At 66.9% G+C, this 56,820-nt stretch carries 51 protein-coding genes (2 of these 51 running past the window's edge); 26 read left to right on the plus strand and 25 right to left on the minus strand.

Annotation, left to right across the window (positions count from 1 at the left end; genetic code table 11):
- From FDW83_RS06825 to FDW83_RS06865, 8 genes are all read left to right on the plus strand, one after another.
- A protein-coding gene (locus FDW83_RS06825) for a cytochrome c biogenesis CcdA family protein (protein WP_138136879.1) crosses the window boundary here: on the plus strand, nt 1-660 show its 3' portion. It extends 96 nt beyond the left edge of the window; only the last 660 of its 756 coding nucleotides appear in the window; its start codon lies off the left edge, out of view; its stop codon occupies nt 658-660.
- The gene (locus FDW83_RS06830) at nt 660-2,360 is read left to right on the plus strand and encodes a cytochrome c biogenesis protein ResB (RefSeq protein ID WP_138136880.1); all 1,701 of its coding nucleotides are present in this window, start codon (nt 660-662) and stop codon (nt 2,358-2,360) included. Before FDW83_RS06825 ends, FDW83_RS06830 begins: the two co-directional genes overlap by 1 nt.
- Nucleotides 2,360-3,451, plus strand: a complete 1,092-nt coding sequence (ccsB, locus tag FDW83_RS06835; protein ID WP_138136881.1) for a c-type cytochrome biogenesis protein CcsB — start codon at nt 2,360-2,362, stop codon at nt 3,449-3,451. Before FDW83_RS06830 ends, ccsB begins: the two co-directional genes overlap by 1 nt.
- Before the next feature lie 153 nt (nt 3,452-3,604).
- Complete coding sequence (locus FDW83_RS06840) at nt 3,605-5,620, plus strand: Hsp70 family protein (protein WP_138136882.1); 2,016 nt, start codon at nt 3,605-3,607, stop codon at nt 5,618-5,620.
- Nucleotide 5,621: 1 nt separating this feature from the next.
- Nucleotides 5,622-7,694 (plus strand): LuxR C-terminal-related transcriptional regulator, encoded by a 2,073-nt coding sequence (locus FDW83_RS06845; RefSeq protein WP_138136883.1) that lies wholly within the window; start codon nt 5,622-5,624, stop codon nt 7,692-7,694.
- Nucleotides 7,695-7,863: 169 nt separating this feature from the next.
- Nucleotides 7,864-9,066 (plus strand): IniB N-terminal domain-containing protein, encoded by a 1,203-nt coding sequence (locus FDW83_RS06855; RefSeq protein ID WP_171027471.1) that lies wholly within the window; start codon nt 7,864-7,866, stop codon nt 9,064-9,066.
- A gap of 94 nt (nt 9,067-9,160) precedes the next feature.
- Nucleotides 9,161-11,044 carry a dynamin family protein gene (locus FDW83_RS06860; protein WP_138136886.1) on the plus strand — a complete coding sequence of 628 codons (1,884 nt, stop codon included), beginning with the start codon at nt 9,161-9,163 and terminating at the stop codon, nt 11,042-11,044.
- The gene (locus FDW83_RS06865; RefSeq protein ID WP_138136887.1) at nt 11,041-12,534 is read left to right on the plus strand and encodes a dynamin family protein; all 1,494 of its coding nucleotides are present in this window, start codon (nt 11,041-11,043) and stop codon (nt 12,532-12,534) included. Before FDW83_RS06860 ends, FDW83_RS06865 begins: the two co-directional genes overlap by 4 nt.
- Nucleotides 12,535-12,591: 57 nt before the next feature.
- Here the strand turns inward: FDW83_RS06865 and FDW83_RS06870 are convergent, their stop codons facing one another.
- The gene (locus FDW83_RS06870; RefSeq protein ID WP_240720880.1) at nt 12,592-13,251 is read right to left on the minus strand and encodes a hypothetical protein; all 660 of its coding nucleotides are present in this window, start codon (nt 13,249-13,251) and stop codon (nt 12,592-12,594) included.
- A 6-nt stretch (nt 13,252-13,257) separates the two neighbouring features.
- Nucleotides 13,258-13,653, minus strand: a complete 396-nt coding sequence (locus tag FDW83_RS06875) for a PLD nuclease N-terminal domain-containing protein (protein WP_138136888.1) — start codon at nt 13,651-13,653, stop codon at nt 13,258-13,260.
- A 62-nt stretch (nt 13,654-13,715) separates the two neighbouring features.
- Between FDW83_RS06875 and FDW83_RS06880 the strand changes: the two genes are divergently transcribed.
- The gene (locus tag FDW83_RS06880; protein WP_138136889.1) at nt 13,716-14,033 is read left to right on the plus strand and encodes a DUF4229 domain-containing protein; all 318 of its coding nucleotides are present in this window, start codon (nt 13,716-13,718) and stop codon (nt 14,031-14,033) included.
- Between the two features lie 5 nt (nt 14,034-14,038).
- Here the strand turns inward: FDW83_RS06880 and FDW83_RS06885 are convergent, their stop codons facing one another.
- The 5 genes from FDW83_RS06885 to FDW83_RS06905 form a co-directional block, all read right to left on the minus strand.
- A complete protein-coding gene (locus tag FDW83_RS06885) occupies nt 14,039-14,920 on the minus strand; it encodes a 1,4-dihydroxy-2-naphthoate polyprenyltransferase (RefSeq protein ID WP_138136890.1) in 882 nt (293 codons plus the stop codon).
- Nucleotides 14,921-14,995: 75 nt separating this feature from the next.
- Nucleotides 14,996-16,192, minus strand: coding sequence for an AMP-binding protein (locus FDW83_RS06890; protein ID WP_138136891.1), 1,197 nt, complete (start codon nt 16,190-16,192; stop codon nt 14,996-14,998).
- A 14-nt stretch (nt 16,193-16,206) separates the two neighbouring features.
- Nucleotides 16,207-17,160, minus strand: a complete 954-nt coding sequence (locus FDW83_RS06895; protein WP_138136892.1) for a 1,4-dihydroxy-2-naphthoyl-CoA synthase — start codon at nt 17,158-17,160, stop codon at nt 16,207-16,209.
- Nucleotides 17,161-17,182: 22 nt separating this feature from the next.
- The gene (locus FDW83_RS06900; protein ID WP_138136893.1) at nt 17,183-17,623 is read right to left on the minus strand and encodes a VOC family protein; all 441 of its coding nucleotides are present in this window, start codon (nt 17,621-17,623) and stop codon (nt 17,183-17,185) included.
- A 48-nt stretch (nt 17,624-17,671) separates the two neighbouring features.
- Complete coding sequence (locus FDW83_RS06905; RefSeq protein ID WP_138136894.1) at nt 17,672-18,433, minus strand: CPBP family intramembrane glutamic endopeptidase; 762 nt, start codon at nt 18,431-18,433, stop codon at nt 17,672-17,674.
- Between the two features lie 141 nt (nt 18,434-18,574).
- On the opposite strand from FDW83_RS06905, the gene FDW83_RS06910 reads away from it, so the two are divergent.
- The 8 genes from FDW83_RS06910 (at nt 18,575) to FDW83_RS06945 (ending at nt 27,220) form a co-directional block, all read left to right on the plus strand.
- The gene (locus FDW83_RS06910; protein WP_205754656.1) at nt 18,575-19,534 is read left to right on the plus strand and encodes a metal ABC transporter substrate-binding protein; all 960 of its coding nucleotides are present in this window, start codon (nt 18,575-18,577) and stop codon (nt 19,532-19,534) included.
- The gene (locus FDW83_RS06915) at nt 19,531-20,310 is read left to right on the plus strand and encodes a metal ABC transporter ATP-binding protein (protein ID WP_138136895.1); all 780 of its coding nucleotides are present in this window, start codon (nt 19,531-19,533) and stop codon (nt 20,308-20,310) included. The genes FDW83_RS06910 and FDW83_RS06915 overlap by 4 nt, the downstream gene beginning before the upstream one ends.
- Nucleotides 20,310-21,176, plus strand: coding sequence for a metal ABC transporter permease (locus FDW83_RS06920; protein WP_138136896.1), 867 nt, complete (start codon nt 20,310-20,312; stop codon nt 21,174-21,176). The genes FDW83_RS06915 and FDW83_RS06920 overlap by 1 nt, the downstream gene beginning before the upstream one ends.
- Nucleotides 21,177-21,350: 174 nt before the next feature.
- Entirely contained in the window at nt 21,351-22,814 is a 1,464-nt protein-coding gene (locus FDW83_RS06925; RefSeq protein ID WP_138136897.1) for an amino acid permease, read from the plus strand.
- Nucleotides 22,815-22,939: 125 nt separating this feature from the next.
- Nucleotides 22,940-23,995 carry a DNA polymerase IV gene (locus tag FDW83_RS06930; RefSeq protein ID WP_138137107.1) on the plus strand — a complete coding sequence of 352 codons (1,056 nt, stop codon included), beginning with the start codon at nt 22,940-22,942 and terminating at the stop codon, nt 23,993-23,995.
- A 314-nt stretch (nt 23,996-24,309) separates the two neighbouring features.
- On the plus strand, nt 24,310-25,536 hold the full coding sequence (locus FDW83_RS06935) for a thiolase family protein (RefSeq protein WP_138136898.1): 1,227 nt from the start codon (nt 24,310-24,312) through the stop codon (nt 25,534-25,536).
- On the plus strand, nt 25,536-26,351 hold the full coding sequence (locus tag FDW83_RS06940) for an enoyl-CoA hydratase/isomerase family protein (protein WP_138136899.1): 816 nt from the start codon (nt 25,536-25,538) through the stop codon (nt 26,349-26,351). The genes FDW83_RS06935 and FDW83_RS06940 overlap by 1 nt, the downstream gene beginning before the upstream one ends.
- Nucleotides 26,348-27,220 (plus strand): 3-hydroxyacyl-CoA dehydrogenase family protein, encoded by an 873-nt coding sequence (locus FDW83_RS06945; protein WP_138136900.1) that lies wholly within the window; start codon nt 26,348-26,350, stop codon nt 27,218-27,220. The genes FDW83_RS06940 and FDW83_RS06945 overlap by 4 nt, the downstream gene beginning before the upstream one ends.
- Nucleotides 27,221-27,250: 30 nt before the next feature.
- Here the strand turns inward: FDW83_RS06945 and FDW83_RS06950 are convergent, their stop codons facing one another.
- The gene (locus tag FDW83_RS06950) at nt 27,251-27,487 is read right to left on the minus strand and encodes a DUF6480 family protein (protein WP_138136901.1); all 237 of its coding nucleotides are present in this window, start codon (nt 27,485-27,487) and stop codon (nt 27,251-27,253) included.
- Nucleotides 27,488-27,560: 73 nt separating this feature from the next.
- On the opposite strand from FDW83_RS06950, the gene FDW83_RS06955 reads away from it, so the two are divergent.
- On the plus strand, nt 27,561-28,217 hold the full coding sequence (locus FDW83_RS06955; protein WP_138136902.1) for a GNAT family N-acetyltransferase: 657 nt from the start codon (nt 27,561-27,563) through the stop codon (nt 28,215-28,217).
- On the opposite strand, the gene FDW83_RS06960 is transcribed toward FDW83_RS06955, so the two are convergent.
- Complete coding sequence (locus tag FDW83_RS06960) at nt 28,177-29,100, minus strand: SGNH/GDSL hydrolase family protein (RefSeq protein WP_138136903.1); 924 nt, start codon at nt 29,098-29,100, stop codon at nt 28,177-28,179. The genes FDW83_RS06955 and FDW83_RS06960 overlap by 41 nt on opposite strands.
- Nucleotides 29,101-29,257: 157 nt before the next feature.
- On the opposite strand from FDW83_RS06960, the gene FDW83_RS06965 reads away from it, so the two are divergent.
- Together FDW83_RS06965 and FDW83_RS06970 are read left to right on the plus strand one after the other, a co-directional pair.
- The gene (locus FDW83_RS06965; RefSeq protein ID WP_240720881.1) at nt 29,258-29,977 is read left to right on the plus strand and encodes a tyrosine-protein phosphatase; all 720 of its coding nucleotides are present in this window, start codon (nt 29,258-29,260) and stop codon (nt 29,975-29,977) included.
- Nucleotides 29,974-32,010 carry a S1 family peptidase gene (locus FDW83_RS06970; RefSeq protein WP_138136904.1) on the plus strand — a complete coding sequence of 679 codons (2,037 nt, stop codon included), beginning with the start codon at nt 29,974-29,976 and terminating at the stop codon, nt 32,008-32,010. Before FDW83_RS06965 ends, FDW83_RS06970 begins: the two co-directional genes overlap by 4 nt.
- A gap of 33 nt (nt 32,011-32,043) precedes the next feature.
- On the opposite strand, the gene FDW83_RS06975 is transcribed toward FDW83_RS06970, so the two are convergent.
- Nucleotides 32,044-32,496, minus strand: a complete 453-nt coding sequence (locus FDW83_RS06975; RefSeq protein WP_138136905.1) for a PaaI family thioesterase — start codon at nt 32,494-32,496, stop codon at nt 32,044-32,046.
- 137 nt (nt 32,497-32,633) lie between these two features.
- On the opposite strand from FDW83_RS06975, the gene paaZ reads away from it, so the two are divergent.
- On the plus strand, nt 32,634-34,745 hold the full coding sequence (gene paaZ, locus FDW83_RS06980; protein ID WP_138136906.1) for a phenylacetic acid degradation bifunctional protein PaaZ: 2,112 nt from the start codon (nt 32,634-32,636) through the stop codon (nt 34,743-34,745).
- An 84-nt stretch (nt 34,746-34,829) separates the two neighbouring features.
- Nucleotides 34,830-35,225 carry a VOC family protein gene (locus FDW83_RS06985; RefSeq protein ID WP_138137110.1) on the plus strand — a complete coding sequence of 132 codons (396 nt, stop codon included), beginning with the start codon at nt 34,830-34,832 and terminating at the stop codon, nt 35,223-35,225.
- A gap of 81 nt (nt 35,226-35,306) precedes the next feature.
- Here the strand turns inward: FDW83_RS06985 and FDW83_RS06990 are convergent, their stop codons facing one another.
- The 5 genes from FDW83_RS06990 to FDW83_RS07010 form a co-directional block, all read right to left on the minus strand.
- Nucleotides 35,307-35,609, minus strand: coding sequence for a hypothetical protein (locus FDW83_RS06990; protein WP_138136907.1), 303 nt, complete (start codon nt 35,607-35,609; stop codon nt 35,307-35,309).
- Nucleotides 35,610-35,622: 13 nt separating this feature from the next.
- A complete protein-coding gene (locus tag FDW83_RS06995; RefSeq protein ID WP_205754657.1) occupies nt 35,623-36,771 on the minus strand; it encodes a S1C family serine protease in 1,149 nt (382 codons plus the stop codon).
- A gap of 112 nt (nt 36,772-36,883) precedes the next feature.
- A complete protein-coding gene (locus FDW83_RS07000) occupies nt 36,884-37,522 on the minus strand; it encodes a TetR/AcrR family transcriptional regulator (protein WP_138136908.1) in 639 nt (212 codons plus the stop codon).
- A 74-nt stretch (nt 37,523-37,596) separates the two neighbouring features.
- The gene (gene paaK, locus FDW83_RS07005; RefSeq protein ID WP_138136909.1) at nt 37,597-38,961 is read right to left on the minus strand and encodes a phenylacetate--CoA ligase PaaK; all 1,365 of its coding nucleotides are present in this window, start codon (nt 38,959-38,961) and stop codon (nt 37,597-37,599) included.
- A 6-nt stretch (nt 38,962-38,967) separates the two neighbouring features.
- Nucleotides 38,968-39,435, minus strand: coding sequence for a hotdog fold thioesterase (locus tag FDW83_RS07010; RefSeq protein WP_138136910.1), 468 nt, complete (start codon nt 39,433-39,435; stop codon nt 38,968-38,970).
- 249 nt (nt 39,436-39,684) lie between these two features.
- Here FDW83_RS07010 and pta point away from each other — a divergent pair, with 249 nt between their 5' ends.
- The gene (pta, locus tag FDW83_RS07015; RefSeq protein WP_138136911.1) at nt 39,685-41,763 is read left to right on the plus strand and encodes a phosphate acetyltransferase; all 2,079 of its coding nucleotides are present in this window, start codon (nt 39,685-39,687) and stop codon (nt 41,761-41,763) included.
- Between the two features lie 64 nt (nt 41,764-41,827).
- On the opposite strand, the gene FDW83_RS07020 is transcribed toward pta, so the two are convergent.
- Entirely contained in the window at nt 41,828-42,115 is a 288-nt protein-coding gene (locus FDW83_RS07020; RefSeq protein WP_138136912.1) for a hypothetical protein, read from the minus strand.
- 211 nt (nt 42,116-42,326) lie between these two features.
- Between FDW83_RS07020 and FDW83_RS07025 the strand changes: the two genes are divergently transcribed.
- A complete protein-coding gene (locus FDW83_RS07025; RefSeq protein ID WP_138136913.1) occupies nt 42,327-43,481 on the plus strand; it encodes an acetate kinase in 1,155 nt (384 codons plus the stop codon).
- Between the two features lie 105 nt (nt 43,482-43,586).
- Here the strand turns inward: FDW83_RS07025 and FDW83_RS07030 are convergent, their stop codons facing one another.
- Genes FDW83_RS07030 through FDW83_RS07045 form a run of 4 tightly spaced genes read right to left on the minus strand, consistent with a single transcriptional unit; the run spans nt 43,587 to nt 48,080 of the window.
- Nucleotides 43,587-44,783: an NAD(P)/FAD-dependent oxidoreductase gene (locus FDW83_RS07030; protein WP_138136914.1), complete on the minus strand. Its 1,197-nt coding sequence runs from the start codon at nt 44,781-44,783 to the stop codon at nt 43,587-43,589.
- Nucleotides 44,784-44,787: 4 nt separating this feature from the next.
- The gene (locus FDW83_RS07035; protein WP_138136915.1) at nt 44,788-44,994 is read right to left on the minus strand and encodes a DUF2945 domain-containing protein; all 207 of its coding nucleotides are present in this window, start codon (nt 44,992-44,994) and stop codon (nt 44,788-44,790) included.
- An 8-nt stretch (nt 44,995-45,002) separates the two neighbouring features.
- Nucleotides 45,003-47,405: a hypothetical protein gene (locus FDW83_RS07040; protein ID WP_138136916.1), complete on the minus strand. Its 2,403-nt coding sequence runs from the start codon at nt 47,403-47,405 to the stop codon at nt 45,003-45,005.
- A gap of 6 nt (nt 47,406-47,411) precedes the next feature.
- Entirely contained in the window at nt 47,412-48,080 is a 669-nt protein-coding gene (locus FDW83_RS07045; protein WP_171027473.1) for a peptidoglycan-binding protein, read from the minus strand.
- A gap of 279 nt (nt 48,081-48,359) precedes the next feature.
- Here FDW83_RS07045 and FDW83_RS07050 point away from each other — a divergent pair, with 279 nt between their 5' ends.
- Complete coding sequence (locus FDW83_RS07050) at nt 48,360-48,812, plus strand: SRPBCC family protein (RefSeq protein WP_138136917.1); 453 nt, start codon at nt 48,360-48,362, stop codon at nt 48,810-48,812.
- Nucleotides 48,813-48,929: 117 nt separating this feature from the next.
- Here the strand turns inward: FDW83_RS07050 and FDW83_RS07055 are convergent, their stop codons facing one another.
- Entirely contained in the window at nt 48,930-51,152 is a 2,223-nt protein-coding gene (locus FDW83_RS07055; RefSeq protein WP_138136918.1) for a S9 family peptidase, read from the minus strand.
- Between the two features lie 552 nt (nt 51,153-51,704).
- Here FDW83_RS07055 and FDW83_RS07065 point away from each other — a divergent pair.
- Nucleotides 51,705-52,127, plus strand: coding sequence for an Hsp20/alpha crystallin family protein (locus tag FDW83_RS07065; protein ID WP_138136919.1), 423 nt, complete (start codon nt 51,705-51,707; stop codon nt 52,125-52,127).
- 374 nt (nt 52,128-52,501) lie between these two features.
- Here FDW83_RS07065 and FDW83_RS07070 read toward each other — a convergent pair whose 3' ends face one another.
- The 4 genes from FDW83_RS07070 to FDW83_RS07085 form a co-directional block, all read right to left on the minus strand.
- The gene (locus FDW83_RS07070; protein WP_240720882.1) at nt 52,502-53,437 is read right to left on the minus strand and encodes an NAD(P)H-hydrate dehydratase; all 936 of its coding nucleotides are present in this window, start codon (nt 53,435-53,437) and stop codon (nt 52,502-52,504) included.
- Nucleotides 53,406-54,182: a histidine phosphatase family protein gene (locus FDW83_RS07075; protein ID WP_171027487.1), complete on the minus strand. Its 777-nt coding sequence runs from the start codon at nt 54,180-54,182 to the stop codon at nt 53,406-53,408. The genes FDW83_RS07070 and FDW83_RS07075 overlap by 32 nt, the downstream gene beginning before the upstream one ends.
- A gap of 111 nt (nt 54,183-54,293) precedes the next feature.
- Nucleotides 54,294-55,982: an alkaline phosphatase gene (locus tag FDW83_RS07080; RefSeq protein ID WP_138136921.1), complete on the minus strand. Its 1,689-nt coding sequence runs from the start codon at nt 55,980-55,982 to the stop codon at nt 54,294-54,296.
- 105 nt (nt 55,983-56,087) lie between these two features.
- Nucleotides 56,088-56,820 carry the 3' portion of an LCP family protein gene (locus FDW83_RS07085; RefSeq protein ID WP_138136922.1) on the minus strand. The gene runs 389 nt beyond the window's last position, so 733 of the gene's 1,122 nt are visible here — the last part of the coding sequence; the start codon falls outside the window, past its right edge; its stop codon occupies nt 56,088-56,090.

Below are 56,820 nucleotides of genomic sequence, written 5' to 3' on the forward strand. Positions count from 1 at the left end.
TGCGTCCTGCCCCTCGTGCCCGGGTACCTGGGCTACGTCACCGGCTTGAGCGGCGTGGACCTGCAGAAGCAGAAGCGCGGCCGGATGCTGGCCGGCATCGGCCTGTTCGTCCTGGGCTTTTCGGTGATCTTCGTTCTGCTGGGCGGCGCCTTCGGGCAGCTTGGCACACTGGTCACGGGTTCGCAGAACGCCTGGATCACCCAGCTGCTGGGCATCCTGGTGATCCTCATGGGCGTAGTGTTCATGGGCGGTTTCAGCTGGCTCCAGCGGGATGCGAAGATCCACGCCAAGCCGCCCGCCGGCCTGTGGGGCGCGCCGCTGCTGGGCCTGACCTTCGGGCTGGGCTGGGCGCCCTGCATCGGCCCCACCTACTCCGCTGTCCAGCTGCTCAGCCTGTCCGGCGGGTCCTCAGCGGCCAAGGGAGCGTTCCTGGCGTTCGTCTACAGCCTGGGCCTGGGCATCCCGTTCCTGCTGATCGCCCTGGCCCTGCGCCGGGGCATGGGCGTAATGGCCTTCTTCCGGAAGCACCGCCTGGCCATCCAGCGCACCGGTGGCGGCATCCTGGTGGTCCTGGGCCTGCTGATGGCCAGCGGTGTATGGGGAACCTGGGTGACCGGGCTGCAGTACTGGTTCCAAACCGACGTTAAGTTGCCGATCTGATGAGCGAGCGTGTGAAGGTAAAGAAGAAGACGTCCGAGGCCGCGGCCGGCGCCAAGGTGTCGGAGGCGAAGTCGGATGCAGCGCTGCCGGCTTTGGGTCCCAAGGAAATGCTGCGCTGGGCGTGGACCCAGCTGACCAGCATGCGGACCGCGCTGTTCCTGCTCCTGCTTCTTGCGGTGGCCGCGGTCCCCGGTTCGCTCTTCCCGCAGCGCCCGGCGAATCCTGCCGTGGTGACCCAGTACATCAAGGACAACCCGGACTACGGCGAGCTGCTGGACGCCCTGCAGCTCTACGACGTGTACTCATCCGCCTGGTTCTCCGCCATCTACCTCCTGCTGTTCATCTCCCTGATCGGCTGCGTGGTGCCCCGCGCCATCGCCCACTACAAGGCGATGCGCTCCCAGCCGCCGCGCACACCCAAACGGCTGTCCCGGCTTCCCGAATACGGCACGCTGGTGATTCCCGCCGACGCCGGGATCCCGGCGTCGGAGGTCATCCACAGTGCCGCGGGGGTGCTGAGGAAGCGCGGTTACCGCGTTGAGGTCAGGGACGACGACGGGGCGCGGCCGTCTTTGGGCGCTGAGCGCGGGTTCCTCAAGGAAGTGGGCAACCTCGTCTTCCACACGTCCCTGATCGGCGTCCTGATCTCAGTCGCTGTTGGCGGGCTGTTCGGCTACAGCGGCCAGCGCATCCTGGTAGAGGGCGACACCTTCGTCAACACCCTGGTGGGCTACGACCAGTTCAACCCGGGCACGAACTTCCAGTCCAGCCGCCTGCAGCCGTATTCAGTCCAGCTGGACAAGTTCGACATCACGTTCGACCGCGAATCCGAGGGCAAGTTCGGCCAGCCGATCGACTTCGCGGCCACCGTCACCACCAGGGAAACCCCGGATTCTCCCGCCAAGCAGGAGATCCTGAAGGTCAACGACCCCGTCAGCCTGGGCGGCACCAGCATCTACCTCACCGGCAACGGCTACGCCCCCGTGGTGACCATCCGCGACGGCGCCGGCAACATCGCCATGCAGGGACCCGTGGTGGCGAAACTCCAGGGGGACAACTACTACTCCTCCGTGGTCATCAAGGTGCCCGACGCCAGCCCGGACCAGCTGGGCTTCGCAGGGTTCTTCCTGCCCACAGCGTTCGTCACGGATGAAGGCGTGTCCTTCAGCGGGGACCCGGAGCTCTTCAATCCGCAGCTAAGCCTCAACTCCTACTACGGAGACCTCGGGCTGGACGACGGCGCACCGCAGAACGTCTTCGAACTGGACGTGGAAAACCTCACGCCCCTGAATGCCCGGAACCTCGACGCCGGCGGCATCACCCTGGCGCCCGGGTCCTCCTACACGCTGCCGGACGGCAAGGGCACCATCAGCTTCGACGGCGTCAAGCGGTACATCGGCGTGGACATCCACCACAACCCCGGCCAGCTGTACGCCCTGATCTTCGCCCTCCTGGCCGTCGCGGGCCTCATTCTCTCCCTCTACGTCAACCGCCGCCGGGCCTGGGTGCGCACCGGCACCCACGAGGACGGCCGGACCATGGTGGAGTACGGACTCCTGGCCCGCGGCGAGGACCACCGCCTGGCCGCCGAGGCCGCCAGCATCCGGAAGCTGCTGTCCGGGCAGTGGAAGCTTCCCCAGGACGTACCCGCAGAACCCTCCACCACAGCAGGCCCTGCCGGGGCCGAAAAGGACCAGTAATGCCGTTCGGAATCAACGAAACCATGGGCCAGTACAGCGAGCTGTTCATGCTGCTCGCCGCCGGCACCTACACGGTGGCCTTCATCGCCTTCGCCTGGGACCTTGCCAGGAGCAGCAAGGCACTGCGTGCCATCGACCTCAAAGCCGCGCAGGCCGAAGAAGCCGCGACGGTTCCGGTGGCAGCCGGGGCCGGGGCGGAATCCGCAACCTTCCGCCCGGGCGGGGAACGCCTTGCCGGCCCGGCGGACCGGGCCGAGCGGCCGTCGTCGTCCGTAGCAGCAGGCGGCGGGGGAGTCATCACCGCCGACGCCGACATGAAGTACGCTGCCGAGCGCCGCGCTCCCGCGCGGGTTGCCGTGGCCCTGACCATCCTGGGAGCGCTGATCCACGGCGCGGGCGTGGTCACCCGTGCCCTGGGGGCAGGGCGCGTGCCGTGGGGCAACATGTACGAGTTCCTCACCACCGGCGCGTTCGTGGCCGTAGCCGTGTTCCTCCTTGTCCTGGTACGCCGTGACCTGCGGTTCCTGGGTACCTTCGTGGTGGGCCTGGTGATCATCATGCTGGTGGCCGCCTCCGTGGCGTACTGGACCCCCGTGGGCCACCTGGTTCCGGCCCTGCAGAGCTACTGGCTGATCATCCACGTCTCCATTGCCGTGCTCTCGTCCGCGCTGTTCACGCTGACGTTCGCCATGTCCGCCCTGCAACTTGTCCAATCCCGCCGCCAGAAAGCCGTGGCTGCGGGCGGCGCGGACAAGCTGGGATTCATGCGCCTGGTGCCGTCCGCCCTCAGCCTGGAGAATCTGTCCTACCGCATCAACGCGATTGCCTTCATCGGCTGGACGTTCACGCTGATGTTCGGTGCGATCTGGGCGGAGAAGGCCTGGGGACGGTTCTGGGGCTGGGACACCAAGGAAGTGTGGACCTTCGTCATCTGGGTGGTTTACGCAGGCTACCTCCATGCCCGCGCCACCAGGGGCTGGACCGGCAACAGGGCAGCCTGGCTCTCGATCGTCGGCTACCTGTGCGTCATCTTCAACTTCACGATCGTCAACCAGTTCTTCAACGGACTCCATTCCTACTCGGGCCTCTGAACAGGGGTTTCTTTGGAACAACAGCGACACATTGGGTAAATAACAAATCGATGTAGCAACGGGGGTGTTCCGGGCCCTCCCGTGATGCTACGTTGGTGACGTTCGCCCGTGATGAAGCTTGCAGGCGAAACGCTAGTTTTTCCTGAGGTATCCATGAGCTACGTTCTGGCCATTGATGTCGGGACCAGTTTCACCGCGGCCGCTGTTGTCCGTTTCAACCCAGGAGTTACACCAATACCGGAGACCCTTCCGTTGGGCCTTCGCGGCTCAGCCGTACCCTCCGTGGTGTACTACCCGGAGGAGGGCTCCGTCCTGGTGGGGGAGGCCGCGGAACGCCGCGGCCTTGATTCTCCTTCACGGGTGGTGCGTGAATTCAAACGCCGGGTCGGGGACGCCGTACCCATCGCCGTGGGCATCCTGTCCCTTCCCCCCGAGGAAGTCTTCGCCACCATGGCCCGCTGGGTGGTGGACCGGGCCGCCGAGCGCGAGGGCGAACCGCCGTCGAACGTCATCCTGACCCACCCTGCCGCGTGGGGTACCCACCGCACCACGGTGGTCAGGGATGCCCTGGCCGCCAGAGGTCTTGGGGACGTGACGCTCCTGACCGAACCGGAAGCCGCCGCGCTGCACTACGCCTCGCAGGTGCGGGTGGAGGACGGCAGCATAGTTGCCGTCTACGATCTCGGCGGCGGGACCTTCGACACCGCCGTCCTGCGCAAGGCCGGCAGCACGCGTTTTGAGCCGCTGGGCCGTCCTGAGGGCATTGAAGACCTCGGCGGAGCGGACTTCGATGCTGCCGTCTTCCGCTACGTGGCCAACAACACCGGTGGCGCGGTGGCCGGGTTGGACCCGGAAGAGCCCGGAGTGCTCGCCGCGTTGGCCAGGTTGCGGCGTGAGTGCGTGGAAGCCAAAGAAGCTCTCTCGTCGGACAGCGAGGCCAGCATTTCGGTGCTCCTGCCCGGCGTCCAGCAGCAGGTCCGTCTGGTCCGCTCCGAATTCGAGGCGCTGATCGAGGAATCCGTGCGGGACACCGTGGATGCCTTGGAACAGTCACTGGCAGAGCTGGAGCTGGAACCGGCCGATCTTTCCGCGGTGCTGCTGATAGGCGGGTCCTCCCGGATCCCCCTGGTGGCACAGCTGATCTCGGAGCAGCTGGACCGGCCCATCGCTGTGGACGCGGACCCCAAGTCCTCGATCTGCCTCGGTGCTGCCATGTCCGCGGTGCTCGCGCAGGCCGCCGCGGCTGAAGCGGCCGCGGCGGCCGGCAAGGACGCGGAGCAAACCGCAACATCCGTCGTCGTACCTGCCGGGCCCGGCGATGCCGCACACGCTCCGGCGCGGCCCGCCAGCTGGTCACGGAAAGGTCCGACGGCGGCGGCCGCGGCTGCCCACGGACACCACGGCGGTGCGCATGCGCCGAAACCGACGGTGCGGCTGACCGCGATTGCTGCCGCTGCGGCCCTGGTGACCGTCCTTACCGCAACCGCGGCCCAGGGGCCGGAAGGCTTCAGCAACCTGACTGCCATGTTCGTGCCGCAGGCCGGAGCCGCTCCTGAATCCAACAAGGCTGGCGGCGGTTCCGGCGGAGCGGCAACGGCAGGCGACGCCGCGGCACCGCTGGCAGGCATCGAAGCAGGGCTGGAAAAGGCTGCCTCCTCCGAGAAAGCGGGACTGGACGTGGAAGCCTCACCCACCAGCCGGCCGTCGGCCACCGCCGAGACTAGCCCAACCGGTGAGTCCTCGACGGGCAGTGCCTCAGCGGCCGATCCCGGAACGGGCGCTGCGGCGCCAGGCACGTCCCCGGGCACAGCCCCAGGCACCCTGTCCGGTGCCGGGGGTACGACGGCGCCAGGCGCCACTGATCCGACCGGCACCCCAACGACGGCGCCGGGGACGGTCGATCCTACGACGCCCGGCACGACCGGCCCCGTGCCGACTGATCCGGCCACGGGCGCTCCGCCCGTTACTGAGCAGCCGCCTGTTACCGGGGAGCCGCAATCACCCGCAACCTCGGACCCGCCACCGCCGGTGACCTCTGAGCCTCCTGTCACTGAAGAGCCGCCGCCACCGGCAGTAACAGAGGACCCGGTTCCGGTGACAGAACCGGAACCGACAACGTCAGAGGCGCCGATGGCGGAAACGTCCGCCCCGGCCGAGCCGGAGGCCTAGGATGACCAGCCATCGCATTGGCGCGGAAACGCCGTCGTACCTGCGCACGGAACTGTCACAGCATGGCCAGCCGCCGCATGCGGCAGAGCTCATGGCAAAGCAGCTCAAGGGCGAGAACGCAGCCGTCCGTGAGTTGCTCCTGGCGCTGTCGGTGGGCTTTATGCTGCCCGGACCATTGCCTGCCGACCTGGAGCGGAAGATCGACGGCGGCGAGGTGGAAAGCCTCGACGCTCTCGTGCACAAGGCTGAATCTTCCGGCCTGCTGACCCCTGACGGAACCGTGGTGGGACCGGCGCAGCATGCGTTGCTTACCGTTGCCCCAACAGCAAAGGTCCATGCGCTGCAGCGCGAACTCGTGTCCGTCTATGCCGCCAACCGCCAGCCTCTGGGCGACTTCGCCCGGGAACTGGCGCGCGGCGGCCTGTCCGATCCGCGGGTGGCATCGGAGCTGGAGCATGCGGCCAACAAGGCCCTGGAGCATGATCCTGGCTTGGCCTGCCAGCTTTACGACGAAGCCCTGCTGGCCGGCGCGGATGAGCTGTCCACTGCCGCGCGGCGCGCCCAGGCGGCGGCCGCGGACGGCGACCTGGACACTGCCACCCGCATCGTCGACACCCTCCTGGTGGCGGATAATCCGCCGGACGTCCGCCGCGGGGTTGATGTAGCCGCGGCTGTCTGGGCACAACGGGACATGCTGGCCCGCGGGGCAGACGTCTACAGCTGGTTGGGCGCGTCCCGGCTCGGCCCGTCGGCGCCGCTTGCTGCCATAGCCCTGGTGGGCTCCGGCAACCGTGCGGGTGCGGAGGCCTTGTTCTCCGCGGACGCACCTCCGGCATCGCCTACCCTTGTGGCCACCACACTAGCCCTGACGGGCAGGGGCATCATGGAAACACTGACGGCAGACCCGGACCAGGGACTGCCGCGGCTGATCCACGCTTCGGACATGTTCAACGCAGCGGGGGCGGCGTTGCCCATGCCGGAAACGCCGGCCGCGCTCGCCGCGCTGGTGGCGTTGCACAGCGGTGAGCCGCATACAGCGGAAACCGTCTGCCGTTCCGCTGCCGCTGCCGGCCAGGGGGGGAACGCTGCCAAGCCCCGGCTCTTCCTGTTGCAGGCATGGTCCGCCATGATGCAGGACAAGCTCGAAGATGCACGGCTCGCCATCAACGAAGCCACCAAGACGAACCACTGGCCTTTGGTACCGCGGGATGAGTTCCTGTGTTCGGCGCTGGAAGTGGGCCTCGCGAGGCGCAACGGCGATGTGCCGGAGCTGATCAAGGCGTGGGAACGGGCGCGGGAAGCGATGCTGCACGCCACCGTGGACCTCTACAGCCTGCTGCCCTGGGGTGAACTGATGATCGCCGCCGCACGTTTGCGCGAAAGCCGGCGGGTGGCGCATTACGTCGATGAGGCGAACCAGCTGCTGGGCCGCTTGGGTGATCCGCCGCTCTGGGCGGTGCCGTTCCACTGGGCAGCAGTCCAGGCCGCCCTGCTCAGCGAAAGCCCCGCGGACCTGGCACCCCACGCCACGGCCCTGGCGCGGGCCGCGAACCACAGCCACCTGGCCGCAGTGCTGGCCACCGCCGGAAAGACCTGGGTGTCAGTGCTGGCGGACAAGTTCCGGCCTGCGGACGTAGAGATGGCCGCCCGGAGCCTTGGCAGGGTGGGAATGCCATGGGAGGGTGCCCGGCTTGCCGGCCATGCCGCGGCCAAGACCGAGGAGCGCAAGGACATGGTGCGCCTGTTGTCCTGCGCCCGGGACCTGCATCCGCAGTCAAGTTCGGCGGGCAACGGCTCATCGGGTTCGGCTGAACCGCGGCCTGTTCCTTCCTCCGATCAGGGCAACGGCATGCACCCGGACGGATCGGGACTCAGCGAACGCGAAAAGGAAGTGGCCCGGCTGGTCCTCGAAGGCAAGACCTACCGCGAGATCGGCGAAGCGATTTACATCTCGCCACGCACCGCCGAGCACCACATTGCCCGGATGCGCCGCCGGCTGGGGGCGGAAAACCGGTCCGACCTGCTGGCACGGCTGCGTCTTGCCCTGAACAGCGACAACACTCCTCAGGAGTAAGCCCCTAATCCCCCTAACAAGGGGGCCGGCGGTTCCCCGGCGGGGGATCCACCGGTAGGGGGAAACCGCCCGATGCCCGGCTCTCAGCCCGGCCCATACGTTTGATTCAAGCCCGGCAACGCCGTCGGGCCCCAACCGCAAAACTCATAGAAATGCAGGGGACCATCACATGACACTCGCAAACGATCTCGTCCAGTTCCTGATGCACCTCTTCGGAGACCGCCAGGCCGCCAAGGATTTCCTGGACGACCCGGAAAAGGTTCTGGAAGACCACGGCCTTGGCAAGGTGTGCTCCGCAGATGTTGACGCCGCCATGCCGGTTGTGCTGGATTACGCACCTGTCACCATCAACGCCTCCCGCTTCGACCGTGAGTACAACACCGGCGGCAACGATGCCCGCACTGACCACAACGACGGCGGCGGCAACGCCGGTGGCGGCAACGCCGGTGGCGGCAACCATGGCGGCGGCGGACACCACGGCGGCGGCCACGGCGGCGGCCACGGCCACGGCGGCGGACACCACGACGACGACCACGCACACGCAGTCCAGCAGCTGCACCACGTGGTGAACAACTACTCCTACACCTCCACGGTGGATGACCGGGACACCATTGTTGACCAGTCCGTCAACCAGAACATCTGGGCCGACGGCGACGTTGAGCAGTGGTTCGACAACGACTCCGTCGTTGCCTCCGGTGACCGCGCCATCGCCGCAGGCGACGACGCCTACGTCAAGGACTCCAACAACATCGAGGACTCCTACAACACGGACAACTCCACCGACAACTCCACCGACAACTCCGTTACCGCCGGCCGCGACGCCAACATCGGCAACGAAGAGACGAACATCGACGACTCCTTCAACACGGACGTGGACGTGGACGCCGACATCGACGACTCGTTCAACGAGGACTCGCAGAACGACAACTCGGACCACTCCGACAACTCCACGAACATCGATATTCGGGATTCCGGCAACGACAACTCCATCGACGACTCGTTCAACGATGAGACCGATAACTCGATCAACGACTCGTTCAACGATGAGACCGATAACTCGATCAACGACTCGTTCAACACCGAGGTGGACTTCGACAACGTCGGTAACACGGACAACTCGATCAACGACTCCGGCAACACCGACCTTGAGGTGGACATCGAGGATTCGTTCCAGGACAACTCCACTGAAACGAACACCAACATCGAGGACAACATCGTTGTCGCTGACAATGAAGTCGAGTACACGAACGTCGAGGACAACATTGTTGTCGCTGACAATGAACTGACCTACACGGAGGACAACTCCGTCAACACTGATGTTGACGTCGACGTAGACGACGTTGCCATCGCCGGCGACGACGCTAGCGCATAGTCCCGACAGGGAAGCCCGGCAGGAGGTCCTCCTGCCGGGCTCTTTCCCATCCATCCCACGTTCCATTTACGGGGCTCAACGCAAAGGAAACGCTGTGGCAGAAGCAGGACCGGCAAAACCCGCAACACCGGCGACGGCCGGTCAGCTGATCAAACTTGTGGAACACGGACTCCAACTGGTGGGAACGGGAGACCGGGCGGATCTCCGCAAGCGCCTGGACCAGGCACTGGGCAGGCTCAAGGATCCCAGCATCCGCGTCATTGTGGTGGGGGAGTTCAAGCAGGGCAAGAGCAAGCTCATCAACGCCCTGGTCAACGCGCCGGCCTGTCCCGTCGATGACGATATCGCCACGTCCGTGCCCACTGTAGTCCGTTACGGCGACCCCGCATCCGCAGCGATCCTGGTTCCGAAGGCCGACGCCGAAGGCTCCGACGACAGCGGCGTGGAGCGCCAGCCAATCCCCCTGACCGACCTTCCCGCCTTTGTGTCGGAGCAGGGAAACCCCGGGAACAGCAAGAAGCTCGTGGCTGCCGAGGTGTACCTGCCCCGCAAGATCCTGACCGGCGGACTGACCGTTATCGATTCCCCCGGCGTCGGCGGGATGGGCTCGTCCCACACGCTGACCACGCTCACGGCGCTGCCCACCGCAGACGCCATGCTCCTGGTGTCAGATGCCTCCCAGGAGTACACCGAGCCCGAGCTCCGCTTCCTCCGCCAGGCCATGAGGATCACCCCCAGCGTTGTGGGTGTCCTGTCCAAGACGGATCTTTATCCGGACTGGCGGCGGGTGGAGGAAACGGACCAAGCCCACCTCAGCAAGGTGGCACCCGATATTCCCCTGTTCCCGGTGTCCTCGGATCTGCGGCTCGAGGCGTCGCGCCTGCAGGACGCTGAGCTGAACGAGGAATCCGGATTCCCTGCCCTCGTCACCCACCTCCGTCATGAGATCGTGGGCAAGTCCCAGCGCCTGCAGCGCCGCTCGGTCAGCCAGGACCTGCTCTCCGTGACCGAAAACCTCCGCCTTTCCCTGCAGTCCGAGCTCGAAGCGCTGGAAAACCCTTCGGGCACGCCCCAGATGATTGCCCAGCTGGAGTTGGCCAGGTCGGAAGCGGACGACCTGCGGAAACGCTCTGCACGTTGGCAGATCACCCTAAATGACGGCATCAGCGACCTTATCGCGGACATGGAGTACGACCTCCGTGACCGGCTCCGCCGCATCCAGCGGGAAGCCGAGACAGCCATCGACCAGGGCGATCCCGGACCAACCTGGACCGAGTTCTCCAAATGGCTGGAGGAGTGTGCCGCCGCCGCCATCTCGGACACCTTCGTATGGACCAGCGAGCGGGCCCAATGGCTGGCAGCCCAGGTGGCAGAACACTTCGCCGCGGACGAGGTCACCCTGCCCGTGATGCGCGTGTCCGATTCCGGTGACGCGCTGGATCCGGTTGATGCCATGCCGGCCATGGACGACGGCCGTATCAACCCCATGCAAAAAGTCCTGATCGGCATGCGCGGCTCCTACGGCGGCGTGCTCATGTTCGGCCTGCTCACCGGCATCTTCGGCATGGCCCTGATCAATCCGCTCTCCGTCGGCGCTGGACTCCTGCTGGGGCGCAAGGCGTACCGTGAGGACAAGGAAGCACGGCTCAAGCGCCGGCAGGGGGAAGCGAAAGCCCTCGTCAGGCGGCAGATTGACGATGTGACGTTCCAGGTTGGCAAGCAGCTCAAAGACCGCCTCCGCCTGGTGCAGCGTTCCATCCGCGACCACTTTACCGAGATCGCCGAAGAGCACCACCGCTCCCTTACCGATTCCGTGACCGCGGCACAGAAGGCCGCAACCACGTATTCATTGGAAAAAGACGTCCGGATCCGCGAGATCAAGGCGGAACTGAAGAAGGTGGACGCCCTTCACCGGGCAGCGGAGTCCGTGGCCGCCGAAGTAGCTGGAAAGAAGCTGACGACGGTGGCTGCAGGATGACCGCATCGACCGTCACCGGAGCAGCGGACCTCGTCCGGGAGGCACTCGAGGTGTATGGGGATGATCCCGCCGCAGCCTCCATCCTCCACGGATACTCCCGGAGGCTGGAGGAACCGCTGCGGATAGCGGTCGCCGGAATGGTGAAAGCGGGCAAGTCGACGCTGCTGAACGCCATCATCGGCGAGGAGATCGCCCCCACGGATACAGGGGAGTGCACCCGGATTGTCACGTGGTACCGGTTCGGCCACACCCCCCGCATCACCATGTACCCCAAGGATGGTGAATCCCGCATCCTGCCGGTGAAGCGTGTGGACGGCCGCCTCGTGTTCATGCTCGGGAACGTGCAGGCCGAGGACGTGGACAAGCTTGACGTGGAATGGCCTTCACCCATGCTGCGGACCATGACCCTGATCGATACGCCCGGCATTGCATCACTCTCCGAGGACGTGTCCGCGCGTTCCACGAGTTTCCTGACGCCGGCGGACACGCCATCGGAAGCGGATGCCGTCATCTACCTCATGCGCCACATGCACTCCTCTGACCTGCGGTTCCTGGAGTCCTTCCGGGATACGGAGGCAGGCCGTTCCGGCACGGTCAACGCGCTCGCGGTGCTTTCCCGTGCCGATGAAGTGGGCGCAGGCCGGATCGATTCGCTGCTGTCCGCCGGCGAAATCGCCGACAGGTACCGGCGGGACCATAACCTGCGGAAGCTGGCACTGGGAGTGGTTCCGGTGGCGGGACTCCTCGCCCAAAGTGCCCGGACAATGCGGCAGCAGGACTTCGCCGCGCTGCAGCAGCTCGCCGGACTGGACCGGACCGACCGGGAAAAGATGCTGATCTCGGCCGACAGGTTCCTCCGGTCAGCCAAGCCCGAGGGTCTGGTCAGGGAGGCGAGGGCGTCGCTGCTGGCCAGGTACGGACTGTTCGGCATCCGCCTGGCCGTGGTCCTGATCCGGAACGGCTTTGACGAGCCCACGCCGCTGGCGCACGAACTCGCCCGCCGCAGCGGCCTGGACCCGTTGCTGGACCTGTTGTCCCGGCAGTTCCAGGCCCGCGCCGAGGCATTGAAGGCGCGGACCGCGCTGGTGGGGGTGGAGGCCCTGCTGCGGATGTCACCCCGGCCGGACACGGGGAAGCTGGCTGCGGCCTTGGAACGGCTGCAGGTCAACGCCCACGAATTCCGGGAACTGCGGCTCCTGGCCACCCTCCGGACTACGGGAGTGCCCCTCAGTCCGGACCTTGCGGCGGAAGCCGAAGGGCTCATTGGTGGCTGGGGTCCCGCCTCCCACATGCGGCTGGGGCTGGCGGCGGATGCAGCACCGGACGACCTCGCCGACGAGGCCCGCAGGTTCCTGCTCAAGTGGCGGGCAGTGGCAGAAAACCCCTTGACCGACCGCGCTGCCCTTGACGCCTGCCGTGTGGTGATCCGCAGTTGCGAAGGCGTGCTCGCGGAGGCGTCAGCGTTGCAGCGCCTCCGCAAGTCCGCCTAGCGCCGTTGGCTTGTCGAAACCCTCGGTTTCGACAAGCTCAACCAACGGGTTCCTACTTCAGGCGCGGCTCGACTTCAGCCACCGGCCGGACGCCGGCAGGAAGAACAGCACCAGCCCAATGAGTGCCAGGAGGAGTTCGGCGCCCCACAGCAGCAGGACGTAGCTGCCGCCGTCGCCCTCGGGCACAAGGAACGCGGTGGCGATCATCATGACCAGGGCGTGCCCGGCCAGGAGGGAAACGAGGGCCCAGCGGGCCCAGCCCTGGCGGCCCATCACCACTCCCAGCATGGCCGCCTGAAGGAGCATCACCAGCAGCAGGGCGCCCCCGCTGCCCCAGAAGACGATGCCGGTGGCGGTGGTAACGGCCTCGGCGTCGCCGCCTGGAGCCATCTGCTCCACCACGCCGCGCAGCCGCTCCAGGTGGCCGTCGCGGGTAAGGAAGGAACCCACCAGGACCGCCAGCCCGGCCAGGAAACTGAACAGCCACAGTGTCCTGCCGTGCCGGATGGTTCCGGGCGCGGGCGGAATGACGGCAATGGGTGCGGGCGCCGAATAGGAAACTCCCGGCCGCGGCGGAGGTGCGTGTTGGGTGGGCGGCGGCGCGGCAGGCTGGCCTGCCGGCCGTTCAGGCTGTGTTCGGGCTGGCCCATCTGGCGGGTATGAGGTTCCGGGTGCGGTGGTCCGCAGGCGTTCTTCTCCGTCAGATTCGTGAGCCATAAATCCCTACTTCAGTCCGTCGGTATCGTGCTCGTCAGTTTCGTGTTTGCCCTTGCCGCCGTCGGCGTCCTTCGCCTTCGCCTTCGCGTCCAGCTCATCCTTGAGCTTCTTCAGGCGGGCCGCCTCTGCCTCATTGCGGCGGCGGACCTCAAGGTTGCGGAGGAAATCGGGGTCGTCATCCGGGGCGGTGGGGTGGCGGTAGTTCTGCTGCGGGGAAGAACCGCGCGGCCGCCCGATCAGCAGCCAGAGGATGGCGCCCAGCACAGGCAGGACGATCATCACCACGATCCACGCAGGTTTGGAAATTCCGCGCGTTAAGCGCCCATCGGTGCGGATTACGTCCACGAGGCCATACACAAAGATGACGAGGACTGCCACGGCCAAAGCCACACGGAGGAGCATGCCACTAAGTCTATCGTTCTGAGGCCAGCCGGACCCCGGGCCGGAGACGGCTAAACTTGAATGTGGCCTTTTTGAAATATTCCCTGATCCGCCTGGCTCTGTTCGCACCGCTGTTCGTGCTTTTCACGTTCCTGCAGCTGGGCGTTTTGATGTCCGTGATCTGCGCGGCCCTGATCGCTTTCGCCCTCAGCTACCTGTTCTTCCAAAAGCAGCGGGACGAGGCCGCGGCCGCCCTCCACCACCGGTTCTCCGGAAAGGCCAAGCCGCTCCGGTCGGCAGGCGAGGTCCAGGACGCCAATGCCGAGGACGCCCTGCTGGACGCCAACCCGGACATCACCATCAGCAACGACGCCGCCAAGGACCATAAGTCCCGCGGCTGAGCGGCTCAGAAGCCGTGGGTGAGCACCAGCCCGAGTGAGAACAGCAGGCTGTACCCGAGGTTGATCAGGCCGGTCTGCTTCAGGACCGGGATGAGGCTCTTGCGCTTGCGGCCGTTGATCATCAGCCATGACGGCATCAGGCAGGCCGGAATCAGCAGCAGCACAATCAGCATCCAGGGCCGTGCAGGGGCCAGAATGACCACCAGCAGGATGGCGACGGCCAGCATCAGCACATAGCTCTCCCGGGCGTGCTTGTCACCCAGCCGGACGGCCAGGGTCTTCTTGCCCACCTGCATGTCTGTGGGAATGTCACGGACGTTGTTGGCCATCAGCAGGGCCGTGGCGATCAGCCCGGTGCCGATCGCACCGATGATCGCCGGCAGGTTGATTTGCCCGGCCTGGGTGTAGGTGGTGCCCAGGGTGGCCACCAGGCCGAAGAAGACGAACACAAAGACGTCGCCCAGGCCCATGTAGCCGTAGGGATTCTTGCCGCCCGTGTAGCCCCACGCCGCCATGACGCAGCCCAGGCCCACCAGGATCAGCCACCAGCTCTGCGTGATGATCACCAGGACCAGCCCGAACACCATGGCAGCAGCGAAGGTCCCGAACGCGGCCCGCTTCACGTGCTCCGGTTTCGCGGCTCCCGAGCCAACCAGCCGCAGCGGTCCCACGCGGTCGTCGTCCGTTCCGCGGATTCCGTCGGAGTAGTCGTTGGCGAAGTTCACGCCCACCTGGAGCAGGAGTGCCACCAGCGCGGCGAGGATGGCATTGAGCAGTATGAACGAATCCATTTCGTACGCGGCGGCCGAGCCGATCACCACCGGTGCGATCGCGGCGGGGAGCGTTCGGAGTCGTGCGCCTTGGATCCATTGTGCGGCTGTAGCCACGTTTAGTACCTCGTGTTGGTTCGGGGGACCGGCGGGCCCATCTGCATGCGCCCGCCGCGGTAGTGCACGTCCACTCTACTTTCCCTGATGCAGGGCGCTGAGCTGGGAGGTCATCGCCAGCCGGTCCGGCTTGCCGTTGGGAAGCATCAGCAGCGACGGCGCAACCAGGACGGTTTTGGGGGCCAGGACGCCCAGGGTGCGGCGCCATTCCTGGCCAAGGACGACGGCGGGATGCCCGCTTCCTGCAGTACTGCCGGCTTCAGCGTCAGGGCCTTTGCCCGCGCCCGCGTCCGGTGCCAGGACCACGTAGGCCGCCACCGCCTGGCCCCATTCCGCGGACGGGACGCCGGCAACAAAAGCCGCCGTGACGCCGTCGTGCTTCTCCAGCTCTTCCTGCACGCGCGTGGCGGACACCTTGACGCCGCCGGTGATGATGACGTCGTCCGCCCGTCCCAGTACTGTGAGCCTGCCGTCGTCGTCGATGCTGCCGAGGTCGCTGGTGCGGTACCAGCGGACGCCGTCCTCCTCGAAGAACGTGGCGGTCTCCTCGTCGGGCGCCTCGAGGTAGCCGGCGGCGATGGTGTCGCCGCCCAGCAGGATGCGGCCGTCCTCCGCCACCCGGACAGAGACGCCTTCAAGGGGGTAGCCGTTGTAGATGCAACCGCCGGAGGACTCTGCCGATCCGTAAGTGGTGACCACGCGGACGCCCGCCACCCGGGCTGCATCCAAGAGCGCGGCAGGCGCCGGGGCGCCGCCGAGCAGGACAGCGTTAAAGCGACGCAGCACAGCCAGGGTGTCGGGCGACGGGTTGTCCAGGAGCCGCTGCAGCTGGGTGGGAACCAGCGATGTGAACCGGATCTTGTCTGTCAGTTCAAGCGCTGCCGCCGTGAAGGCCTCCGGAGTGAACCCCCCGGACATGTCCATCACCCAGGGGCGGGTGCCGGCGAAAAGCGAGCGCACCAGCACCTGCACACCGGCCACGTAATGGACGGGCAGGGCCAGCAGCCATTGCCCCTCTCCCTTGAGCGCCAGCGCGGTGGCCATGGAGGATGCGGCGAGGGACTCCACCGTCAGGACGGTTGCCTTGGGCGTGCCGGTGGATCCGGAGGTGCGGACCACGGCCACGGCGTCGTCGCAGCCGGGCGTCTCCACGTGGCCGACCACCAGCGAGCCGTCATCGCCCACGGACAGTTCGACGGCGGGACCCTCGCCATGGAGGGCGGCCGCGAGGGCCTTGAGGGCAGGCTCTATGTTGAGGGGGCCGCTGTTCATATGCCGCTCCTGGCTTAGAAGTAGTGCGGGAAGCTGGACCAGTCGGGTTCGCGCTTTTGCAGGAAGGCTTCCTTGCCCTCCACGGCCTCATCCGTCATGTAGGCCAGGCGTGTTGCCTCGCCGGCAAACACCTGCTGGCCGGCCAGGCCGTCGTCGGCAAGGTTGAAGGCGAACTTCAGCATCCGGATGGCCTGCGGGGACTGCCTGGCGATGTCCGCGGCGTACTCCAGTGCCACGTCCTCGAGGCGTTCGTGGTCCACGGCCTCGTTGACGGCGCCCATCCGGACCATGTCCTCCGCGGAATATTCGCGGGCCAGGAAGAAGATTTCGCGAGCAGATTTCTGCCCGATCTGCCGGGCCAGCAACGCTGAGCCGTAGCCGGCGTCGAAGCTGCCCACGGTGGCGTCGGTCTGCTTGAATTTGCCGTGCTGGCGGGAGGCGATGGTGAGGTCCGCCACCACGTGCAGCGAGTGCCCTCCGCCCGCCGCCCAGCCGTTGACGACGGCGATGACCACCTTGGGCATGGTGCGCATGAGCCGCTGGACTTCCAGGATGTGGAGCCGGCCGGCCCGGGCTGGGTCGATGGTCTCCTGGGTCTCGCCGTCGGCGTACTTGTAGCCGTCCCGGCCCCGGATGCGCTGGTCGCCACCGGAGCAGAAGGAGTGGCCGCCGTCCTTGGGGGAGGGGCCGTTGCCGGTGAGCAGCACGGTGGCAACGTCCGGGGTCATCCGGGCGTGGTCCATGGCGCGGTAGAGCTCGTCAACGGTGCCGGGACGGAAGGCGTTGCGGACCTCCGGCCGGTTGAACGCGATCCGCACCGTGGGCAGGTCCCGCACCCAGCCGCCGTCGGAATCCCGCTCCACCTGGCGGTGGTAGGTCATGTCCTGAAAGTCCTCAAAGCCTGACACCACGCGCCAGCGGGTGGGGTCGAAGACGTCGGACACCGGTGCGGGGATCTGGTTGCTCACCGTCCAAGTCTAGTAATCCGGCTCAGCTGATGCAGAACTCGTTCCCCTCGGGGTCCGCCATCGTGTGCCAGGAATGCGGTCCCTGCCGGGCCGTCCACAGGAATGTGGCGCCCCTTTCTTCCAGCTCGCTGCGGACTTCATCCTTGTCCCGTCCGGCCAGATTGACGTCCCAGTGCACCCGGTTCTTGACCACCTTCCCGTCCTCGCTGGCCTGGAACAGGAGGCGGCGGGTGGGAGCCTTGGCATCGACCTCTTCCGGCGGGCGGATGGCGGCGCCGTCCTTCCATACCAGGTTGCCCCGGTGCCTGGTGGTTTGGTCCTCCGTGGCGTAGCCCTGGTCAATAATGGAGCGGATGAGCGCCGCGTCCTGCGGCTCCACCGCCCATTGCAGGGTCTCGGCCCACCAGTCCGCAAGCTCGTGGGGCTTACTGCAGTCGATCACTATCTGGATGTTCAGTCCCATGCACCCACGGTACGGTGGCGGGTGCACGGGCGGTAGGGGACGGAAAACCTAGGCCTGGACCTGCTGGAGCTGGTCGTAGAGTTCCGGGGGGATGGCGTAAATGAAGACGACCGCCAGCAGGTTCTTGGCGGCGTGGACGAAGTAGGAAAACATCAGGTTCTTACCCGTCCAGACGTAGACGAAAACGAGCGTGGCGCCCATGGCCAGGTAGGGCAGAAGCGCCGTCAGGGTGACAGCTTCCTTGCCTGCAATGTGCATGGCCGCAAATAGGATGACCGAGAGTGCACAGCACACCCAGATGTTGATGTGCCTGCTGAGCTTGCCGATCAGCAGATGCCGGAAAATGTACTCCTCCACGAAAGGACCTACCACCACGACCAGGGGAACCATGAGCCAGGCCGGGACCTCCTGCATCAGTGACTGCAGGCTCTCCTGATTTGCTGACGTCTCTATTTCCCCGCCAGTTGTCACCACTACCGCAGTGAAAACCATCATGGCCACCACAGACGCCGGAATCATCAGCAAGGTGAACCATGGCCGGGTGGCAAGGACCCGCAGGTCCCGGCCCACAACGCGGCCGGCAGCCAAAACCGCTACGATCCCCACCGAGCCGAACCAAAGCAGGTTTGCCGCGTAGGATACGGCGGCCGGAGAGGGGGCAACCTGGCGCAGGAAGGGGGCCAGAAGGCCGCTCCCGAATGCAAAGAATCCCGCGATGGCCACGAAAAGCCCTACAGCGGTGAAGTCCAGCGGCGAGAACCGGTACAGCTGTGGCTGCGGTGCGGGCGGTATGCGGTGGGCGGTAGCCATGGTTTCAGCCTATCCCTCCCAACTGGGTCGCATTTAACGTCGCGAAAACCCGGTTTCACGACTTTAAGTGCGAGTCAGTCGGGTGGGGGGAGGCGACTGCTGCATTGCCCGGGGAAACGTGCATCCCGTAAAATGTTCGGTATGCCTAAAAATCTGTTTCGGCGCGCCAAAGTCGACGCGGGGAAGGTGCGCTTTCCCGCCCTGGCGGGGGCCGCCGTCGTGCTTTCCCTCCTCCTGACGGCCTGCGGCGGCGGGGCCGCGGGAAACGGCGGGGACGGCAAGAAGGTGGTGCTGACCACCTTTACGGTGCTGGCCGACGTTGCCCGTAACGTGGCGGGGGACAAGCTCACCGTGGAGTCCATCACCAAGGCGGGCGCGGAGATCCATGGCTACGAGCCGACGCCGGGGGACATCCGCAAAGCCTCCAAGGCAGACCTGATCCTGGACAACGGGCTGAACCTCGAAGCCTGGTTTGCCCAGTTCGTGGAAGGGCTGGACGTGCCGCACGCCGTGGTCAGCGAGGGCGTGGAGCCAATGTCCATCAGCGAGGACGCCTACCAGGGCAAGCCGAACCCGCACGCCTGGATGTCGCCGCTGAACGTCCAGAAATATGCGGACAACATGGTGAAGGCATTCTCGGAGCTGGACCCGGACAACGCCGAAGCCTTCAAGGCCAACGCGGAAGCGTACAAGGCTGAACTGCAGGCCGTGCAGGACCAGATGACCGCCAGGCTGGCGGGAGTGCCGGAGGCGCAGCGGGCCCTGGTCACCTGCGAGGGGGCGTTCTCCTACCTGGCGCGCGACGCCGGCCTCAAGGAACTGTATATCTGGGCTGTCAACGCCGAGCAGCAGGCCACGCCGCAGCAGATCACCCGCGCCATCGAGTACGTCAAGGCCAACAACGTGCCCGCCGTGTTCTGCGAATCCACCGTCTCGGACGCCCCCATGCAGCAGGTGGTGGAGGCAACCGGCGCAAAGTTCGGCGGCACCCTCTACGTGGATTCGCTGTCAGAGGCGGACGGGCCAGTCCCCACCTACCTGGACCTGATCCGGCACGACGCCGACGTCATCACCAGGGCACTCACGGGAGCCGGGGCATGAGCACTCCGGCCATCCTCGTTGACAACGTGACAGTCCACTACGGCGAGGTCCTGGCGCTGGACGCCGCCTCGCTCACCCTGGACCCGGCGAGGATCTGCGGGCTGGTGGGCATGAACGGCTCCGGCAAGTCCACGCTGTTCAAGGTGATCATGGGCATGATCCGGCCCGACGGCGGCAGCGTCCGGATTCACGGACAGTCACCTTCGCGGACGCGGAGGGAAGGCGGCATCGGCTACGTGCCGCAAAGCGAGGAAGTGGACTGGCAGTTTCCGCTCTCGGTCCACGACGTGGTGATGATGGGCCGGTACGGGCACCAGGGCTTCACCCGCCGCGCGACCAAGGCGGACCGGGCAGCCGTGGACGAAGCGCTGGACCGCGTGGAACTCGGGCCCTACGCCGGACGCCAGATTGGCCAACTGTCCGGCGGCCAGAAGAAGCGGGCGTTTGTTGCCCGCGGAATCGCGCAGGGTGCCACCACCATGCTCCTGGACGAACCCTTCGCCGGCGTGGACAAGAGGAGCGAGGCCACCATCACCCGGCTGCTGCGTGAGCTGGCCTCCGATGGCTGCACCATCCTGGTCTCCACCCACGACCTGCACGCCCTGCCGGAGCTGTGCGACGAGGCCGTGCTGCTGATGCACCGCGTCCTCATGCACGGCCCGCCGGACCGGGTGCTGCAGCCCGAAAACCTGGCCAGGGCGTTCGGCCTGGACGTGCTGAACCGCAACTTTCCCGCCCAGGACCACCGCGCCAAGCCGAAGGAGCGCACCGCCTGATGGAACTGCTCCTGGAACCCCTGACCTACGATTTCATGGTGCGGGCCATCGCCACCACGGCGCTCGCCGCCGTCGTCTGTGCCGTGCTCAGCTGCTGGCTCGTCCTCATCGGCTGGTCCCTCATGGGTGACGCCGTATCGCACGCGGTGCTTCCCGGCGTGGTGCTCGCGTACATCGTGGGCGCTCCGTTCGCGCTGGGGGCGCTGGTGTTCGCCCTCGTGGCGGTGACCCTGATCGGAGTGGTGCGCAACACCAGCCGGGTGAAGGAGGACGCCGCAATCGGCATCGTGTTCTCGTCATTGTTCGCCCTGGGGCTGGTGCTGATCTCCGTCACGCCCAGCCAGACGGACCTGAACCACATCATCTTCGGAAACCTGCTGGGCGTCAGCGTCCCGGACCTCATCCAGGTCCTGGTCCTCGGCGTGGTGGCCTTCGCCATCCTGATCCTCAAGCGCCGCGACCTCACGCTCTACGCCTTCGACCCCACGCACGCCCACGCCATCGGACTGTCCCCCCGCCGTCTGGGCGCGCTGCTGCTCGGCCTGCTGGCCCTGACCTCGGTGGTGGCGCTGCAGACGGTGGGCGTGGTGCTGGTGGTGGCCATGCTGATCATCCCCGGCGCCACGGCCTACCTGCTCACGGACCGGTTCTCGCGGATGCTGGTCATCGCGCCAGCAATCTCGGCCCTGTGCTCGGTCGCCGGAATCTACATCAGCTACTACCTGGATACGGCTTCCGGCGCCATGGTGGTGCTGACCCAGGGCGTGGTGTTCGGCGCCGTCTACCTGTTCAGCCCGCGCCAGGGCCTGATCGGGACCCGGCTCGCCAAAGCGCGGCGGAAGAAGGCAGCCGCCCCCGCCGTGTAGCCCACGTCACGTAGCACCCCTTTGCGTCTTGTAGGATGGGTAGGCCGCGTGAAGCTTCGGCTGGACGAGGAAAAGCGCTCACAATCGACTGATGCTACAGCAAAAGGCCGAATTTTGTGAGCTGGATCATTCGTCCCCCGGATGCGGCCAACCCCCAACCCACAAGGAATCGTTGTGCCTCAAAGTACCCCCACAGATCTCCAGAACCGCACGGCCCCATCCGCCGCCGTCGACTCTTCCCTCAGCGCCGAGGGCTACAGCAAAACGCTGGGCAGGCGCCACGTCACCATGATCGCCATGGGCGGCGCCATCGGCGTCGGCCTGTTCATGGGCGCCGGCGGCCGCCTCGCCTCCACCGGCCCCGCCCTGATTTTCTCCTATGCCATCGCCGGCGTGATCGCCTACCTGCTCATGCGCGCGCTGGGCGAACTCATCATGTACCGCCAGACCTCCGGGTCCTTCGTCAGCTATGCCGGCGAAATGTTCGGCAAAAAGGGCGCCTACCTGTCCGGCTGGATGTACTTCATCAACTGGGGCATGACCGGCATTGCCGAACTCATCGCCATCGGCCTGTACTTCCAGTTCTTCTTCCCCAACGTTCCTGTGGAAGCCTCGGCGATCGCCGCGCTGGCGCTCCTGGTGGCAGTGAACCTGCTCAGCGTCAAGGTGTTCGGCGAGTTCGAGTTCTGGGCCTCCTGCCTGAAGGTGGGCGCCATCCTGATCTTCCTGGCCGTGGGCACCTTCATGGTGGTCACCAACGCCCAGGTGGGTGACGGCAACGCCTCGGTGGCCAACCTGTTTGCGGCCGACGGGGGTATGTTCCCCAAGGGCGCCCTGGTGATGGTCCTGGTCCTGAACGCCGTCATTTTCGCCTACAACGGCATCGAACTGGTGGGCATCACCGCCGGCGAGATGCAGAACCCGGAACGCGAGGTGCCCAAGGCGATCCGCGCCGTCGTCCTCCGCATCGTTGTGTTCTACGTCGGCTCCGTAACCCTGCTGGCCATGCTCCTGCCGTCCGACCAGTACCAGGCCGGCACCTCGCCGTTCGTCACCGTCTTCGGCCAGATGGGCCTGGGCTGGGTAGGCGACGTGATGAACATGATCGTCATCACCGCGGCCCTGTCCTCCTGCAACTCCGGCCTGTACTCGATTGGCCGCGTGTTCCGCAGCATGGCCAACAACGGCCACGCCCCGCAGTGGCTCACCAGGATGTCCCGCCGGCATGTCCCGTATGCCGCAATCCTGGCCATCGCCGCGTTCTACCTGGTTGGCATCCTGCTGAACATCTGGCTGGGCGGCTCCCACGCGTTCGACCTGGCGTTGAACACGGCCTCCATTGGCGTGATCTTCACCTGGGGCGCCATCTTTGCCAGCCAGATCGCGCTGCGCCACAGGAAGGGCGTGGTCTCCACCCTGCCCATGCCTGGTTCGCCGTGGTCCAGCTGGGCCGGCCTGCTCGCCCTGCTCGCCATCACCGTGCTGATCGGCTTCGACACCATGACCAACAAGGAAACCGGTGAGGTGTTCTACCTGGGCCTGTGGACCCTGGCCACCATCCCGTTCTTCGCGCTGGTCCTGTGGCTGGGCTGGCAGAAGGTGAAGAACAACGAGCCCAAGACGGAGCTCTACAGCTAGCCTTACCGGCAAGTTCGACGGCGGGATGCCCCTGGGGAGGGCGGGCCCGCCGTCGGCGTTTCCAGGGGAAACGGTGGTGGCCGGCGCCCGGCCGGGGCAGACTGGGGCTTGTGACTGAACCGTGGGTGCTGCATGTGGACCTTGACCAGTTCATCGCCGCCGTCGAAATGCTCCGCCGGCCCGAGCTCGCGGGCAAACCGGTGATCGTTGGCGGCCGTGGCGATCCGACCGAGCGGGCGGTGGTGTCCACGGCGTCCTATGAGGCCCGGGCGTACGGCGTCGGCTCCGGGATGCCGCTGCGGATCGCCGCACGGAAAGTACCCGACGCGGTGATCCTGCCCGTCGACCATGAGGCCTACCTTGAGGCGTCCGAACAGGTCATGGCGGTGCTTCGCTCCCAGCCGGCCGCCACCGTCCAGGTGCTGGGCTGGGATGAAGCGTTCGTGGGTGTGCAGACGGAGGACCCGGAAGGCTATGCCCGGCAGATGCAGCGGGCCGTGCTGGAGGAGACCCGGCTGCACTGCAGCGTTGGCATCGGCGATACCCTGGTCCGCGCCAAGGTGGCGACGACATTCGGTAAGCCCGCAGGCATCTTCCGCCTCACCGGAGGCAACTGGCTCGAGGTGATGGGTAGCCGGCCCACCATCGAGCTGTGGGGCGTTGGGAAGAAGGTGTCGCAGCGGCTTGCCAAGCTTGGGGTCACCACCGTCGCGGAGCTTGCGGCCTCCAATCCTGATGACCTGGTTCCCGAATTCGGGCCCAGGATGGGGCCCTGGTATGCGCAGCTCGGACGCGGTGACGGCGCACGGGAAGTCGATGACACGCCCTGGGTGGCCCGCGGGCACAGCCGGGAGACCACCTTCCAGCAGGACCTGACGGAACCCGCGCAGGTGGACGGTGCCGTCAAGGAGTTGGCGGCCCACGTCCTGGAGGACGTGGCGGGCGAGGGCCGGCCCGTGGTGGGGCTGACGCTGAAAGTCCGGTACGCCCCCTTCCTCACCAAGACCTACGCGCGGAAGATCCCGGAAACCTCGGACCCCGAGGAGGTGCTGGCGCGTGCACTCGACCTGGCCGGAAAGATCGAGCCGGGCAGGCCCATCCGCCTCCTCGGGCTGCGGGCCGAGATGACGATGCCTGAGGATTCCCGGCAGGGGCACACTCCTACCCGCAGCGGCTGGTAACAGCCACCTTGGAACAGCAGAACGGCGGCGGCTCCGCCCAAGGCCGAATCCCTCTAGCCCCCGGAGTTTTTGTCCACGTATGCAGACCTGGACGCACCCGAGGCCTGCGTATCTGGACAAAAACCCGGGAGGTACGCATCGGGGGCGCAGCCGTGTACTATTTACAGAACGAACGGTCGGTAAGTGAATCCAATTGGGTAGTGCGAAGTGTCGTTATGGACGCTCAAAACGGCAGTTGCTGCTACCTGGTTTGCGAAGGGGAGAGGCTGCCGGCCGCCGATAACAGTGCTGTTGATCGCGTGAAGGGTGTTTCCATGGCTGCAACCGCAGGGCCGCAGGCTTTCCTTGTTGGCGGGGTACGGACGCCGGTAGGCAAGTACGGTGGTGCGCTGTCCTCCGCCCGGCCCGACGACCTCGCCGCCCTGGTGGTCCGCGAGGCAGTTGGCCGGGCAGGCCTAGACCCGGACAGCATCGACGAAGTGATCCTCGGCAACGCCAACGGTGCCGGGGAAGAGAACCGGAATGTCGCCCGGATGGCCACCCTGCTGGCCGGGCTGCCCCTCCATATCCCGGGCATCACCGTCAACAGGCTCTGCGCCTCCGGCCTCAGCGCCATCATCCAGGCCAGCCATATGATCAAGGCCGGCGCCGCGGACGTGGTCATCGCCGGCGGGGTGGAATCCATGACCCGGGCGCCGTGGGTCCAGGAAAAACCAGCAAGTGCCTTCGCCCGGCCCGGCCAGATCTTCGACACCTCCATCGGCTGGCGCTTCACCAATCCGCACTTCCAGCACGGCCACCTCTCCCGCGACGGCAAGATGACCTACTCCATGCCCGAAACCGCAGAGGAAGTGGCCCGCGTGGACAGCATTTCCCGCGAGGACGCCGATGCTTTCGCGGTCCGCTCACACGAACGCTCCCTTGCCGCCATCGAGGCCGGCCGGTTCAAGGACGAGATTGTCCCGGTCACGGTCAAGACCCGCAAGGCCGAGACAGTGGTGGACACCGACGAAGGACCCCGTCCCGGCACCACCATGGACGTCCTCGCCAACCTGAAGCCGGTGGCGCACGGCGGCACGGTGGTCACCGCCGGCAACTCCTCGTCCCTGAACGACGGCGCGTCCGCCATCATCGTGGCGTCCGAGGCCGCCATCGAACGGCTCGGGCTGACGCCCAGGGCACGGATCATCGACGGCGCGTCCGCAGGCTGCGAACCGGAGATCATGGGCATCGGCCCCGTCCCCGCCACCCAGAAGGTGCTCAAGCGGAGCGGCCTCAGCGTAGGTGACCTTGACGCCGTCGAACTTAATGAAGCCTTTGCCACGCAGTCCCTTGCCTGCATCCGGCGCCTTGGGCTTGAACCGGACATCGTGAATAACGACGGCGGCGCGATCGCTTTGGGCCACCCCTTGGGTTCCAGCGGGGCCAGGATTGCCATCACCCTGCTCGGCCGGATGGAACGCGAGGATGCCAGGGTTGGCCTGGCCACCATGTGCATTGGCGTGGGCCAGGGCACCGCGATGCTGGTGGAGAAGGTCTGATGCCGGGGGCTGTGGACCTGGCGGCCGAGAAGTTTCATGCCCTACTGGTTGAAGAACGCCATGACAGGGTCATCGTCCTGCTGAACCGGCCGGAGGTGCGCAACGCCATCGACCAGCGGATGGTGGACGAACTGCACACGGTCTGTGCCGCACTCGAGCAGGACCCCAAGGTCCTGATCATCGCGGGGGTGGAGGGAGTCTTTGCCTCAGGGGCGGACATTGCCCAGCTGCGGGAGCGGCGCCGGGACGACGCCCTGCAGGGCATCAACTCCACCATCTTCATCCGCATCGCCAGGCTGCCCATGCCTGTGATCGCTGCCCTGGACGGGTACTGCCTTGGCGGCGGCGCCGAGCTCGCCTACGCGGCCGATTTCCGGATCGGGACTCCGAACGTCCGGATCGGCAACCCGGAAACCGGGCTCGGCATCCTCGCCGCGGCGGGTGCCAGCTGGCGGCTGAAGGAACTGGTGGGGGAACCCGTGGCCAAGCAGATCCTCCTGGCCGGACGGATCCTCGGCGCCGAGGAAGCCCTTGCCGTCAACCTCATCACCGAGGTCCATGACCCGGACAAGCTGCTGGAAGCTGCCCATGACCTCGCGGACCGGATTGGCCGGCAGGACCCGCTGGCGGTACGCATCACCAAGTCCGTCTTCCACGCCCCGGCCGAGGCCCACCCCCTGATCGACCAGCTGGCCCAGGGAATCCTGTTCGAATCCGGGGCCAAGTTTGACCGCATGCAGAACTTCCTGGACAGGAACGCCGCCAAAAAGGCCGGCGGGACGGCCAGCAGCGAGACCGGAAAGATGAACCGATGAACCATCCCCAACCTGCTCCCGTCCTTCCCGGCAAGGTGGGCGTCCTGGGCGGCGGCCGCATGGGTGCCGGCATCGCCCACGCCTTCCTCATCAAAGGTGCCGACGTGCAGGTGGTGGAGCGCGACGACGCCTCCGCCCAGGCCGCGCGCGAACGGGTGGAATCCGCCGTGCTGAAGAGCGTTGAACGTGGAGCCGTTGACACCGGGTTCGAGGAGCTGGTGTCCCGCCTGGCAGTGGGCACCGACTACGACGCCTTCATGGGACGGCAGCTGGTGGTCGAGGCCGTGCCCGAGGACTGGGACCTGAAGGTGGCGGCGCTGCGCGGCATCGAGGAGCGCCTGGCGGATGACGCGTACCTGGCCTCCAACACCTCCTCCCTGTCCGTCAACGGCCTGGCAGACGAGCTGAAGCGGCCGGAAAACTTCCTGGGGCTGCACTTCTTCAACCCGGTTCCGGCCTCCACGCTCATCGAGGTGGTGCTGGGGGAGAAGACGAATCCCGGACTCGCTGCCCTGGCTAAGGGGTGGGTGGAGGCACTCGGCAAAACCGCCGTCGTCGTCAACGACGCCCCGGGGTTCGCATCCTCACGGCTGGGCGTGGCCATCGCCTTGGAGGCAATGCGCATGCTTGAGGAAGGCGTGGCCACCGCGGAGGACATCGACGCCGCCATGGTGCTTGGCTACAAGCACCCTACGGGGCCGCTCAAAACCACCGACATCGTGGGTCTGGACGTCCGGCTGGGGATCGCCGAATACCTGCACGCGACGCTGGGGGAGCGGTTCGCCCCGCCGCAGATACTCCGGGACAAGGTGGCACGCGGTGAGCTGGGCCGCAAGACCGGCAAGGGCTTTTTCGACTGGCCCGGCTAGGTGCCCTATGCCGGACTGGCCTTTTGCGGACTAGCCGTCGAAGAAGCCCACGATGTAGCCGATGAAGTAGAGCAGCGACAGCAGGACCACGATCCCGATGATTGCGATCCACAGGAACTGCGTGCTCTTCTTCGTGCCGTTCTCCTCGTGGCCCTGGGTGGTGCTGGTGGAAGCTTCACCCGGCGGTGTTTCCCCCGGCGGCACGCCGCCTCCGGGCTCCAGGCCAGTGAGCTTGTCTTCCTCCGGGTCCGGGTTCTGTCCTGACATGTCGTCTCCCTCGTTTGCCGTCCTGTGCTGTCCCAGCGTAACCGGGCCCGATGGGTGGGCCTAGGCTGGTGCAGTGACTTTCCTTGAACCCCTTACCCTGACTGGCCGCTACGTAATCCTCGAACCGCTGGCGGAGGAACACCACGACGGCCTGGTGGAGGCGGCAAGCGACGGTGAGCTGTGGAAGCTCTGGTACACCTCGGTGCCGGGACCGGAAGAGATGGCCGTTGAGATCCGGCGGCGCCTTGCCCTCCAGGACGAGGGTTTGATGCTGCCGTTCACCACCAGGCTGATCGACCCCGCCACCGGTGGTCCGGGCAGGATCATCGGGATGACCACGTACATGAATATCGACGCCGGCACGCCCCGCGTGGAGATTGGCTCCACCTGGAATGCCGCGTCGGTCCAGGGAACGGGAACGAATCCTGATTCCAAGCTGCTGCTGCTCCGGCACGCGTTCGAGGAGTTGGGCTGCCCGGCCGTGGAGTTCCGGACGCACTGGCTGAACCACCAGTCGCGCGAGGCGATCGCCCGGCTCGGCGCGAAGCAGGACGGTTTGCTCCGCAACCATTCCCGGACCCGCGACGGGATTCTGCGCGACACCGTGGTCTTCTCGATTTTGGAGCACGAGTGGCCCATGGTTCGGGCCGGGCTGGAGTACCGGCTCGCCCGGCACGGGCAGCGGGCGGTTACGAGTGTGCCGGCCGGGCCGGCCGAACCGCGCTTATGAGGGCGTCGGCATACGCTTGGTGCCCGGCCTGGTTGGGGTGGAAGCTCCGCGGGTCGAAGTGAACAGTGCCTGTGGCCAGGTCCTGGGTTGCAGCGAAGAAGATCCACGGCTGAGGGGTGTTCACCTCGTGCCCTGCAAACCGTCCGGTTACATCCACATACTGCACTTTGGCGCCATACAGCAGCCTGGCTGTTGCCGCTGCGGAGGCAATGGTTGCATTCAGCAGTGCCGTGCCCTGGTTCACCAAGCGCAGGTTGTCAGGGCTCATTGGTGCGGGGAAGGCCGGGTTCAGGAGCCTTGGGTAACCCAGGACCACAATCTTTGCGTAGGGTGCATGCCGGTGGATGACTTTGAAGGCGTGCACCAGTCCTGCTCCAACTGCAGGCATAGCAGCGATTGCGGAGCTCACCGCCTGACTGCACGCCGAGGTGGTGGAAGTGGCGCACTGGAACAGGACGACGTTCACTCCTACGTCGTTGGCACCGGCCGTCATACTGACCAGTTCGGTGTCCCGCGACAGTGCACCCGAGGAAATGAGCTGGGTGATCTGGTCCTGGACGCTGGGAACGTTGCCCGGCTGCGCCTTCTCCCGGAGGAGTGCGCCATGGCAGGCGCTGTTGAGCACCAGGTGTACAGGATCCACCGCATCCACATGATCCACGTATCCGTTGGGAGTCTGATCGCAGGGCGGATCGAATACGAAGGGTCGGGCAGGGGCGTCCGCCCCGGTCCCCGCGGTGTAAGAATCCCCCAGGGCAACGTAGTCGACGTCGGACGGCGGGTAAGCCGAGGCCGGGGCCGTCGTCAGCCCAAGCGTCATGGCGAGTGCGGCGAGGCCAGCTGCGAAAGCCGCGTGCCACCGTCGTAATCCTGTATTTCCCATCGCAGTTCTCCTTCGGACATCACCTCTGGGCAGGGTGCCTGTACGTGTACCGTACGCCTGGCCGAATGTGCCGTCACCGGCCGCGGCTACCCTTCTTTCATCCGGTTTTCCCTCATGTGACATGCGCCTCGCAGCACCCGTGTGGTTAGCTGTCCGGATGAAGAATCAGGGCAGGTCCATGGACTGGGATGGTGCTGTCAACGCCTGGCATGTAGCCGGCGGCGTCTATCGGATGGGACGCCGGGAATGGCTGACGGAGGCGGGCTGGCAACAGGCGTTCGACGACGGCGTCCGCACCGTTATTGACCTTCGCAACGCCGCCGAGGCGCGTCGGCGCGATACCGATCCGGTGGTGTCGAAGGCTGCATACGAAGGAATGACCGTCATAACGGCACCCACGGAGGAGCCCGGGGACCCGCGCTTCACAGAAATCACCGGCCCATACCTCAACGACCCCGCCTTCTACGCCGACAACGCCCGGATCTTCCCGGACAAACTCGTCGGAGTCTTCCAAGTGCTCGCAGCTGCAGCCGGCTGCGGCGGCGTGATCCTGCACTGTGCCGCCGGCCGTGACCGCAGCGGAATGGTCGCCGCAATGGTCCAGGACCTGGCGGGGGACAGCGACCGGGACATCGCCGAGGGCTACCGCCGTGCGGCCCGCGGCATCAACGAGCGTTACGGTACGCACGGTCCGCCGCATGACAGGGAGCGCTACCTTGACGACGCCGAGCTGGAACCCCTGCTCGAGCAGCGCGGAAAGGCGGTGGTGGAGTTCGTTCGCGCACTGGACACCCGGAACTACCTGCTGCGGAACGGCCTCAGCTCAGGTGAACTGCACGCCGTGCTCGCCCTCTGCGGGGCAGGGGGTGCCCGATGACGGCCCGCAACCTGCGCCGGTTTCTGTCAATGGGCGCCGTTGCCGGTGTGCTTGCCTCTTCTGCATACATCGCCGCGCCGGCTTCCGCCACCGAAGAACCGGGAATTTCTCCGACTCCCGGTACGGCTGCGTCCGACGGCGGCACGCGCCTTTCCGAGGCAGCGCTCGCGGATGCGGTGCAGCGCGATCTTGGCCTCAGTCCCGAGGAGTTCAGTGCCGCCGGCGAGCTGGGTGCCAGGGCGGCGGAAGCGGCCGTGCAGCTGCGGGACGTTCCCGGTTACGCAGGCATCCGGCTGGAAGCCGGACAGATTGTGGTGACGGGATGGGGCGCCGGGCTGTTCGACAAGGTGGCAGCGCTCGCGGTTTCGATCCCCGAACTGGTGGTGGACGCGCCTATGCCCGAGGCTAAGGCCGGGAACCTGGAAGACAGCGCTGCACCGGACCCGGCCGTCGGTTCCGAACTGGCCGTCAGTACGGAGCAGCTGTTCCAGGCGTACGTGCGCGAGGTCGGTGCGGAGGGCCTGCAGGCGGTGGTGTCCGCAGGCGGAAAGTTCGTGATCCGGACCGGCGGGATCAACACCCCCGAGTCCAGCTCCCATGGCGGTGACCCGAGCGCTCCTGCCGCAGGTCCCGGCAAGGTTTCGCCCGCAGAGTTCGTGGCCCGGTACGCCAACGTGGAGCTCGACGCCGGCACGCGCCTTGCCCCCGAAGCCGACGTTCCCGGGGGTGTCGGCTACATCGCCGACACCGGCTGGGTATGCTCCACGGGCTTCTCCGCCTTCGACCCCGCGGGCGTCCCGGCCGTTTTGTCCGCTGGGCACTGCGCTTCGGACGGGGAAGCGCAGACGGCGACGCTGGAGTTCCAGTTCAACCAGGTGGGCCTGCTGGGGCACTTCGGCTTCAGCCAGTTCGGCGGCCCGGGCAACTCCCGCATCATTGAGGACCCGCTGGACCCGAACAACCCGGCGAACGTGGGCACCGACATCTCCGTCATCGAGTCGTTGCGCTCTGACATTGATCCGCTTCCGGCCGCCAGCACCTGGGGTGACCCCTCTGAACCAGGACCGGACGTCAAGATTATCGGCAGCACGGATCCAGTGGTGGGAATGCCTGTATGCCGCTCGGGCCGGACCTCAGCCTGGTCCTGCGGGGCCGTCGATGCCGTGGGCATTTTTGTAGTTCCCGGCCCTGGTTATGCCTCGGACCCCACCGATCTGCGGGCGTTCCGGGGCTTCCTCTCCTACGCCGTCCAGTCCAGCGGCGGCGATTCCGGCGGGCCCTACGTCAGCGGCAACTATGCCGTGGGAACCCACGCAGCCGGGGACACCCCCGACGCAAACGGCAACGTGATCGAGAACTTCGCTGTCGCTGCCACCCTTAGTGAGAGCCTGGCTGTCCTGCCCGGCTACCAGCTGGAACTCTTCCTCAACAAGCCAACTGTCACCAGCCCTGCTCCGGGCGGTACCTACGAGCCGGGGCAGATTGTCAGCGGAACCATACCGGCCGCGCCGGCCTCCGCCATTGCTGCAGGATCCAGGGTCCGGATCACTGTCGAAAACGGCGAACCCTTCGAGGTTCCGGTGGATGCAGCCGGGAACTGGAGCTTCACGGCTCCCGGACCGCCGGAAGGCAACCAGGCATTGCGGTTCACCGCCGAGGCGGTCAACGGATTCAGCGCTTCGGGCATCAACAGCTTCGAGTTTCCGCCCGTGCCGAACGAGGCCCCCGCTCCGCCGGCTCCGGCACCGGACCCTGTAGAACCGCCTGCACCGGCACCGGCACCGGCACCGGCGGATCCAGCCCCTGCACCGCCCGCCGACTCCCCGGACGGAGGCGCCGCCGTCGTACTTCCAGCGGCCACGCCGCCCGCTGACCTCGCCCATACAGGACGCTCCGGCAATCCCAGGTATACCGGCGGACTCGCCAACACCGGGGCCAGCCCCCTGCTGCCGGCAGCGGGTGCGGCCGCGGCGGCGATCACGGTCGGGGGCGTCCTGATGGTGCTGGTCCGGCGGCGGAAGCGCAGCGGGTAGTGTCGACCGGGCTCAACCACCGGTGGACAGGGTCTATTTGTGGCGCCGCATCAGCAGATTGGTGATGCGGAGCGTGCAGAGCCGCTGGCCGATCTCGTTGGTGATGAGCACCTCGTGGGTGGTCAGCGTGCCGCCCAGGTGGATGGGCGTGGCCGTGATGGTGACCGTCCCTTCCCGCGCCGAGCGGTGATGGGTGGCGGACACATCCACGCCCACCGCCGTCTTGCCCATGGTGCTCGCGTGGAGGACGGCAGCCCACGAGCCCACGGCCTCGCCCACAGCCAAGGAGGCGCCGCCGTGCAGCAGGCCGAACGACTGCCGGTTGCCCTCCACGGGCATGGTGGCCACCACCCGCTCCACCGATTCCTCCACGATCTTCACGCCCATCTTCTCGTCCAGCTCGCCGAGCGTGATCTTCCACAGCTCGTGCTGAGTGGGGGCATGAGCCGGAGCAGGCTCGGGGGAGTTCGGAGTCGGGGCGCTCATGGGTCTCCTTCAGGTCTTTGCGGTCCAGCTTCTAGTGTGCGGCGCGGCACATTCATGTATGGTACTTATATTACCGAACGGCCGGTCAGTAATCATTGACGGCCTTTCTGCCCGCTTGTTGGAAGGACACGTCAACGATGACCACCACTGCCACCGCTCCCCAGGCCACGGTCGACACCGTGGAGACAGTACCCAGCTTCATCATGGACTCCTGGTGGACACCGGACGCCGGCTCGTCGGCTGACGCCGTCCACGTCCGCGATGCGAGCACGGGGGAGATCCTGGCCAAGGTGAGCACGGCGGGGCTGGACCTGCAGGCGGTCGTGGACTACGGGCGTGACACCGGCCAGGCGGAACTTGGCCAACTCACCTTCCACCAGCGCGCCCTCAAGCTCAAGGAACTGGCGCAGTACCTGCACGCCCGGCGCGAGCACTTCTACGCATTCTCGGCGCAGACCGGCGCCACCAGGATCGATTCCATGGTGGACATCGACGGCGGCATCGGTGTCCTCTTCACCTTCGGCTCAAAGGGCCGGCGCGAACTGCCCAACTCGCAGGTGGTGGTTGACGGGCCGATGGAGCAGCTGTCCAAGGACGGATCCTTTGTGGGCGAGCACATCTACACCCGGATCCCGGGCGTAGCCGTGCAGATCAACGCCTTCAACTTCCCGGTCTGGGGCATGCTTGAAAAGTTCGCGCCTGCGTTCATCGCGGGCGTCCCCACCATCGTGAAGCCTGCCACCCCTACAGGGTATGTGGCCGCGGCCGTTGTGAAGGCGATCGTCGAATCCAACATCCTGCCCAAGGGCTCGCTGCAGCTCATTTCCGGCTCCGTCCGCGGGCTGCTGGACGTGCTGGACTACCGCGACTACGTGTCCTTTACCGGTTCCGCCTCCACAGCATTGTCCCTGAAGTCCCATCCGAACGTGGTCCAGGGCGGCGTGCGTTTCACGTCTGAAACGGACTCCCTGAACGCAGCCATCCTCGGTCCTGACGCCGTTGAGGGAACCCCGGAGTTCGACGCTTTCGTGAAGTCAGTGGTCACCGAAATGACGGTGAAGGCGGGCCAGAAGTGCACCGCCATCCGCCGGGCCATTGTGCCGCAGGAGCTTGTGGGAGCTGTCTCCGCTGCTATCGGCAGGCGCGTCCAGGAGCGCGTCGTGGTGGGCGACCCCCGCGCGGACGGCGTCACCATGGGCGCCCTCGCCTCCGTGGAGCAGCTTGAGGACGTCCGCGCCGCCGTGCAGTCGATGCTCGACGCCGGGGGCGAGCTTGCGTACGGAACTCTCGATTCGCCGTCGGTCACCACCGCGGACGGCACCTCCGCTGTTGTGGCGGAAGGCGCCTTTCTGGCCCCGGTCCTCCTGAACTGGAACAATCCCGAGGCGGAGGCACTGCACTCACTTGAGGCGTTCGGTCCTGTTTCCTCGGTGGTCGGCTACAAGGACCTGGCCGACGCCGTCCGCCTCGCCGCCCGCGGCAGCGGTTCCCTGGTGGCCACCGTCTGCACCAACGATCCATCCGTGGCACGCGAACTGGTCACCGGGATCGCCGCCCACCACGGCCGCGTCCTGATGCTCAACCGCGAGGACGCCCGGTCATCCACCGGCCACGGCTCGCCTGTCCCGCACCTGGTGCACGGCGGGCCCGGCCGCGCCGGCGGTGGCGAGGAACTGGGCGGCATCCGCTCCGTCATGCACCATATGCAGCGCACCGCCATCCAGGGCTCGCCCAACATGCTTACGGCTGTCACCGGAATCTGGCACGCCGGGGCAGACCGCAACTTCACGCTCGAGACGGAGGGCACGCACCCGTTCCGGAAGTCGCTGGAGACGCTGCGGATTGGCGACGCCATCCGGTCCGACCTTCGGCAGGTCACCCTGGAGGACATCACCGCGTTCGCGAACTCCACCGGGGACACGTTCTATGCCCACACCAACCAGGAAGCGGCGGAAGCCAACCCGTTCTTCCCGGGCATCGTGGCGCACGGCTACCTGCTGCTGAGCTGGGGAGCGGGGCTGTTTGTTGAGCCCGCGCCGGGCCCTGTTCTGGCGAACTACGGCCTGGAGAACCTGCGCTTCATCACCCCGGTGGCCGCCGGCGATTCGATCCGCGTGACCCTCACCGCCAAGAAGATCACCCCGCGCGAAACCGACGAATACGGCGAGGTGGCCTGGGACGCCGTCCTCACTAACCAGAACGACGAGATCGTGGCCACCTACGACGTCCTCACGCTCGTCGAGAAGTAGCCTGTGCCGGGGGTTGAGCCTGTCGAAACCTGCGGCCGGGAGCGTAAAATTCTGCCCGTAGGAGGTGGCCCGATGACCCTGAGAATGAACACAGCCACAACCATCCTGCCAGTCGACGATGCAGCCCGCGCCCGCAGTTTCTACACCGAAAAACTCGGACTCCCGCACGTAGGAATGACAGACGATGGAAGCGAATTGCTCGGCAGCGACGGCGGCCCGATGCTGCAGTTGAAGCCGGTTTCCGACGGCAAGCACTCCGAACACACAGCCCTGAGCTTCGAAGTGACGGACATCGAGAAAACTGTCCGTGAAATGGAAGCCATGGGAGTGCAGTTCCAGGACTACGACCTGCCCAACCTGAAGACCGAAAACCATATCTGCACCACGAACTCAGAGAAGTGCGCGTGGTTCATGGACACGGAGCACAACATCCTGTGCGTCCATGAGAGCCTGGGCGGCAAGATGGAGTACCAGCTCTAGCAGCCAGGCAGCAAAACCGCAGGGGCGCCCCGGACGGATCCGCGGCGCCCCTGCGTCTGCCAGCCTGTCAGTGCAACGGGGTCAGGACTCGGCACCGCCGTGCAGGCCGTCGTCGCTGGCGTCGTCCTCGGGGCCGGTGCCGCGTCCGGAGGTCTGGTCCGAGAGGTCCATGTTGCCGCGGGCCTCATCCATCGTGGGGCCGCCGGCGGGCACGCTGTAGGTATCCGGACGGATGCCGTGGGCCTGCTCCTCGATCAGGGCCTGCTCCTCGCTGAAGCGGATCACGTTGGCCTCGTCGCCGGCGTCGCCGGGAATGTCCTCGCGGACCTTGGACGGGTCGGGCACAATGAAGCCTGCCTCTGGCTCTTCCTTGGAATTGCTCATTTTCCTTACCTTCCTATCGGGTGGTGGGTTCAGTGGGTCGCTCGGCCAGGTCCACCTTCACGTCCTCGGTCTGGTCGCCGCGTTTGACGGAGAAGGTGACGGTGTCGCCGGGGTTGCGGCTGCGCAGTTCTGCCAGCAGCCCTTCCGGTGCTGTGAGTTCCACGCCTTCCATGGACTCCAGCACGTCGCCGGGGCGGATTCCGGCCTCTCCCGCCGGCCCGTCCTCGGCCACGGCCAGGACCAGCACGCCGGCGCCCTGTTCGATGCCGAGCTGGTCAGCGATCTGGGCGGTCAGTTCGCCGGGAGTGAGGCCTACATAGGCGTGTTCCGCTGTACCGTCGGCCAGCAGTTCCTCGGCCACTTCCACGGCCGTGGCGGCCGGAATGGCAAACCCCAGGGCAACCGCACCGGCCGACGGCGGGATGTACGCCTCGCTGATGCCGATAATTTCGCCGCGCATGTTGATCACGGCGCCGCCGGAGTTGCCCGGGCTGATGGGCGCGTCGGTCTGGATCAGGTCAACGAGGGACAGGCTGTTGGAGGCCGAGCCCGGAATGGAGCGGTGGAGCCCGGAGATGATGCCGGCCGTGGCCGTGTTCTCGAACCCCAGCGGGGAACCGAGCACCACGGCGCCTTCGCCAACCTTGGGCAGGTCGGTCTGGTACGTCGGCTTCGGCAGCCCGGTGCGGTCCGCCTGCACCAGGGCAAGGTCGGTGACGGGGTCGGTGGCCCGGACCGTACCCTCAACGCGCTGCCCGTCCGCGAAGGCGACCTCAACGCGGGTGTTGCCGCGGATCACGTGCTCGTTGGTGAGGATCAGGCCGTCCTCCGAGTACACCACGCCGCTGCCCAGCCCGCCCTCGGTGAAGATGGTGACCACGGACGGTGCCAGGTTTTCCACCAGCTGCGGGATGCCGCCGGCAGCATCCGGAGCGGCGGGTGCGCCGGCCCCTCCGGTTGGCGGGGCGGAGGCGGCGGGGCTCGCGGCAGCGGTGTTCCCGGATGCGGTGGTTTCGCTGGGTGCCGGGGATCCTCCAGTGCAGGCGGAAAGTACGACGACGGCACTCAGGGCAGCTGCCGCGGCGGCGGTCCTGAACAGGCCGGGCCGCTGCGGCTGGCCCGGGTGCGGGCGGCGGCATCCTTGGGGGGCTGCCGGGCTCATTCACTACCTCCCTGCGGTGGTGGCTTTCTACCACCGTAACCGGGGTGCGGGGAAAATACCAAGCACACTTAGTATTTGCCGCGCTCAGCGGCGGGCGCGGCCGTGGCGGAGCTCAAGGGTGGCCGTGCAGTCCGTCGAACGCCATGGTGATCACGTCATCGGCCAACCGCTCGGGGGAGAGGGAGCCGCCTGGCTTGTACCACTCCACGATGGAGTTGATCATGCCGAACAGGAGCCGGGTGACGGTCCGGGGGTCGATGTCCTGCCGGAGCGAGCCCTCGTCCCTGGCCAGTGAAATGAGCGCTGCTACCTTGTGGTCGAATGTGCGCCGGCGCTCCAGCGCGTCCCGCTCGATCCCGGTGTTGCCGCGCAGCCGCAGCAGCAGCGTGACGAACGGCAGCCGGTCCACCAGGACGGCCACCGTCTGCCGGAGGACGAACTCGAGCCGGGCGTCCGCGGGGCCGGACGTCGCCTCCGGCTGTTCCAGGATGGCCTCCAAGCCGCCGAGCGCGTGATCCAGGGCGAGCTTGAGGAGGTCGCCCTTGGACGGCACGTGGTGGTAGATGGCCGACTTGGAGATGCCCAGGTTTTCCGCCAGGATGCCCATCGAGGTGGCGTCGTAGCCGTGGCGGTTGAAGACGTCCACGGCGATGCGCAGCACGGACTGCTGGTCGTAGCCGGGCCGGCCGCGCTTGGCTGTGCCATTGACGGCAGTGCCGGTGGTGCTGGAGGTTCCGGTGGTGCTGGGCATAGGTGCTAGTTTCTCACGAACGGTCGGTCGGCCCGGGCAGGTCCCGGGCCGGTGGGCCCGGGACCGCGGTTCACCTAGCCCTTCGGGCGGAGGTCGTAGATGCGGCGCAGCTTGCCGTTGGACCGCTCAAGCGAGCCCGGCTCCACAACGTCCACGGCACAGGAAGAACCCACGTGGATCTTGATCTGCTCCTGCAAGGTGCGTGCCGCCGTCGTGCCCTGCTCGGTGGTGACGTTGTCCCGCCGCTCGATCTTCACGGTCAGCTGGTCCATCCGCTGGCCCTCGGGCCGGGTGAGCTCGAGCTGGAAGTGCGGGCTGAGTTCGGGGATCCGGAGCGCGATCTCCTCGATCTGCGACGGGAAGAGGTTGACGCCGCGGAGGATGATCATGTCATCGCTGCGGCCGGTGATGCGGCCCATCCGGTGGTGCGCGGGGCGGGCGGTTCCCGGCAGGAGGCGGGTGAGGTCTTTGGTGCGGTAGCGGATGATCGGCAGCGCTTCCTTGGTCAGGGAGGTGAACACGAGTTCGCCGTGTTCGCCGTCGCCCAGGACGTTCTCCTTGCCCGCCACCGGGTTGAAGGGGTCGATGATTTCGGGGCGGAAGTGGTCCTCCCAGATGTGGCTGCCGTCCTGCGTCTCCACTGCCTCGCCGGCAACGCCCGGGCCCATCACCTCGGAGAGGCCATAGATATCGCAGGCCTTGAGGTTCATGGTGACCTCGAGCTCGTGCCGCATCTCCTGCGTCCACGGTTCGGCGCCCAGTACCGCGTACTTCAGTGAGGTGGAGGCGGGGTGGATGCCCATGTGCGCCATGGCGTCGGCGATGGTCAGCAGGTAGGTGGGCGTGCACAGGATGGCGTCCGGCCGGAAGTCCTGGATCAGCTGGATCTGGCGTTCGGTCTGGCCGCCGGACATGGGGATGACCGTGCAGCCCAGTGCTTCGGCGCCGGCGTGCGCGCCCAGGCCGCCGGTGAAGAGGCCGTAGCCGTAGGCGTTGTGGACCTTCATGCCGGGGCGGATGCCGGACGCGCGGAAGCAGCGGGCTACAAGCTTGGCCCAGTCGGCCAGGTCCTGCCTGGTGTAGCCCACCACGGTGGGCCGGCCGGTGGTGCCGGAGCTGGCGTGCACGCGGGCCACTTCGCTTTGCGGCACGGCGAACATGCCGAACGGGTATTCCTGGCGCAGGTCCTCCTTCGTGGTGAAGGGGAAGTTGCCCAGGTCGCTAAGTTCCCGGAGGTCGCTCGGATGGACCCCGGCGTCGTCGAACTTGCGCTTATACAGGGGCACGCGCTCGTAGGCGTAGGCAACGGTGTGCTGCAGGCGGCTCAGCTGGAGCGCCTCAAGTTCGTCGCGGGACATGGTCTCCTCGCGGTCCAGGCCTGGTGTTGCTGCGGATGTTGCCGTCACCGCGGCGGGAGTTTCGGGGGCATGCAGGGTCATGTTGTCCTACTTCTTGGGGATGGTGCGGCTGCGTCCGCGGAACTCGGCAATGAGTTCGCCGGGGGCGCCGGAGGGGGTGGATTCCGCCTGAAGGGCGTCGGCGGCAAAGATCTGGATGTCGTACAGGCCGCTGCGTCCTGCGCTGGAACGCCGGTCCGCGACGGCGGTGACCACCTGGCCGCGGTAGGCGGGCTTCAGGAAATTGATATCCACGCCCGAGGCCACGGTGATGAGGTTTTCTTCGCCGGGTGACGGGTGGATCGGGTTGCAGGCCAGTGCGAAGGCTGAGTCAGCGAAGGCGAAGATCATTCCGCCATGGGCCATGCCGAAGCCATTGAGCATCTCCTGCCGGAGGGTCATTCGGATGGTCGCGTGGCCGTCGCTCAGGGACAGGACCTCGATGCCCATCCATTCGGAGGCATAGTCGTTTTCCAGGATGGGATGGGGTGGCCCGGAAAGTGTTGTTTCACCCATGCGTCATTGCCTCCAGCTTTATTTACCGAATGTTCATTAGGTAATCCTATGAGGGGGTGCGGTGTCAAGGGCACGGCCGCGGCCCTGAACAGCCCAGTTTTAGGCAGTGAACAGTGCCGTCTTCCAGGCTCCCCGCGGTGTTGTCCCGGGGAAACCGGGCCAGTCTGGGCAGCGGGGCCCAATCACCGGAGCCCGCGGCCGAAAAGTGCAAGGATGGAGGGACCGGCACCAGACAGCAAAGGGCGGACCATGGCCAAAGGCATCTACGTCAGCGCAACCACACCCGGATCGGGCAAGTCCCTCGTGGCCCTGGGCCTGGCGGACACGCTGCACCGGCACGCGGACCGGATCGGCTTCTTCAAGCCCGTGGTCACCGGGCCCACTGCCGGGGACGACCCCATGGTGGCCCTGATTAAGTCCCGGTTCGCGCTGGAGGACGGGCGCTGCCGCGGCGGACTGACCTCGCAGGAGGTCAGGAGACTGCTGGCAGAGGGCAACCGGGAGGAAATTGACTCCCGCTGCGTGGAGATCTTCGCCGAGATGTCGCGGCTCTGCGACGTGGTGATCGTGGAGGGGACGGACCTCACCGGCCAGGACGCCGCCGTCGAATTCGACCTCAACGCCCGGTTGGCCAATAACCTCGCCGCGCCCGTGGTGGCTGTGGTCGGGGCCAAGGGCCGCACTGTCGAGGAGGCCGTGGCCGCCGTCGATGTTGCCCGGAAGGAGCTGTCCGCGGAAAAGTGCGCGCTGCTGGCCATCATGGTGAACCGCGCGGATCCCGACCTGGTGAACGGGATCGCCGCTGAAGTGAGGGTGGGCGCTTCCGGCCGGCCCGTCTACGTCCTGCCCGAGCTGGAGGAAATCGCGCGTCCCACCACGGGCGAGGTTGCCACGGCGCTTAACGTCCGGCAGATTGCGGGCCGGGCGGACATGGACCGCGACGTGAAGGACATCAAGGTTGCAGCCATGAACGTGGGCAACTTCCTGAACGTGCTGGACGAGGGCGCCCTGGTGATCGTCCCGGGGGACCGGGCGGACGTGATGGTGGCATGCCTGGCATCGTCGTTCTCCCCGGAGTTTCCAGTGGCGTCTGCATTGATCCTCACGGGCGGCCTGGCGCCGGACGCCAACATCTACCCGCTCCTGGCGCAGGCTCCGTTCCCGGTGTTCGCCGCCCCGGATGACACCTACACCACGGCGCGCCGCGTCTCGGAGGTCCGCAGCGAGATCTGGTCCGGGCACCGGCGGAAGGTCGCCTCTGCGCTGGGGTTGTGGTCCCGGAGGGTGGACGAGGCCGAGATCGTGGAGCGGCTGCACCTGCCGCGCGCCGAACGGATGACGCCGCTACGGTTCCTGCATGACCTGATTGAACGGGCCCGGGCGCAGCGGCGGCATGTTGTCCTGCCGGAAGGGACGGACATGCGGGTCCTCCGGGCGGCCGAGATCCTGCACCGCCGGGACGTCTGCGACCTGACCGTGCTCGGACCCGAGTCGGATGTCCGGGAGCTGGCGGCCGCCCGCGGCATCGACCTCACGGGCATCAACGTGGTGGACCCGGCAACCTCGGACCTGCGGCAGAAGTTCGCTGAAAAGTACACGGAACTGCGGGCACACAAGGGCGTGGACCTGGCCAAGGCGCTGGAGATCATGCAGGACGTGAGCTACTTCGGCACCATGATGGTCCAACTGGGGGTGGTGGACGGGATGGTGTCCGGCGCAGCGCACACCACGGCGCACACCATCCGCCCGGCCCTGGAGTTCGTGAAGACCCGCGAGGGCGTGAAGATCGTGTCCTCGGTGTTCCTGATGCTGATGCCGGACCGTGTCCTGGTCTACGGCGACTGCGCCGTGAACCCGGATCCGAACGTGGAGCAGCTGGCGGACATCGCACTGGCCTCGGCGGAGACCGCTGCCCAGTTCGGCGTGGAGCCGCGGGTGGCCATGCTGTCCTACTCCACGGGCGGCTCGGGCTCCGGCGAGGCGGTGGACGAGGTGCGGCAGGCCACTGAACTGGTGCGTGCGCGCCGACCGGACCTCGCCGTGGAAGGCCCTATCCAGTACGACGCCGCCGTGGACGCCTCCATCGCCGAGTCCAAGATGCCGGGCTCCTCGGTAGCCGGGCAGGCCACCGTGTTCATCTTCCCGGACCTCAACACCGGCAACAACACGTACAAGGCGGTGCAGCAGAGCTCAGGCGCGGTGGCCGTGGGACCGGTGCTGCAGGGGCTGCGGAAGCCGGTCAACGACCTGTCCCGCGGCTGCACGGTGGAGGACATCGTCAACACCGTAGCCATCACGGCGATCCAGGCGCAGGCGCCCCTTTCGTAGCTGCGGCACGCAAAGGACGACGCCGGCACCCAAGCCGGGTGCCGGCGTCGTCCTTTGCGTGCCTCTAGCTGTTGTCCGGCTTGGCCAGGCTCTCCTCGTCCTCCTGCTTGGCCGGCTCGTCAGAGAGACCCTGCGGCGTCAGGTCCAGGTCCTCAGTGTTCCCGGGCGCCTGCGCCGCTTCCCCTGTCTCGCTGGCTTTGGGCTTACCGGTGTCATCCAGGGCTGGATTGGCGCCCTCGACGCCGGTTGGGTCCTTGGGCCCGGAATCCGGCTGGGCGTTCAGCGGGGCGGTGCTGCTGGATCCCGTATTCGTGGGGTCGTTCTCGTCAATGGAAGCGGGCTCATTCGTCATGGAAATGTCCTCTCGCGGGTGGTCCAGCCTGTCCGCCGACTGTAGGCACAGCCCGGCCGGATCCGCAAGGAACCCCGACGCCTCCGCAACCTGCGAGATGGCACTTAACGGCAGTCCCGGCGTCGGGCGTTGCCGTTGGACGCCAACTCGGGGAGCAGCGCAGCCGCTAGTGTGGGACTGAACCGCAGACGCAAGGCTCAGGAGGCCCCACATGCTCGTGCTCGTCATCAACTCCGGCTCGTCCTCGCTCAAGTACCAGGTGCGCGACGTCGCGGCCGGAACGGTCCTCACCGAGGGGCTGATCGAGAAGATCGGCCAGGGCAACGGGGGCGACGGCGACGGCGAGATCGTGGGCCCGCGCGACCATGCGGAGGCGCTGGAGCAGGTGGACGCCGCGATCCATGAGGAGCTCGGCGACCTGCAGCTGGGCGCCGTGGGGCACCGGGTGGTCCACGGCGGGGAGCGGTTCGCAGAGCCGGTCCTGATCGACAACGAGATCACCCGGGCCATCGAGCGGCTCAATCCGCTGGCGCCGCTGCACAACCCGGCCAACGTGCTGGGCATCCGGGCCATCAGCACGAAGTGGCCGGACATGCCGCAGGTGGCGGTGTTCGATACCGCGTTCCACCGGAGCTTGCCCGAGCATGCCTGGCGCTACGCCGTCCCGGATGAGCTGTACACCAACCACGGCATCCGCCGCTACGGCTTCCACGGCACCTCCCATGAGTACGTCACACGGCAGGCCGCGTCCGTGCTGGACATCCCGGTGGAGGAATTTGACGGCGTCATCGCCCACCTGGGCAACGGCGCCTCCGTCACGGCGATCCAGGGCGGACGGTCCGTGGACACGTCCATGGGTTTCACGCCGCTGGAGGGCCTGGTGATGGGCACCCGCTCCGGCGACCTGGACCCGTCCATCCTGGTCTTCCTGGGCCGGGCGGGCTGGACCCCGGAGGACATCGACACCATGTTGAACCGGGAATCCGGGCTTAAGGGCCTTGCCGGCAACAACGACATGCGTTCCGTGGTGGAAGCCGCCGAGGACGGCAACGCCCGGGCCGCAACCGCGCTCGCCGTCACGTCCTACCGGCTGGCCAAGTACATCGGCGGGTACCACGTGGCGGTGGGCGGCGCCAAGGCACTCGTGTTCACGGCCGGCATCGGCGAGAACTCGCACCAGTTCCGTGCGCTGGTGGCGGACCGGCTGGGCGCCCTGGGCATAGAGCTCGACGGCGCCCTGAACATTGGGCGGTCCAACGAACCGCGCGTCATTTCCACGCCGCAGTCCGCCATCCCCGTCCTGGTTGTCCCCACCGACGAGGAACGCGCCATCGCAGAGGCAACAGCCGCCGTCGTCAGCGCCTAGTAACCCCCGCCCACCAGAGTTTTTGTCCAGATATGCAGACTTAACCCGCCCGGAAGCCTGCATATCTGGACAAAAACTACAAGCCCAGACTCAATCAGGGAAGGCCTACGCCCGGCCCTTGAGGATCAGGTTCCAGTAGATCTGCGGGAACAGGTCCCGGTCGATCACCCAGGACAGCTTGCTCTCGTTCCAGGTCGGGACGCGGGGGATGGTGGGCATGGGCCGGTAGCGGTCGTCGAACTCGGCGAACACCACTGTGTCGCGGGAGACCGTGAACGGGCACACCGAGTAGCCGTTGTACTTCTCCGTCAGCGGCTTGCCTTTCCGCGCGGCCACCAGGTTCTTCGCCAGCACCTTGGTCTGCTTGCGCAGCGCGCCGCCGGCCTTGGAGTTGGTGGTGCCGGCGGCATCGCCCAGGGACCAGACGTTGGGATACCGGAGATGCCGCAGCGTCTGCCGGTCCACCTCCACGAAGCCGCCCTTGTCCCCGGCTGCGGGCAGGTCCGTGGCCTTGAGCCAGTCCGGGGCGGACTGCGGCGGCACCCCGTTGAGGACGTCATAGTGCAACGACTCCTCGTCCCCTGTTTCCACGTTCCGGACGGTCGCCATCTGCCGGTCGGCGTCCACGGAGACGAGCTCGCTGTTGGTCCACAGCTCAATCCCGTACTCAGCGATCTTCCGGTCCAGCTCCCGGTCCACTTCCGGAACCCCGAACACGGTGGGGTACGGCTGGACCATCACCACCCGGATCTTGTCCAGGACGCCCTGTTCCCGCCAGTAGTCGCAGGCCAGGTACATCGGCTTCTGGCTGGCCCCGCCGCATGTGATGGGGCCGGCGGGCATGGTGAACACTGCGGTGCCGGACGTCAGCCCGCTCAGGAGCGTCCAGGCCTTGGGCGCCAACTCGAACTCGTAGTGCGAGGCGCCGTGCGGCGAGTGCACGGCCTCCTCCAGGCCCGGTACGGCGTCCCAGTCGTACTGCAGCCCCGGGCACACCACCAGCTGCCCGTAGCCCAGGGTTGACCCGGACGCGAGCGTGACCGTGTTGGTGTTCGCGTCCACGTCCACGGCGCTGCCCCGGATCCACGTCACACCCTTGGGCGTCACCGAATCCTGGCTGCGCACCGCCTCCTTGGCGGACGCCCGTCCACCCGCAATGTGCGAGAACAGCGGCTGGTACAGGTGGTGGTCCTTGGGCTCGATCAGTGCCACGTCCTTGACGCCATACCGCTCCAGCCGCGCCGCAAGCGCAACCCCGGCGTTGCCGCCGCCAATGATCACCACCTCGTGCTGGCCGGCCACGCCGCTACTTCTTCTCGGTCAGGGCGGACGCCTTGTGCGCGGCGCGGGCACCGGTCTTGGCCGATTCCACCACGTACTGCGGTTCGTCCTCGCTGGCCCGGTGGGTGTGCCCGTCCAGTTCGAAGTCGCTCGTCCTCTTCTCCACGATCTTGCCGTGCGTCTTGCCCTGCGGAGTGTTCCATTCCACGGAGGTTCCCTTGCTCAATGACATTTGTTCTCCTAGCTGGGGTTTACGGTGGGTTGGGGCTCCACGGCGGGGGCCGTGCCCCCAGTATCCGCCGTGGGCAGCGGCGTCTCAATGGGGGCGTACGACGGCGGCGCGGTGCCTCCCGCGGGCTGGGTGGCCGGTGCCGTGGCCGGGGCGGTCCCTGCCGGGGCAGGTGCGATCCCTCCGGGCTCAGGTGAAGCCGGAACGGCAGGGGCTTCCGTCGGGGTGGGCGCAGGCGTGGCCGGAGCCGCGGAATTCGGGCTGCCGGCGGTGCCCGGATCTGCCGTGATGACGGCAGTGATCTGCTCCTTGTAGGCCGCGAGGCGGGCCTGGATCTCGGAGAGCGGCACGTTCTGGAGGTTCCGTCCGTACTGGGCTATTTCAGTCCACAGCGCGTTCAGCTGCGCCAGGCTCTCCTCTCCCAGCGGGCCGTCCAGGGTCAGGACCAGCTGGCTTGCCAGTGCGTAGGCCAGGCAGTCAACGCAGTTGTAGTTGGCCGCCGCGGACAGGTTTTCCGGAACAACAACAGCGGCTTCGCCAACCACCAGGACAACCTGGAAACCCACGGCGATCGCGGCGCAGCCCGTGCAGCTGGCGAAGGCGTAGGCCTCGTTGCGGGTGTCCACCGGTCCGCCGTCCTCGGCCCACACCAGGGCAAAGGCCACGCTGTAGGTCACGGAGTTGTCGGTGGTGTTCACGGCCAGCGCCTGGTTGCCGCCCTTTTCCGGGGCCAACGGCCGGTCGAAGGGGAAGACCCAGGACGGTGCAGCGTCTGAGGGCCCGGTTGCGGGGGCGGCCGAACCGGCCGCAGGAGCCCCGTCCTCCACCGGCACCAGCACCATGGCCAACTGCGGGTTGTCCCGGGTTGGCGTCGCCGCGCCTTCCGGCCACAGGGCAATGGTCCTGCCGCTGCGCCCTTCCTGGAGGACGGTGCCGGACTGCGGGAGAAGGGACGTGGTCGCGTCCGCCAGCGTCCCGCGTTCGTAAGGCTGCACCGGACGGTACGTCCCGCCGTCGGGCCACCATGCCCAGGCCAGCCCGGCAAGAAGCGCCGTAACGGCACCCATGGCGGTGATCCGTTTCAGGACGCTGCCGCGGCTCTTCCGCCACAGTCCCGTGACCAGCTGGCGCAGCAGCCTGAGCAGGATGTACAGCATGCCGAGCATGGGCAGCGCGACGGTGACGATCGCCAGTACGCGCACCGCGGCACCGGCAATGTCCCCGGCGGACAGGCTGGCGGCGAACTGTTCCTGCTGGCTGGCCACGCTGTCCCAGGCCGTGGCCAGCAAACGCGGGAGGGCCAGCACCATCATGGCCAGGCTGAAGAGCAGCAGCGGCACGGTGACCAGGACCCAGAGGGTCACAATGGCGCGAGCCCACGGCTTGAGGACGCGGCCCTCCGGCTTGCGCCAGTTCCACGGCAGCAAACCGAGCAGGGTGGGCTTGATGCGCTGGAACAGGTCCGGGACGCCTGTGGCGTCTGCCAGGATGTGGTAGCCGTCGAACCTCAGCAGGGGGAGCAGTTGCCGGACCATCTGCAGGATCTGGGTCACCACCACCAGCAGCAGGGCATCAAAACCGGTGGCCCACCACAGCCCCATGATGGTGACAGCCACGATCGCATTGAAGTAGAGGCCGCCGAGGTCCGTGCGGAGCCGGCCGCCGCGGCCCAGCCGGTAGGAGTCTGTGACATCGGTGAAGAAGGCCGGCCAGACGAGGTAGATTCCGGCGCCCATTGCGCCCGGGGTGGCACCGCCCCGGCGTGCTGCGGCGGCATGGCCGAACTCATGGAAGCCGGCCGAGAGGATGGTGATGGCAAAGATGAGCAGCAGCAGCGACGGGTTGGCGAACGCCTCGTGCGTGGCAGACCCCAGGCCCTTGACCATCAGCACCCACCAGCATGCCGCCAGGAAAACCGCTGCCACCGCCACCACGATCAGCGGATTGAAGAGCACCGCGAACGGGGCAGTGATCCGGCGGGTCCGCTCCGGGTCGGTGACGGTGTAGCGGAACCGCATGCCCAGGAGCGGATCGGCCTTTCGCACCTCAGGTTCCGAGCCGTCGGCCAGGCGCAGCAGTCCCATAGGCAGCAACTGCTTGTCCATCAGCGTGCGCACATTGCCGGGGCTGACCAGCCGCCCCGAAACGCGGCTGACGTGCTGCGCGATGCCGTCGATGCTCCGTGTCCCGTCCGATGCGTCCAGCACCAGGTACAACAGTTGCGTCAGCTGCAGGGTCTGGCCGTCCCCACGGCGCACCAGCGAGGGCGGTTCGCGGTAGCCGGAGCCTTCGGATTGGCCCAGGAGCTGGACTCCTGTTGCCCGCACAGGATGCTGCTGCGGGTGCTCGGCAGGGGAGGCAGGGGACGACGGCGGGCCGGGCTCGGGGCGCGGCCCGCCGGTGGCATGGCTCATTTGCGCTTACTGCTGCAGGTCGGACTGCTGGTCCGCGCTGGCGTTCGCTTCGCCCTCGATGTTCTGCGAGATGATGGCGTCCTGCTCGGCCACCGCGTAGGCCTGGCTGTCGATGGAGCCGATGTTCGCGGCAACAGCAGCGTCGATCGGCGCCGCAACGTTCGCGTTGGCGGCAACGGCGCCGTTGATGGGAGCGGCGATGTCGGCGTCGGCGTCCAGGTCCACGTTGACGTTGAGCAGGTCCCCGTCCAATGCGGCGGCCGGATCGGTGGGCAGCGCGCCGACGTCGGGGAGGCCACTGCCGGTGGTGCCGTCAGTGGTGCCGTCCGTCGCAGTGCCGTCGTCAATGGTGTCGTTGCCCTGGTCGATGGTGCTGTCCTGGGTGGATTCAGCGTTCGCGTCGGCCGTGATGCCCTGTTCGATCACAACGCCCTGGTCTGCCAGTGCCTGGGCATCGGAGCCGAAGGAGAGGATGTTGGCCGATGCAGCGGCGTCGATCGGCGCGGCCACGTTCGCGTTCGCGGCAACCGCCAGGTCAATGGGTGCCGCGGCGTCGATGCCCAGGTCCAGGTCGGCATCCAGGTCCAGGACCGAGGCAACTTCCTTGTCCGGCAAGGCCGTTGCCTGCTCCGAAAGCAGTTCGTCGTCAGTCAGGGGACGCATCTCGTGTTCCATGCTTCAGCAACCTCCGGGGTGGCGCGGGTTGACCTGCCCCCAGCGGGCAGCCCGGCGCCAGACAATAGTAAGCATGATTAGCTTTTTTGGGACAACCCTTTCAAACCAGATAGTTGCACCGTCAGTGTCGTTTTCGGAGCCCGAAATGGCACCTAAGGCACAATCGATGTGCGCGCCAATCCCTTGATTGACAGGTACTGGAGGGAGGTCCAAGCTGGCGATGTCCCTACCAGCCGGTGCAGCCGCGCCGGTGACAGGTGTGCTTCAAAGGAGGACCCGATGCCTGTTGTAGAAGAAAACGTTGTCATCGCCCGGCCACCGCAGGAGGTCTTTGATTTCCTGTCGAAATTCGAGAACATCGCGGTCTACGATTCCTCGGTGATGTCGTCCGGGCAGGTCGGGGACGGCCCGCTTGGAGTGGGATCGCGGGGAAAGGGCACCAGCAAAGTCATGGGGCGGCAGTTCGATTGGGTCGTCGAGATTAGCGAGTTCGACCCGCCCCGGCGGATGGTATCCCGATCGGTGGAGGGCAAACTCGACTTCACCATTACGTTCACCCTTGAAGCGTCCGATGGCGGCACCCGCGTCACACAGCGCATAGAGGCCGGGTCCGGGCTCGGCGGGATCTTCGGCAAGCTTGCTGATTCCATGGTGGAGCGGGCCCAGGGCCGGACCGTCCGTGCGAACCTGGACACCCTGGCCGAGTGGCTGGCGGACCACCCAAGTACCTGACGGCCGCTGCCTGCCCCTCCCACGCGACGCGAAAGGGGGGAGTGCGACGGCGGGACGCGCCCGCCGGGAGTGCGACGGCGGGACGCGCCCGCCGTCGTACGTTTCCTATGCGGGGGGCTACTTCAGGCCCGCGCCGGGCAGCAGTTTGGTGGCGCCAAGGGAATCGGCGATGAACGCATAGTCCCAGGCCCGCTCGCGCCACTGCACGTACCGGCCGGAGGCGCCGCCGTGGCCGCCGTCCATCTCGATCTTCATGAGGATCGGCTCGGACCCGGTGGTCTTGTTCCGCAGTTCCTGCACCCACTTGGCCGGCTCCACGTAGAGCACGCGGGTGTCGTTGAAGGACGTGACGGCGGCGATCTTGGGGTAGGCGGCCTCCCGCACGTTCTCGTAGGGGGAGTAGGACTTCATGTACGCGTAAACCTGCGGGTCCGTGATGGGGTTGCCCCATTCCTCCCACTCCAGTGCGGACAGCGGAAGGTTGGGGTCCAGGATGCTGGTGAGCGGGTCCACGAACGGCACCTGCGCCACGATGGCGGCGTACTTTTCCGGTGCCAGGTTGGCCACGGCGCCCATCAGCAGGCCGCCTGCGGAACCGCCCAGTGCTGCAATCCGGGCCGGGTCCACCCAGCCGGAGCCTGCCAGCCAGTCCGTGGCGGCGATGAAGTCGGTGAACGTGTTCTTCTTGGTGAGCTTCTTGCCGTCCTCGTACCAGTGCCGGCCGAGCTCGCCGCCGCCGCGGATGTGGGCGATCACGAACACGATTCCGCGGTCCAGCAGGGAGAGGCGGGCGACGCCGAAGCCCGGGTCCATGCTCACTTCGTAGGAGCCGTACCCGTAGACCAGGCCCGCCGCCGTCGAGTCCTGTTTGACGGCCTTGTGCCGCAGTACGGAGAGCGGGATCCGGGTGCCGTCCGCGGACGTCGCCCATTCCCGGGTGGCCACGTAGTCGCTGCCGTCGTAGCCGCCCAGGACCGGGCTCTCCTTGCGCAGGAGCAGCTCGCCGGCGGGACGCTCCGGCGTAGGCAGCACGAAGTCGTACACCCGGGACGGGGTGAAGTAGGAGGTGTAGCCCAGGCGGATGACGGGGGCCTCGTAGTCGGAACCGCCGACGCCGGCGGTGTACAGCTCCTCGTCGAACGCCGGTTCCACCGGTGCCTGCTGGGCCGGCGTGCCCAGCCCGGCCAGGCCCATCACCTGGACCCGCTCGATGGTGTCCTTGCGGATGGAAATGATGAGGTGCGTGGAGGTGACGCCGGCGCCGTTGACACGGACATCGTCCGAATGCGCGACGACGGTCTGCCACTGCTGCTCCGCCAGCGGCTTCTGCAGTTCGTCCGGGTCCGCCAGCGAGACCATGGAGTTGATGGCGCCGCGGTTGTGCGTGATGAGGATTTTTTCCTGGCCGTCGAGCAGGAAGGGCTCGGCCTCGTAGAGGACACGTTCGTTGCGCGAAATGACAGTTGTGACCGCCTGGGCGGGATCGTCGAAGCGGAGCAGCCGGGTCTCGCTGTATTCGGAGCAGCCGATGCCCAGCACCAGGTGGCGCCGGTCTGCCGAGAGTTCGAAGCCGAGCCACATGGCGGCGTCGTCCTCCTGGTAGATGACGACGTCCTCGGTGACGGGGGTGCCCAGGACGTGGGCCTTCACCTGGTACGGGCGCCAGGAATCGTCCACCACGGTGTAGAAGATGCGGGTGCCGTCGGGGGAGAACGAGACGCCGTAGAAGACGTTCTCGATGATGTCCGGCAGCAGTTCGCCGGTGCGGAGGTCCCTGATCCGGAGGGTGAAGCGTTCGTCGCCGGCATTGTCCACCGCGTAGGCGTAGAGGTTGCCGTCCACGGTCACGGCTGTGCCGCCGATGGAGAAGAACGGCTTGCCTTCCGCCTCGACGTTGCCGTCCAGGAGCACTTCCTCGCCGGGAATCGCGACGCCGGGCTCGACGGCGGGCGGGGTCCAGTCGGCGATCCTGTCCCCGGTGTCCGCTGCCCTGACCCGGCACTGGATGCCGTACTCCTTGCCCTCCACCGAACGGCTGTAGTACCACCAGTCATCCTTGCGGTGCGGAACGGACAGGTCGGTTTCCTGCGTGCGGCCCTTGATCTCCTGGAAGATGGCCTCGCGGAGCGGTTCCTGGTGCGCGGTGACGGCTTCCTGGTAGGCATTCTCTGCCTTCAGGTGCTCCACGACCTCGGCCGATTCCTTGTCCCGCAACCACTCGTAGTGGTCCACGAACGTGTCCCCGTGGTGCGTCCGTTCGAGGGGGACCCTCTTGGCCACGGGCGGGGCGGCCTTTGGTGCGGACGTGCTGGCGGAATCCTGCAACGGAGTGGAGGTCATGCCCTCAATATATCCACCGGCCCCGACAATAGCCGCGGCCGTTCGCTACCGGGGAAGCCCGGGACGGGATGCCCTAGTCGCCTTCAAGAGGCAGGCGTATTGTGTTCACCGCAAGGCACATCCGCCACGCGTGAGAGGGGAATCTTATGACCATCCCGCCAGTGCACGAACCAGAACCGTTTCCGCCGGAACCGGGACCGGAACCAACACCGACGGATCCGACGCAGCCGCAGCCCGGCCACCCGTCCCCCAATCCGTTCCCCGCGCCGCCTGCTCCCGGCCCGCTGCCCGTGCCGGATCCAGGGCCCACGCCACTCCGCCCGGACCCCACCAGGAGCTGATCGGAACTACGCAAAAGGGGCCTTTCACAAGCCGTGGAAGGCCCCTTTTCCATGTCCTGAAGGCCCCTGGGAAGACTCAAAAAATTCCAAAAAATCCTTGCCGGACCGCTTGCAGACCTGCTTCCGCAGTGCTAAAAAATCTATATCAGCCAATACAGATCGGCTGATACCGAAAGACAGTGTTGGACCAACTCTTACGAGGAGGGAAGCCATGTTGATGCGAACCGATCCGTTCCGCGAGCTGGACAGGCTGGCCCAGCAGGTCCTCGGAACAACAGCGCGCCCGGCGGCGATGCCCATGGATGCGTGGCGTGAGGGCCAGGAATTCGTCGTAGCGTTCGATCTGCCCGGCGTGGCGGTGGATTCCGTGGATCTGGATGTGGAACGGAATGTCCTGACGGTGCGGGCCGAGCGTCCCGATGTCACGGGCAAGGACACCGAGTTGATTGCCTCCGAGCGGCCGCGCGGCGTGTTCAGCCGCCAGCTGATCCTCGGCGACACCCTGGATGTCGAGAACGTCAAGGCATCCTACGACGCCGGTGTCCTGACGCTGCGGATCCCTGTCGCCGAGAAGGCCAAGCCGCGCAAGATCGAGATTGAGACGAAGGGGGCCAAGCAAGAGATCGCTGCCTAGGTTCCCCTGCAGGATCGGGACGTCGGGCCAATCTGTTGACTGCCTATTTGGGCGGGTTGCCTTATGTGCACGCCACAGCGCCAGACAGCGCACCGGCAGCGTGGGCCTGAACTTCCCGATGCGGTGGCCCCCGGCTTCGGCCGGGGGCCGTCCAAGTTACCCGCCGGGATCCCTTGTTTGCGGCGGTATCCCGGTGTAGAACAGGTTTACCGGGAGGATCCGAACGCGTTGTATCTGCCAGTTTTGGGCGGTTTGCCTTCATGGAGCGCCACAGCGCCGGTAGCGCATCGGCAGTTGCGAGTGATCCCCTCCGTATGATGGCCCCCGAGCTTCCAAGCAGGGGGCCATCCCTTTGCCCGCGTTTGCGGGAAGGCTCAGGTGCCCAGTTCGAGCATCAGCGCTGGCAGTTCGTCCGCTAGTTCGCGGGCCAGGAATCCGAGCGGTCCCAGCCTGCTGGCGAGGCGGTCGGCGGCGGCGGCGTGCAGGTGCGAACCCCAGCAGGCCGCCTGGGCGCCGCTGGTTCCCCGCGCCCGAAGCCCCGCGATGGCGCCGGCCAGGACATCCCCGCTGCCCGACGTTCCCAGCCCGCCGTATCCCGTGGTGATCTTCCACAGGTCCCCGGTACCCTCCGCGCCCGGAGGCTGCGCCACCAGCCCCTGGCACGCGACGACCGCGTCGAACCGCTTGGCAATCTCCGCCACAGCAGCTTCCAGGTCCTCGATGTCCCGGTCCAGCAGGACCGCCGCCTCCTTGGGATTGGGAGTGAGGATCAGCCGGCCGCGCCACGGGTCCAGCCGTTCCTCCACCTTGGCAAGGCCGCCCAGGGCGTAGGCATCGAGTACGACGGCGGCGCCTCCTTTGCCGCCGGCCCCGCCGTTGGATTCCTCCCGCTCCAGCAGGGCCCGCAGCAGTTCCTCGGCCAGTTCGGAATCATCCAGGCCGGGCCCCACCAGGACCGCGTTCGCCCGGTCCAGGTACTTGGCAATCCTGTCCAGCCCTTTCGCCGTTACGGAACCGTCGGCATTTTCGGGCAGGGCGATGGAACCGCACTCCGGCAGCGCAACACCCACCTGCACGGCAACGGATTCCGCCACGGCCAGGGACAGCTTTCCGGCACCGGCCCGCAGTGCCGCCGTCCCGGCCAGCACGGCTGCGCCGGGGGTGGCACGGGCGCCGCCGATCACCAGCACCGAGCCGCGCGAATACTTGTCCTCGCCGGGTGCCGGCAGCGGCCAGCCACGCAGCAGCGACGGCGTCACCAGGACGGCATCGGCGGAATTACCGCGGGTGGACACTGGAATCCCCGGCATGCTCCGTGACTTCCACGCCCTGCTCGGCCAGGTGGTCGGCCACGTTGAAGCTCTCCAGCGTCCATGGTCCGGCACCTGACGGGCGAACGTAGCGGGTAATCGACGCATTCAGCACGGACTCGCTGGCGGCGAGGTCCAGGATTTCCCGCTCGGACATCCCCTCCAGGACGTACCGGAACAGCATGATCACCGCGTCATGGCAGACCAGCATCACCCGGTGCCCCGTCCCCAGGTTGTTGAGTTCGGCGAGGACTGACCGCAGCCGCAGCGCCACGTCCGCCCAGGACTCGCCGCCCGGCGGCCGGTAATACAGCTTGCCCTGCCACGACCGGCGCTCTGCTTCTTCCGGGTAGCGCGTCTCCACGCCCAGCCGCGTCAGCCGGTCCAGGATGCCGAGTTCGCGGTCCCGCAGCCTCTCGTCGGTGCGCACCTTGAGGGGCCAGCCGGCAGCCTCGACCGCGATCTCGGCTGTCTGCAGGGCCCGGGCATACGGCGAGGAGACCACCGCGTCCGGCCTGGCCTCCTCCGCGATCCGGGCCAGCGCGGTGCCCAGCGCCTTGGCCTGCTCCTGCCCGGTATCCGACAGGTTCACGTCCGCGTCCCGGGCGGGGACGTCGATGGCTTCGGCCCCCGCCAGCCGTGCCTCCGTGGCCGCCACGTTGCCTTCGCTCTCGCCGTGCCGGATCAACAGCAGCTCCACGGCACCGGCCTCCTGCACTGCCTGCGTCAGCCCGTCGTCGTTCATCAAAATCACCCCGTCTGCGTGCGCACCAAATCCAGGAAACATTACCAGCGGCGTACCCACCCGGGGCCGGAAATAACGGACGGGGGCGGGCTGCGGCCGCCCGTCCGGCACCTACCGCTCGGGCGTCAGCACCTTGGCGAACACGGTGGCCCCGTTCGCGTTGCGCAGGCTGGCCGTGAAACTGTTGTCCTCGCCCAGCTGCACGTGCCCGAAAAACTGGTTCTCGCCGTCGCGCGGTGACTCGCCGGCGAAGCGCCCGGCCTTGGAGAACACCACCTCGGGCCCGAACGTACCGTCCATGGCGTTCGGGCCGAAGGATCCGGCAGCGATCGGCCCGGCCACGAACTCCCAGAACGGGTCGAAGTCGGTGAACGCGGCACGCTCGGGGGAGTAGTGGTGCGCGGCGCAGTAGTGGACGTCGGCGGTCAGCCACACGATGTTCTTCACCCGGTTCCGCTTGAAGGCGCTCAGCACCCCGGCGATCTCGAGCTCCCGGCCCAGCGGTGCGCCGGGGTCACGGTTGGCCAGGCTCTCCTGGTGCACCGGACCGTCCGGCACAATGATCCCCAGCGGCAGGTCCGCGGCGACCACCTTCCACGTGGCCTTCGACGCCGAGACCTCCCGGATCAGCCAGTCCACCTGCTCCTGCCCCAGGATGCTGGTGGCGTAGGCTTCCTTGCCGTCCGTGTTCGGCGACTTGAACGTGCGCATGTCCAGGCAGAAGATGTCCAGCTGCGGGCCGCGGGAGATCTTCCGGTAGATGCGCGCCGGCTGGTACTGGCCGGCGTCGTCGAACGTGCCCGGCCGCCAGGACGCGGCACCTTCCGCAATCGGCATGTACTCCTGCCACGCCTGCCGGCCCCGGGCGGCGAGGGTGTTTACGTCACGGACCGTGTAGCGCGGATCGTCCAGGACTTCACCGGGGTACCAGTTGTTGGTGGTCTCGTGGTCGTCCCAGTTCGCGAAGACGGGCACGTCCGCGAACATGGCCCGCATGTTCACATCCATCAGGTTGTAGCGGTGCCGGCCGCGGTATTCGTCCAGCGTCTCGGCCACCTTGGAAACCTCCTCGGTCACCAGGTTCCGCCACACCTGCCCGTCCTTCTCCACCACGGTTTCAGCCAGCGGGCCGTCCGCGTACACGGTGTCGCCGGAGTGGATGAAGAAGTCCGGCCGGGTCTGGTGCATGGCCCGGTAGCCGCGCATGCCGCCGATCTGCTCGTTGATGCCCCAGCCCTGCCCGGCCGTATCGCCGGTCCAGACGAAGCTTTGGGTGGACGACGCCGGCACCTCGCCTCCGTTGCTCGTGTCACCGGTGCGGCCCTTGCCGTTGTACGACCCGGGGTCGGGAGCCGTGCGGAAGGTGCCGCGGACCGTCTCGCCGGCAGTGCCGCCGTCGTCCTCGAAGCTGATCTCCAGTGCGAAGCGTGTGTTGGAGGGCAGGTTGCCGGCGTGGATCTTCGCGGTGAAGTCGGACGCCTGGGTGGCGCGGGGCCCGCGGAGGACGCGCTCAAAGGCGCCGCGGCCGCGGAGGACCTCGCCGCCGTCGTCCACGGCCCGCAGGACCGCCCTCATCCGGCCCGCACCTGAGGAACGGGACCACAGCACGGCCGATTCCGACGTTACGTCGCCGGTGGCGATGCCGCTGGGCAGCGTGAGCCGGTTCCGGACCAGCGCGACGCCGGCGGGGCGCGGTGCTGATGCCTGTGCGGCGGCCGGGACCGAGGCCAGTGCTGCGGCCAGGACGGAACCTTTGACGATGGTGCGGCGGGAGATGTCAGAGCGGGAAATGTCAGTCATGTCCTCAGGCTTCCGCCGCCGGGCGCATGGACTCTTTCCCGTGGATGAACGGTTGGTGAGCCGCGGTTGAACAGCGGATTGCCTTGCGGCCGGCCTCCACTGCAGCTACGGCCGGGCGAACTCCCCGATCCGGCCCTCCCGCAGTGCCGCACCCACCGCCGCTATCCCGCCGTAGTCCGGGAACAGCACCGATTGGCCGGCAACGAATCCGGAGCCAGCGGTGGGCAGCGTCATGGTGCCGATAGCGTTGGGGTCGAGGTTGCGGAGGCTGTACGCCAAGATCGCGGCCTGAATAGGATCGAAGCCTTTGTTGACCGTGAGGCAGCACGAGGCGAACTCGACCAGTGACCGCACCGCGGTGACATCATGGAGGGCGCCGCCGGCGGTAAGCCGCGCGAGGATTGCCTTGAGCAGGATCTGCTGGTTGCGCACCCGCTGGAAGTCGCCGTCGGAGAAGGCGTAGCGCTCGCGGGCGAACTCGAGGGCGGCCTGCCCGTCCAGGTGGTTGGTGCCGGGTCCGAAGACGTGCCTTGTGTCGTGGGTGGACTGGAAGGGGACAGGCACGTTGACATCGATACCGCCCAGCCCATCCGTGAGGATCTTGAGCCCGCCGAAATCCAGCATCAGCGTGTGGTCGATGGTGATGCCCAGCAGCGACTGCACAGCGGCCACCTGCATGTCGATGCCGCCGTACTGCAGGCCCGCGTTGATCTTCGCGCCCCCGAAACCGGGGATGTCCACCCACGTGTCGCGGTTGATGGAGACGATGTACAGGGCCTTCCTGTCGGCTGGTACGTGGACCACCATCAGCGTGTCCGCCCGGTGGTCCATCGGTTCG

The sequence above is a fragment of the Pseudarthrobacter sp. NamE2 genome (assembly GCF_005796205.1).
In the GTDB taxonomy this organism is placed as follows: domain Bacteria; phylum Actinomycetota; class Actinomycetes; order Actinomycetales; family Micrococcaceae; genus Arthrobacter.

Bases quoted from the DNA above. Each gene is read 5' to 3' on its own strand.
- FDW83_RS06830 (WP_138136880.1), top strand. From the start codon at position 660: ATGAGCGAGCGTGTGAAGGTAAAGAAGAAGACGTCCGAGGCCGCGGCC.
- ccsB (WP_138136881.1), top strand. From the start codon at position 2,360: ATGCCGTTCGGAATCAACGAAACCATGGGCCAGTACAGCGAGCTGTTC.
- FDW83_RS06840 (WP_138136882.1), top strand. From the start codon at position 3,605: ATGAGCTACGTTCTGGCCATTGATGTCGGGACCAGTTTCACCGCGGCC.
- FDW83_RS06845 (WP_138136883.1), top strand. From the start codon at position 5,622: ATGACCAGCCATCGCATTGGCGCGGAAACGCCGTCGTACCTGCGCACG.
- FDW83_RS06855 (WP_171027471.1), top strand. From the start codon at position 7,864: ATGACACTCGCAAACGATCTCGTCCAGTTCCTGATGCACCTCTTCGGA.
- FDW83_RS06865 (WP_138136887.1), top strand. From the start codon at position 11,041: ATGACCGCATCGACCGTCACCGGAGCAGCGGACCTCGTCCGGGAGGCA.
- FDW83_RS06870 (WP_240720880.1), bottom strand. From the start codon at position 13,251: ATGGCTCACGAATCTGACGGAGAAGAACGCCTGCGGACCACCGCACCC.
- FDW83_RS06875 (WP_138136888.1), bottom strand. From the start codon at position 13,653: ATGCTCCTCCGTGTGGCTTTGGCCGTGGCAGTCCTCGTCATCTTTGTG.
- FDW83_RS06890 (WP_138136891.1), bottom strand. From the start codon at position 16,192: ATGAACAGCGGCCCCCTCAACATAGAGCCTGCCCTCAAGGCCCTCGCG.
- FDW83_RS06900 (WP_138136893.1), bottom strand. From the start codon at position 17,623: ATGGGACTGAACATCCAGATAGTGATCGACTGCAGTAAGCCCCACGAG.
- FDW83_RS06905 (WP_138136894.1), bottom strand. From the start codon at position 18,433: ATGGCTACCGCCCACCGCATACCGCCCGCACCGCAGCCACAGCTGTAC.
- FDW83_RS06910 (WP_205754656.1), top strand. From the start codon at position 18,575: ATGCCTAAAAATCTGTTTCGGCGCGCCAAAGTCGACGCGGGGAAGGTG.
- FDW83_RS06915 (WP_138136895.1), top strand. From the start codon at position 19,531: ATGAGCACTCCGGCCATCCTCGTTGACAACGTGACAGTCCACTACGGC.
- FDW83_RS06920 (WP_138136896.1), top strand. From the start codon at position 20,310: ATGGAACTGCTCCTGGAACCCCTGACCTACGATTTCATGGTGCGGGCC.
- FDW83_RS06935 (WP_138136898.1), top strand. From the start codon at position 24,310: ATGGCTGCAACCGCAGGGCCGCAGGCTTTCCTTGTTGGCGGGGTACGG.
- FDW83_RS06940 (WP_138136899.1), top strand. From the start codon at position 25,536: ATGCCGGGGGCTGTGGACCTGGCGGCCGAGAAGTTTCATGCCCTACTG.
- FDW83_RS06945 (WP_138136900.1), top strand. From the start codon at position 26,348: ATGAACCATCCCCAACCTGCTCCCGTCCTTCCCGGCAAGGTGGGCGTC.
- FDW83_RS06950 (WP_138136901.1), bottom strand. From the start codon at position 27,487: ATGTCAGGACAGAACCCGGACCCGGAGGAAGACAAGCTCACTGGCCTG.
- FDW83_RS06960 (WP_138136903.1), bottom strand. From the start codon at position 29,100: ATGGGAAATACAGGATTACGACGGTGGCACGCGGCTTTCGCAGCTGGC.
- FDW83_RS06965 (WP_240720881.1), top strand. From the start codon at position 29,258: ATGAAGAATCAGGGCAGGTCCATGGACTGGGATGGTGCTGTCAACGCC.
- FDW83_RS06970 (WP_138136904.1), top strand. From the start codon at position 29,974: ATGACGGCCCGCAACCTGCGCCGGTTTCTGTCAATGGGCGCCGTTGCC.
- FDW83_RS06975 (WP_138136905.1), bottom strand. From the start codon at position 32,496: ATGAGCGCCCCGACTCCGAACTCCCCCGAGCCTGCTCCGGCTCATGCC.
- paaZ (WP_138136906.1), top strand. From the start codon at position 32,634: ATGACCACCACTGCCACCGCTCCCCAGGCCACGGTCGACACCGTGGAG.
- FDW83_RS06985 (WP_138137110.1), top strand. From the start codon at position 34,830: ATGAACACAGCCACAACCATCCTGCCAGTCGACGATGCAGCCCGCGCC.
- FDW83_RS06990 (WP_138136907.1), bottom strand. From the start codon at position 35,609: ATGAGCAATTCCAAGGAAGAGCCAGAGGCAGGCTTCATTGTGCCCGAC.
- FDW83_RS06995 (WP_205754657.1), bottom strand. From the start codon at position 36,771: ATGAGCCCGGCAGCCCCCCAAGGATGCCGCCGCCCGCACCCGGGCCAG.
- FDW83_RS07000 (WP_138136908.1), bottom strand. From the start codon at position 37,522: ATGCCCAGCACCACCGGAACCTCCAGCACCACCGGCACTGCCGTCAAT.
- paaK (WP_138136909.1), bottom strand. From the start codon at position 38,961: ATGACCCTGCATGCCCCCGAAACTCCCGCCGCGGTGACGGCAACATCC.
- FDW83_RS07010 (WP_138136910.1), bottom strand. From the start codon at position 39,435: ATGGGTGAAACAACACTTTCCGGGCCACCCCATCCCATCCTGGAAAAC.
- pta (WP_138136911.1), top strand. From the start codon at position 39,685: ATGGCCAAAGGCATCTACGTCAGCGCAACCACACCCGGATCGGGCAAG.
- FDW83_RS07020 (WP_138136912.1), bottom strand. From the start codon at position 42,115: ATGACGAATGAGCCCGCTTCCATTGACGAGAACGACCCCACGAATACG.
- FDW83_RS07025 (WP_138136913.1), top strand. From the start codon at position 42,327: ATGCTCGTGCTCGTCATCAACTCCGGCTCGTCCTCGCTCAAGTACCAG.
- FDW83_RS07035 (WP_138136915.1), bottom strand. From the start codon at position 44,994: ATGTCATTGAGCAAGGGAACCTCCGTGGAATGGAACACTCCGCAGGGC.
- FDW83_RS07040 (WP_138136916.1), bottom strand. From the start codon at position 47,405: ATGAGCCATGCCACCGGCGGGCCGCGCCCCGAGCCCGGCCCGCCGTCG.
- FDW83_RS07045 (WP_171027473.1), bottom strand. From the start codon at position 48,080: ATGGAACACGAGATGCGTCCCCTGACTGACGACGAACTGCTTTCGGAG.
- FDW83_RS07050 (WP_138136917.1), top strand. From the start codon at position 48,360: ATGCCTGTTGTAGAAGAAAACGTTGTCATCGCCCGGCCACCGCAGGAG.
- FDW83_RS07055 (WP_138136918.1), bottom strand. From the start codon at position 51,152: ATGACCTCCACTCCGTTGCAGGATTCCGCCAGCACGTCCGCACCAAAG.
- FDW83_RS07065 (WP_138136919.1), top strand. From the start codon at position 51,705: ATGTTGATGCGAACCGATCCGTTCCGCGAGCTGGACAGGCTGGCCCAG.
- FDW83_RS07070 (WP_240720882.1), bottom strand. From the start codon at position 53,437: ATGCCGGGGATTCCAGTGTCCACCCGCGGTAATTCCGCCGATGCCGTC.
- FDW83_RS07075 (WP_171027487.1), bottom strand. From the start codon at position 54,182: ATGAACGACGACGGGCTGACGCAGGCAGTGCAGGAGGCCGGTGCCGTG.
- FDW83_RS07080 (WP_138136921.1), bottom strand. From the start codon at position 55,982: ATGACTGACATTTCCCGCTCTGACATCTCCCGCCGCACCATCGTCAAA.